52 protein-coding genes (2 of these 52 running past the window's edge) are annotated in these 56,770 nt (G+C 66.9%); 39 read left to right on the top strand and 13 right to left on the bottom strand.

Going from position 1 to position 56,770, the window contains the following annotated elements:
- Positions 1-543, top strand: partial view of a molybdate ABC transporter permease subunit gene (gene modB, locus NGK62_RS30880; protein WP_059372387.1) — the 3' portion only. The gene continues 144 nt to the left of window position 1, outside the view; the window shows 543 of its 687 coding nt (coding positions 145-687); its start codon lies off the left edge, out of view; its stop codon occupies positions 541-543.
- On the top strand, positions 540-1,226 hold the full coding sequence (locus tag NGK62_RS30875) for an ATP-binding cassette domain-containing protein (protein WP_118932522.1): 687 nt from the start codon (positions 540-542) through the stop codon (positions 1,224-1,226). The genes modB and NGK62_RS30875 overlap by 4 nt, the downstream gene beginning before the upstream one ends.
- 5 nt (positions 1,227-1,231) lie before the next feature.
- Here the strand turns inward: NGK62_RS30875 and NGK62_RS30870 are convergent, their stop codons facing one another.
- Positions 1,232-2,026: a TOBE domain-containing protein gene (locus tag NGK62_RS30870; RefSeq protein WP_059372396.1), complete on the bottom strand. Its 795-nt coding sequence runs from the start codon at positions 2,024-2,026 to the stop codon at positions 1,232-1,234.
- A 158-nt stretch (positions 2,027-2,184) separates the two neighbouring features.
- On the opposite strand from NGK62_RS30870, the gene NGK62_RS30865 reads away from it, so the two are divergent.
- The 13 genes from NGK62_RS30865 (at position 2,185) to NGK62_RS30805 (ending at position 18,340) form a co-directional block, all read left to right on the top strand.
- Positions 2,185-2,775: a DUF4136 domain-containing protein gene (locus NGK62_RS30865; RefSeq protein WP_059372399.1), complete on the top strand. Its 591-nt coding sequence runs from the start codon at positions 2,185-2,187 to the stop codon at positions 2,773-2,775.
- Positions 2,776-2,808: 33 nt separating this feature from the next.
- Positions 2,809-4,002: a patatin-like phospholipase family protein gene (locus NGK62_RS30860; protein ID WP_251881899.1), complete on the top strand. Its 1,194-nt coding sequence runs from the start codon at positions 2,809-2,811 to the stop codon at positions 4,000-4,002.
- A 189-nt stretch (positions 4,003-4,191) separates the two neighbouring features.
- Complete coding sequence (locus NGK62_RS30855; RefSeq protein WP_059372404.1) at positions 4,192-4,557, top strand: helix-turn-helix domain-containing protein; 366 nt, start codon at positions 4,192-4,194, stop codon at positions 4,555-4,557.
- A gap of 185 nt (positions 4,558-4,742) precedes the next feature.
- Positions 4,743-6,005 carry an efflux RND transporter periplasmic adaptor subunit gene (locus NGK62_RS30850; RefSeq protein WP_118932520.1) on the top strand — a complete coding sequence of 421 codons (1,263 nt, stop codon included), beginning with the start codon at positions 4,743-4,745 and terminating at the stop codon, positions 6,003-6,005.
- 62 nt (positions 6,006-6,067) lie between these two features.
- Positions 6,068-9,301: a multidrug efflux RND transporter permease subunit gene (locus tag NGK62_RS30845; protein ID WP_059372411.1), complete on the top strand. Its 3,234-nt coding sequence runs from the start codon at positions 6,068-6,070 to the stop codon at positions 9,299-9,301.
- The gene (locus NGK62_RS30840) at positions 9,298-10,785 is read left to right on the top strand and encodes an efflux transporter outer membrane subunit (RefSeq protein WP_059372413.1); all 1,488 of its coding nucleotides are present in this window, start codon (positions 9,298-9,300) and stop codon (positions 10,783-10,785) included. Before NGK62_RS30845 ends, NGK62_RS30840 begins: the two co-directional genes overlap by 4 nt.
- Positions 10,782-11,522 (top strand): pyridoxine 5'-phosphate synthase, encoded by a 741-nt coding sequence (pdxJ, locus tag NGK62_RS30835; RefSeq protein WP_059372417.1) that lies wholly within the window; start codon positions 10,782-10,784, stop codon positions 11,520-11,522. The genes NGK62_RS30840 and pdxJ overlap by 4 nt, the downstream gene beginning before the upstream one ends.
- A gap of 48 nt (positions 11,523-11,570) precedes the next feature.
- Positions 11,571-12,002 (top strand): holo-ACP synthase, encoded by a 432-nt coding sequence (gene acpS, locus NGK62_RS30830; protein WP_059372419.1) that lies wholly within the window; start codon positions 11,571-11,573, stop codon positions 12,000-12,002.
- 57 nt (positions 12,003-12,059) lie between these two features.
- On the top strand, positions 12,060-13,118 hold the full coding sequence (gene nagZ, locus NGK62_RS30825) for a beta-N-acetylhexosaminidase (RefSeq protein ID WP_059372421.1): 1,059 nt from the start codon (positions 12,060-12,062) through the stop codon (positions 13,116-13,118).
- Positions 13,081-14,907 (top strand): excinuclease ABC subunit UvrC, encoded by a 1,827-nt coding sequence (gene uvrC / locus NGK62_RS30820; RefSeq protein WP_059372423.1) that lies wholly within the window; start codon positions 13,081-13,083, stop codon positions 14,905-14,907. Before nagZ ends, uvrC begins: the two co-directional genes overlap by 38 nt.
- Positions 14,908-15,143: 236 nt before the next feature.
- On the top strand, positions 15,144-15,716 hold the full coding sequence (gene pgsA / locus NGK62_RS30815) for a CDP-diacylglycerol--glycerol-3-phosphate 3-phosphatidyltransferase (protein WP_059372426.1): 573 nt from the start codon (positions 15,144-15,146) through the stop codon (positions 15,714-15,716).
- A 204-nt stretch (positions 15,717-15,920) separates the two neighbouring features.
- On the top strand, positions 15,921-17,225 hold the full coding sequence (locus NGK62_RS30810) for an MFS transporter (protein WP_251881897.1): 1,305 nt from the start codon (positions 15,921-15,923) through the stop codon (positions 17,223-17,225).
- Between the two features lie 113 nt (positions 17,226-17,338).
- Positions 17,339-18,340 carry a cytochrome-c peroxidase gene (locus tag NGK62_RS30805; RefSeq protein ID WP_118932518.1) on the top strand — a complete coding sequence of 334 codons (1,002 nt, stop codon included), beginning with the start codon at positions 17,339-17,341 and terminating at the stop codon, positions 18,338-18,340.
- Between the two features lie 15 nt (positions 18,341-18,355).
- Here the strand turns inward: NGK62_RS30805 and queF are convergent, their stop codons facing one another.
- Positions 18,356-19,180, bottom strand: coding sequence for an NADPH-dependent 7-cyano-7-deazaguanine reductase QueF (queF, locus tag NGK62_RS30800; protein ID WP_059372432.1), 825 nt, complete (start codon positions 19,178-19,180; stop codon positions 18,356-18,358).
- A 324-nt stretch (positions 19,181-19,504) separates the two neighbouring features.
- On the opposite strand from queF, the gene aceA reads away from it, so the two are divergent.
- The 5 genes from aceA to NGK62_RS30775 all read left to right on the top strand — a co-directional run bounded on the left by aceA (position 19,505) and on the right by NGK62_RS30775 (position 24,013).
- Complete coding sequence (aceA, locus tag NGK62_RS30795; RefSeq protein WP_042794353.1) at positions 19,505-20,824, top strand: isocitrate lyase; 1,320 nt, start codon at positions 19,505-19,507, stop codon at positions 20,822-20,824.
- A 231-nt stretch (positions 20,825-21,055) separates the two neighbouring features.
- On the top strand, positions 21,056-21,664 hold the full coding sequence (locus NGK62_RS30790; protein WP_251881895.1) for an HAD family hydrolase: 609 nt from the start codon (positions 21,056-21,058) through the stop codon (positions 21,662-21,664).
- Positions 21,661-22,539 carry a decaprenyl-phosphate phosphoribosyltransferase gene (locus tag NGK62_RS30785; RefSeq protein ID WP_251881893.1) on the top strand — a complete coding sequence of 293 codons (879 nt, stop codon included), beginning with the start codon at positions 21,661-21,663 and terminating at the stop codon, positions 22,537-22,539. The genes NGK62_RS30790 and NGK62_RS30785 overlap by 4 nt, the downstream gene beginning before the upstream one ends.
- A gap of 2 nt (positions 22,540-22,541) precedes the next feature.
- Complete coding sequence (locus NGK62_RS30780) at positions 22,542-22,874, top strand: DMT family transporter (protein ID WP_118932517.1); 333 nt, start codon at positions 22,542-22,544, stop codon at positions 22,872-22,874.
- 11 nt (positions 22,875-22,885) lie between these two features.
- Positions 22,886-24,013 (top strand): hypothetical protein, encoded by a 1,128-nt coding sequence (locus NGK62_RS30775; protein WP_251881891.1) that lies wholly within the window; start codon positions 22,886-22,888, stop codon positions 24,011-24,013.
- A 33-nt stretch (positions 24,014-24,046) separates the two neighbouring features.
- On the opposite strand, the gene NGK62_RS30770 is transcribed toward NGK62_RS30775, so the two are convergent.
- The 5 genes from NGK62_RS30770 to NGK62_RS30750 form a co-directional block, all read right to left on the bottom strand.
- Positions 24,047-28,696 (bottom strand): hypothetical protein, encoded by a 4,650-nt coding sequence (locus tag NGK62_RS30770; protein WP_251881889.1) that lies wholly within the window; start codon positions 28,694-28,696, stop codon positions 24,047-24,049.
- 9 nt (positions 28,697-28,705) lie between these two features.
- Positions 28,706-32,884 carry a TolC family protein gene (locus NGK62_RS30765; protein WP_251881888.1) on the bottom strand — a complete coding sequence of 1,393 codons (4,179 nt, stop codon included), beginning with the start codon at positions 32,882-32,884 and terminating at the stop codon, positions 28,706-28,708.
- A 376-nt stretch (positions 32,885-33,260) separates the two neighbouring features.
- A complete protein-coding gene (bioD, locus tag NGK62_RS30760) occupies positions 33,261-34,697 on the bottom strand; it encodes a dethiobiotin synthase (protein WP_251881886.1) in 1,437 nt (478 codons plus the stop codon).
- Positions 34,694-35,350, bottom strand: a complete 657-nt coding sequence (locus tag NGK62_RS30755; RefSeq protein ID WP_251881884.1) for an alpha/beta fold hydrolase — start codon at positions 35,348-35,350, stop codon at positions 34,694-34,696. Before NGK62_RS30755 ends, bioD begins: the two co-directional genes overlap by 4 nt.
- Before the next feature lie 26 nt (positions 35,351-35,376).
- The gene (locus tag NGK62_RS30750; protein WP_251881882.1) at positions 35,377-36,564 is read right to left on the bottom strand and encodes an aminotransferase class I/II-fold pyridoxal phosphate-dependent enzyme; all 1,188 of its coding nucleotides are present in this window, start codon (positions 36,562-36,564) and stop codon (positions 35,377-35,379) included.
- 148 nt (positions 36,565-36,712) lie between these two features.
- Here NGK62_RS30750 and NGK62_RS30745 point away from each other — a divergent pair, with 148 nt between their 5' ends.
- From NGK62_RS30745 to NGK62_RS30700, 10 genes are all read left to right on the top strand, one after another.
- Complete coding sequence (locus NGK62_RS30745; RefSeq protein WP_251881880.1) at positions 36,713-37,981, top strand: adenosylmethionine--8-amino-7-oxononanoate transaminase; 1,269 nt, start codon at positions 36,713-36,715, stop codon at positions 37,979-37,981.
- 98 nt (positions 37,982-38,079) lie between these two features.
- Complete coding sequence (locus NGK62_RS30740; protein WP_059372454.1) at positions 38,080-39,054, top strand: P-type ATPase actuator domain-containing protein; 975 nt, start codon at positions 38,080-38,082, stop codon at positions 39,052-39,054.
- Positions 39,051-39,212 (top strand): cbb3-type cytochrome oxidase assembly protein CcoS, encoded by a 162-nt coding sequence (gene ccoS / locus NGK62_RS30735; RefSeq protein WP_042794347.1) that lies wholly within the window; start codon positions 39,051-39,053, stop codon positions 39,210-39,212. Before NGK62_RS30740 ends, ccoS begins: the two co-directional genes overlap by 4 nt.
- A gap of 149 nt (positions 39,213-39,361) precedes the next feature.
- Entirely contained in the window at positions 39,362-40,849 is a 1,488-nt protein-coding gene (gene ccoN / locus NGK62_RS30730; RefSeq protein ID WP_059372455.1) for a cytochrome-c oxidase, cbb3-type subunit I, read from the top strand.
- A 10-nt stretch (positions 40,850-40,859) separates the two neighbouring features.
- Positions 40,860-41,585, top strand: coding sequence for a cytochrome-c oxidase, cbb3-type subunit II (gene ccoO, locus NGK62_RS30725; protein WP_059372459.1), 726 nt, complete (start codon positions 40,860-40,862; stop codon positions 41,583-41,585).
- Between the two features lie 2 nt (positions 41,586-41,587).
- Positions 41,588-41,764 (top strand): cbb3-type cytochrome oxidase subunit 3, encoded by a 177-nt coding sequence (locus tag NGK62_RS30720; RefSeq protein WP_054452859.1) that lies wholly within the window; start codon positions 41,588-41,590, stop codon positions 41,762-41,764.
- Positions 41,761-42,711 carry a cytochrome-c oxidase, cbb3-type subunit III gene (gene ccoP, locus NGK62_RS30715; protein WP_059372462.1) on the top strand — a complete coding sequence of 317 codons (951 nt, stop codon included), beginning with the start codon at positions 41,761-41,763 and terminating at the stop codon, positions 42,709-42,711. The genes NGK62_RS30720 and ccoP overlap by 4 nt, the downstream gene beginning before the upstream one ends.
- A 76-nt stretch (positions 42,712-42,787) precedes the next feature.
- Positions 42,788-44,278: a cytochrome c oxidase accessory protein CcoG gene (gene ccoG / locus NGK62_RS30710; RefSeq protein ID WP_118932509.1), complete on the top strand. Its 1,491-nt coding sequence runs from the start codon at positions 42,788-42,790 to the stop codon at positions 44,276-44,278.
- 20 nt (positions 44,279-44,298) lie between these two features.
- On the top strand, positions 44,299-44,508 hold the full coding sequence (locus NGK62_RS30705; protein ID WP_059372466.1) for a FixH family protein: 210 nt from the start codon (positions 44,299-44,301) through the stop codon (positions 44,506-44,508).
- Between the two features lie 15 nt (positions 44,509-44,523).
- Positions 44,524-44,760, top strand: a complete 237-nt coding sequence (locus NGK62_RS30700; protein ID WP_059372469.1) for a hypothetical protein — start codon at positions 44,524-44,526, stop codon at positions 44,758-44,760.
- A 47-nt stretch (positions 44,761-44,807) separates the two neighbouring features.
- Here NGK62_RS30700 and NGK62_RS30695 read toward each other — a convergent pair whose 3' ends face one another.
- Together NGK62_RS30695 and NGK62_RS30690 are read right to left on the bottom strand one after the other, a co-directional pair.
- Positions 44,808-45,149 (bottom strand): zinc ribbon domain-containing protein YjdM, encoded by a 342-nt coding sequence (locus NGK62_RS30695; RefSeq protein WP_059372471.1) that lies wholly within the window; start codon positions 45,147-45,149, stop codon positions 44,808-44,810.
- Between the two features lie 109 nt (positions 45,150-45,258).
- Positions 45,259-46,191: a LysR family transcriptional regulator gene (locus NGK62_RS30690; RefSeq protein WP_251881878.1), complete on the bottom strand. Its 933-nt coding sequence runs from the start codon at positions 46,189-46,191 to the stop codon at positions 45,259-45,261.
- A gap of 127 nt (positions 46,192-46,318) precedes the next feature.
- Here NGK62_RS30690 and NGK62_RS30685 point away from each other — a divergent pair, with 127 nt between their 5' ends.
- From NGK62_RS30685 to NGK62_RS30660, 6 genes are all read left to right on the top strand, one after another.
- Positions 46,319-47,293: a Bug family tripartite tricarboxylate transporter substrate binding protein gene (locus tag NGK62_RS30685; protein ID WP_059372475.1), complete on the top strand. Its 975-nt coding sequence runs from the start codon at positions 46,319-46,321 to the stop codon at positions 47,291-47,293.
- 7 nt (positions 47,294-47,300) lie between these two features.
- Complete coding sequence (locus NGK62_RS30680) at positions 47,301-48,335, top strand: 4-hydroxythreonine-4-phosphate dehydrogenase PdxA (protein ID WP_118932507.1); 1,035 nt, start codon at positions 47,301-47,303, stop codon at positions 48,333-48,335.
- A 45-nt stretch (positions 48,336-48,380) separates the two neighbouring features.
- Positions 48,381-49,553, top strand: coding sequence for an L-rhamnonate dehydratase (locus tag NGK62_RS30675; RefSeq protein WP_118932506.1), 1,173 nt, complete (start codon positions 48,381-48,383; stop codon positions 49,551-49,553).
- A gap of 2 nt (positions 49,554-49,555) precedes the next feature.
- On the top strand, positions 49,556-50,485 hold the full coding sequence (locus tag NGK62_RS30670; RefSeq protein ID WP_251881877.1) for a dihydrodipicolinate synthase family protein: 930 nt from the start codon (positions 49,556-49,558) through the stop codon (positions 50,483-50,485).
- 104 nt (positions 50,486-50,589) lie between these two features.
- Positions 50,590-51,513, top strand: coding sequence for an ABC transporter ATP-binding protein (locus NGK62_RS30665; RefSeq protein ID WP_059372488.1), 924 nt, complete (start codon positions 50,590-50,592; stop codon positions 51,511-51,513).
- Positions 51,510-52,271: an ABC transporter permease gene (locus NGK62_RS30660; protein WP_059372491.1), complete on the top strand. Its 762-nt coding sequence runs from the start codon at positions 51,510-51,512 to the stop codon at positions 52,269-52,271. Before NGK62_RS30665 ends, NGK62_RS30660 begins: the two co-directional genes overlap by 4 nt.
- A 24-nt stretch (positions 52,272-52,295) precedes the next feature.
- Here the strand turns inward: NGK62_RS30660 and NGK62_RS30655 are convergent, their stop codons facing one another.
- Both NGK62_RS30655 and NGK62_RS30650 read right to left on the bottom strand, forming a co-directional pair.
- Positions 52,296-52,994, bottom strand: coding sequence for a glutathione S-transferase family protein (locus tag NGK62_RS30655; protein ID WP_059372498.1), 699 nt, complete (start codon positions 52,992-52,994; stop codon positions 52,296-52,298).
- Positions 52,995-53,087: 93 nt separating this feature from the next.
- A complete protein-coding gene (locus NGK62_RS30650) occupies positions 53,088-53,582 on the bottom strand; it encodes a DUF2938 domain-containing protein (protein ID WP_251881876.1) in 495 nt (164 codons plus the stop codon).
- A gap of 80 nt (positions 53,583-53,662) precedes the next feature.
- Between NGK62_RS30650 and NGK62_RS30645 the strand changes: the two genes are divergently transcribed.
- A complete protein-coding gene (locus NGK62_RS30645) occupies positions 53,663-54,097 on the top strand; it encodes a helix-turn-helix domain-containing protein (protein WP_251881875.1) in 435 nt (144 codons plus the stop codon).
- Between the two features lie 36 nt (positions 54,098-54,133).
- Here NGK62_RS30645 and NGK62_RS30640 read toward each other — a convergent pair whose 3' ends face one another.
- Both NGK62_RS30640 and NGK62_RS30635 read right to left on the bottom strand, forming a co-directional pair.
- Complete coding sequence (locus NGK62_RS30640) at positions 54,134-54,547, bottom strand: DUF4168 domain-containing protein (RefSeq protein WP_059372506.1); 414 nt, start codon at positions 54,545-54,547, stop codon at positions 54,134-54,136.
- Positions 54,548-54,756: 209 nt separating this feature from the next.
- Positions 54,757-55,569, bottom strand: coding sequence for a sulfite exporter TauE/SafE family protein (locus NGK62_RS30635; RefSeq protein WP_251881874.1), 813 nt, complete (start codon positions 55,567-55,569; stop codon positions 54,757-54,759).
- Positions 55,570-55,743: 174 nt separating this feature from the next.
- Here NGK62_RS30635 and NGK62_RS30630 point away from each other — a divergent pair, with 174 nt between their 5' ends.
- Positions 55,744-56,511, top strand: coding sequence for an AraC family transcriptional regulator (locus NGK62_RS30630; RefSeq protein ID WP_059372510.1), 768 nt, complete (start codon positions 55,744-55,746; stop codon positions 56,509-56,511).
- Between the two features lie 63 nt (positions 56,512-56,574).
- Positions 56,575-56,770, top strand: partial view of an FAD-dependent oxidoreductase gene (locus NGK62_RS30625; protein ID WP_251881873.1) — the start only. The gene runs 998 nt beyond the window's last position; only the first 196 of its 1,194 coding nucleotides appear in the window; it begins with the start codon at positions 56,575-56,577; its stop codon lies beyond the right edge, outside the window.

The following is a 56,770-nucleotide window of genomic DNA, read 5'->3' as shown; positions in this document are numbered from 1 at the left end:
CTGACCTTGCCGCTGGTATTGCCGCCCACGGTGCTGGGCTACTACCTGCTGGTGCTGCTGGGGCGCCGCGGCGTCATCGGCGAGACGCTGGCGGGCTGGGGCATCGAACTGGTCTTCACCTGGCAGGGCGCGGTGATCGCCGCTTCCGTGGTGGCCTTTCCGCTGGTGTTCAAGTCCGCCCGCGCCGCCTTCGAGAACGTCGACAGCCAGCTGGAAAGCGCGGCGCGCGTGCTGGGCGTGTGCGAGGCGGGGATCTTCTTCCGCGTCACCTTGCCGCTGGCCGCGCGCGGCATCGCCGCCGGCGTGCTGCTGGCCTTCGCGCGGGCGCTGGGCGAATTCGGCGCCACGCTGATGATTGCCGGCAACCTGCCGGGACGCACGCAGACCCTGTCGGTCGCCATCTACGAGGCCGTACAGGCGGGCGACGACGCCACGGCCAATATGCTGGTGCTGGTCACCTCGGTGACTTGCGTGGTGGTCCTGCTGCTGGCCGGCAAGCTGGTGCCCGTCAGCAGCGGCCGGCGCAATGGGAGCGCGCTATGAGCGTCAGCATCCAGGTGCGCAAGCAGATGGTGTCCGGCGAGCGGCGCTTTGCGCTGGACGTCGCATTCGATTCGTCAGCCAAGCGCATCGCGCTGTTCGGCCCCTCGGGCGCGGGCAAAAGCCTGACCCTGCGCGCGGTGGCGGGCCTGCTGCGCCCCGACTCGGGCCGCATCGAGATCAACGGCCGCGTGCTGTTCGACACCGACGCAGGCATCAACCTGCCCGCGCAATCGCGCCGCGTCGCCTATCTGTTCCAGGACTATGCCCTGTTTCCCCACCTGACCGTGGCGCAGAACATCGCTTTCGGGCTGCGCCGCGGCTGGCGCAACCCGCCCCGGCGCGAGGTCGGACCCGAGGCGCAGCGCTGGGTGGACGCGTTCGAGCTGGGTTCCATCGTGGGCAGCTATCCCAGCGAGATCTCCGGCGGCCAGAAGCAGCGGGTGGCGCTGGCGCGAGCCCTCATGCTGCGGCCCGACATCCTGCTGCTGGACGAGCCTTTTTCAGCGCTGGATTCGCAACTGCGCGGCAAGATGCGGCTGGAACTCAACGCCTTGCAACGCCAGCTGGACGTGCCGATGCTGCTGATCACGCACGACCCGGCGGATGTGGACGCGCTGGCCGACGAAGTGTTCGAAGTGCGCGAGGGCAGGGTGCGGCGGCACGACGAGGACGTGGGCGTCTGAGCGGCTCAGTCCAGCACGCCCAGGATCACGCTGGAAGCCTTGAAGATCGCGACCGCGTCGGCGCCTACGTCCAGGCCCAGGTCCTGCGCGCTTTCATTGGTGACGATGGCTGCCAGCGTCACGCCGCCGTCCAGTCCGATCAGGATCTCGCTGTTGACGGCGCCCGGGCGCAGCGCCGTGATCTTGCCCGGCAGTTGATTGCGCGCCGACAGGCGCAGGCCGGGGCCGGGCGCGCCCACGATGACGGACGACGCCTTGACCAGCGCGATCGCTTCCTTGCCCGCGGCCAGTCCCAATTCCTGTGTGCTTTCGCGGGTGATGGTGGCCGTGATGGTCAGGCCGCCCGCGATGCGCAGCACGATTTCGTCGTTGACGGCGCCGGCGCGGATCTGGATGACGGTGCCTAGCAGTTTGTTGCGCGCGCTGGTCTTGAGCATGAATCGCCTCATGAGGTCGATGTCGCCGGCGGCGTTCACGCCGGCGCGGGTCAGGTTTTCCATGAACTTGCGGTGTTCGGCTTCCAGGGCGCGGAAGGTGCCGATCAGGCCGCGCGCGCGGTCCGTCAGGCGCGTGCCGCCGCCGCCCTTGCCGCCGGCGGCCCTGATCACCAAAGGCTCGCCCGCCAGGTTGTTCATGGCGTCGATGGCGTCCCATGCGCCCTTGTAGCTCATGCCCACGGCGCGCGCGGCGGCCGTGATCGAGCCGGTGGCGTCGATCTGCGCCAGCAGGTCTATGCGGTTTTTTCCGCCCCAGGTCTGGGCGCCGGAGCGAAACCAAATCGAGCCGTCGAGTTCCAACATCGTTATCGTGCCGTGGTCAGGGTATGGGACAGCTGAAAGTGTAATGGACGGCCGCAGCCCTGGCGGGGCGAGACGAACGCGATGAGAATGAGATTCTGTTGAAATTTTGCAGGCTTGGCGGCACTATGTTCAGGCATCGGGCTCACGGAGAAAACGACATGAAAGCGTTCAAATTGCTGGCTGCGGGTTCCATGACGGCGTTGTTGGCGGCTTGCGCCACAGGCCCTGACGTCAAGAGCGATTACGATCATCAGGCGAATTTCGCGCAGTACCGAACCTTCGGGTACATGACGCCGCTGGGCACCGACAAGGCCGGCTACAGCACCCTGCTGACCGAGCGTCTGAAAAACGCCACGCGCGGCCAGATGGAAATGCGCGGCTACACCTATAGCGCCGCCAACCCCGACCTGCTGCTCAACTTCAGCGCCAAGCTGCAGCAGAAGGTGCAGGTCACTCCGGCCCCGCCGCCCATGGGTCCGTACTACGGTTATCGCACCGGCTTCTACGGCGGTTGGCCCGGCTACGGCTGGGGCGATGACGTCTACCAATATACTGAGGGCACCTTGAACATCGACCTCGTCGACGCGCGTCGCAGGCAGCTGGTGTGGGAAGGCGTGGCGGTGGGCGAGGTCCAGCCCGATGCCAGCGCGTCGCCCGAGAACACGGACAAGGTGGTTGCGCAGATTTTCTCCAAGTATCCGTTCCGCGCGGGCGTGGCTGCGCCGCAGTTGCCGGACAAAAGCAAGTAGGGCGGTCCGCCGGCCCTGCCTAGAGGAAGCCGTATGAGTACTCGCCGCAAGGCTCCGAAGCAAGACACCGGCGATACACCGCCCTATGAAGTCGTGGCCCTGGTGCTGCAAGGCGGCGGGGCGCTGGGGGCCTACCAGGCCGGGGTGTACCAGGGGCTGCACGAAGCGGGTATACGGCCCAACTGGATTTCCGGCATTTCCATCGGGTCGATCAACGCGGCGATCATCGCGGGCTCTCCCGAGGACGAGCGTGTGGAGCGTCTGCGCGGTTTCTGGGAAACCATCTGTCGGCCGGCTGGCTTCGCCTCGGTTCCCTGGGGCGAGACGCTCGGTCCCATGTTCGAAGGCTTGCCGTTCGGCTTCGGTTCGCCCGTCATGAACGGGCATGTGTCCGCCTTCCAGGCCTTGTTCTCGGGCCAGCCGGGCTTCTTCAAGCCGCGTTTTCCGCCGCCTTACCTGGTGCACGGCAGGGGCGCGGCGTCCACCAGTTTCTATGACACCACGCCGCTGGCCGCGACCTTGCGGGAGTTCGTGGATTTCGACCTGCTTAACAGCGGGTCCGTGCGCGCCAGTTTCGGCGTGGTCAACGTGCGGACCGGCAACTTCGCCTATTTCGACAGCCTGAAGGACACGCTGCGGCCCGAGCACATCATGGCCTCGGGCGCCTTGCCGCCGGGCTTCCCTTCTGTCGAGATCGACGGTGAACACTATTGGGACGGCGGCGTCGTGTCCAACACGCCGTTGGCCCAGGTGCTGACGACGGACAGCATGCGGGACACGCTGGCGTTCCAGGTCGACCTGTGGCCCGCGCGCGGCGGCCTGCCGACCAACCTGGAGGAAGTGGCCGAACGCCAGAAGGACATCCAGTACTCCAGCCGCACCCGCCTGGTCACGGACCAGTTGAGGCGCGTGCTCAAGCTGCGCCATGGCTTGCAGCGTCTGCTGGCGAAGCTGCCGGCCGCCGAGCGCAACGCGGCGGAGTTCGCCGACATCCGCAAGCTGTCCCATACGCCGGCCACCAACATCATCAACCTCATCTACGAGTCCAAGCACCGGGAGCGTTACTCCAAGGACTACGAGTTCGGCACCGAGGCCATGCGCGAGCACTGGGAGTCGGGCCTGGCGGACATCCGCGCCACGCTCGCCAAGCCTGGCATCCTGGCCCGTCCGACCGAGGACAGTTGTTTCGTCACTCACGATATCCATCGCAACGGCACGCGCACCTGAACTGCCGGGCAGGGGGGCGTGGCATCTGGACGGATTTCGGGCAGATTTCTCAGCGGATTGGTCTGATAGATGTCTTGCAGCCACAACGCCCGCGGGTTCCAGCGGTAGTCTTTCGGGGCAAATTGCAACCTTGTTCCGGGAACCGGCCGCCACCCCGTGCGGCGCGGGCCGTCCTGGTGGAGATCCGTCGTGAATGCCCCCGCTCGCCTTGCACAGGTCGCGCCCGCCCGCGCGGCCGATACTCCCTACGCCACGGATGGTTGGTGGTCGCTGGCCTACCAGGGCTGGACACTGCTTACGCCCCATGGCGCCCGCATCGGCCTGACGGCCCTGGAACGCACCTGCCTGCTTTGCCTGGCGGGCAATCCCGCCAGGGAGTTGCGGCGCGATGCGTTCATGGCCCTGCGTAAACGCACCACCATGCGCACGCTGAATGTGGCGATCTGCCGCTTGCGCGGCAAGGTCCTGCTGGCCGGCGCCCGGCTGCCGCTGCATACGGTGCACGGCATGGGCTATGTGTTCCTGGGCAAGCTGCGAGAGCTTTCCGAGAGCTGATCTGTTGTATGGAATCCCCGTGGGTGTGGCATTTGAAGCACTAAAAATCAGTGATTTCCCCAACAACTGAGTTACATTATTGGGCTGATTACGCGCCGTGATGACGCATGCTTTTTGTTGTGACCGCGGGGTAAGTCGCGGTTAAATGCTGCGATTACGGTTTATTACGCTACGCGGGGGTTTCAATGCGGTTTTCGCCTAAACGTGTTTCCGGCCTGGCTTTTTCCGGTGGGCTCCTCGCACTGATATTGGCTGGGTGCGGCGAAAAGCCGCAAATGAATCCTGGCATGCCCCAGGTCAGCGTCATCACGATCCAGCCGCAGCGCGCGCCCATCGTGTCTGAGCTGCCTGGCCGCGTCGATGCCGTCCGGGATGCGCAGATCCGTGCCCGGGTGACCGGCATCGTCCAGAAGATCGCCTTCGAACAAGGCGGGGACGTCAAGGAAAACCAGCTGCTCTTCAAGATCGATCCGGCGCCCTACAAGGCGGCCTACGATCAGGCGACGGCGCAGCTCAAGCAGGCGCAGGCCAACCTGTTCAGCGCCAAGCTGCTGGCCGACCGCTACGCGCCGCTGGTCAAGGCCAACGCCGTCAGCAAGCAGGAATACGACAACGCCGTGGCTTCGTACCGCCAGGCCGACGCCGCTGTCGCCGCCGCCAAGGCGGCGCAGGACAACGCCGCGATCAACCTCGGCTACACCGACGTGACCTCGCCGATCACCGGCCGCATCGGCAAGCCGCTGGTCACCGAAGGCGCGCTGGTCGAGACCACCTCGGCCACGCAGATGGCCACGGTGCAGCAGCTGGATCCGATCTACGTCGACTTCACCCAGTCCACCGCGCAGCTCGCGTCCCTGCGCCGCGCCTTTGCCAGCGGCCAGCTGCAGCAGGTCGGCAAGGATACGGCGCGCGCCACCATCGTGCTGGAAGACGGCTCTGAATACAGCCAGCCGGGCAAGCTGCTGTTCACCGGCATCACCGTGGATCCGACCACGGGCCAGGTGAACCTGCGCGCCGAAGTCCCCAACCCCGACGGCATCCTGTTGCCCGGCATGTACGTGCGCGTGCGCCTGGAGCAGGGCGTGGATGACAAGGCCCTGATGGTGCCGCAGCAGGCGCTGCAGCGTACCGCGGACGGCCTGCAGAGCCTGTTGCTGGTCAAGGACAACAAGATCGAGCAGATCCCGGTCACCACCGGCGGCGCCCTCAACAGCAACTGGATCGTCACCAGCGGCCTGAAGGCTGGCGACGTGGTCGTGGTGGAAGGATTCCAGAAGGTTCGCCCGGGCGCTCCGGTGCAGGCCAGCGAATGGAAGAACGGCACGCCCGCCCCGGGCGGCCAGGCTCCCGCGCAACCGGGCGCCAAGCCCGCGGAATCCGCCCCGCAGCCTGGCGCAAAACCGGCCGAGCCTGCGCAGCAGGACAAGGCCGCAGGCCAGAAATCTTAAGCGGCACGCGGCGCAGGCGCCGCGTTCCTCTTTGGTGAGCATCGCTTTCAGAGTCAGCCCACATGCCGCAATTTTTTATTGATAGACCGATTTTCGCTTGGGTAGTCGCCCTGTTCATCCTGCTGGCCGGGGTGCTGGCGATCCCGAACATGCCGATTTCGCAGTACCCGGACGTGGCGCCGCCCGCGATCACGATCACGGCTACCTATCCCGGCGCTTCGGCCAACGAAGTGGCCGAGCAGGTCACCAGTATCATCGAAGACCAGCTCAACGGCGCCAAGGGCCTGATCTACTACGAGTCGGTCAGCGATTCCTACGGCACTTCGACCATCACCGCGTCCTTCGCTCCGGGCACGAATCCGGACCTTGCGCAGGTGGACGTGCAGAACCGCGTGTCCAACGTGGTCGCGCAGCTGCCCACCGCCGTGCAGCAGCAGGGCCTGCAGTATGAGCAGACCAGTACCGGCTTCCTGATGGTGGCGGCGGTGTCCTCCACCGACGGTTCCCTGGACCAGACGGCGCTGGCCGACTACATCACCCGCAACATCAAGAACCCGGTTTCCCGCGTGCCCGGCGTGGGCCAGTTCCAGCTGTTCGCGGCGCCGCGCGCCATGCGCGTGTGGGTCGATCCCGCCAAGCTGGTCGGCTTCAACCTGAGCATGTCGCAGGTCAACCAGGCCATCGCCCAGCAGAACGTGGTGATTTCCGGCGGCAGCATCGGCGCGCCGCCCAACCCGGATTCGCAGCGCATCACCGCCACGGTCACGGCCAACGGCCAGCTGAGTACGGTGGAGGGCTTCGGCAAGATCGTCCTGCGCGCCAATACCGACGGCTCCCAGGTGCTGCTGCGCGACGTCGCCCGCATCGAAGTCGGCGCGGACAACTACCAGTTCGGCGCCCGCCTGAACGGCAAGCCGACGGCCGCATTCGCCATCGTGCTGTCGCCCAACGCCAACGCGCTGGCCACCGCCCAGGGCGTGCGCCAGCAGATGCAGGAACTGTCCAAGTACTTCCCGGGCAACATCACCTATTCCATTCCGTACGACACCGCGCCCTACGTGAAGGTGTCCATCGAGCAGGTGGTCCACACCCTGGCGGAAGCCATGGTGCTGGTGTTCCTGGTGATGTACCTGTTCCTGCAGAACGTCCGCTATACCCTGATACCGGCCCTGGTGGTGCCGGTGGCCATGCTGGGGGCGTTCGCGGTGATGCTGGCGCTGGGCTTCTCCATCAACGTGCTGACCATGTTCGCCATGGTGCTGGCCATCGGGATTCTGGTGGACGATGCCATCGTGGTGGTGGAGAACGTCGAGCGGATCATGTCCACAGAGGGATTGCCACCGAAAGAAGCCACCAAGAAAGCCATGCCGCAGATCAGCGGCGCCATCATCGGCATTACGCTGGTGCTGGTGACGGTGTTCCTGCCGCTGGCCTTCATGAGCGGTTCGGTGGGCGTGATCTATCGCCAGTTCTCGATCGCGATGGCCGTGTCGATCTTCTTCTCGGCGCTGCTGGCCCTGACCTTCACGCCGGCGCTGTGCGCCACCATCCTCAAACCGGTGCCCAAGGGCCACCACGAGGACAAGAAGGGCTTCTTCGGCTGGTTCAACCGCAAGTTCGACGCCACCACCCACAACTACCAGAACTGGGTGTCGCGCATCCTGCACAAGGGCGGCCGCATGATGCTGGCGTTCCTGCTGCTGGTCGTGCTGCTGGGCTGGCTGTACCTGCGCCTGCCTTCGTCCTTCCTGCCCGAGGAAGACCAGGGCTACGTGGTCAGCAACATCGAGCTGCCCACCGGCGCCACGGCCAACCGCACGGTCGAGGTCATCGAGCAGGTCGAGAAGTACTTCTCGGACGTGCCCGCGGTCGAGAACATCATCGCGGTGCAGGGCTACAGCTTCAACGGCAACGGCCTGAACGCCGCTATCGCCTTCGTCACGCTGAAAGACTTCAGCGAGCGCAAGTCGCGCCAGGACTCGGCGGGCGCCATTGCCTTCCATGCCTTCGAAAAGCAGTTGATGGGCATCCATGACGCGCAGGTGTTCACCTTGGTGCCGCCCGCCATTTCGTCCCTGGGCAACGCCACCGGCTTCGACTTCCGCCTGCAGGATCGCGGCGCGGCGGGTTCGGCCGCCCTGGCCTCGGCCACCGGCGAACTCATGGGCCTGGTCATGAAGAGCCCCGTGCTGTCGCAGGTGCGCATCACCGGCCTCGGACCGGGCGCGCAGCTCAGCCTGACCATCGACCGCGACAAGGCGGCCGCGCTGGGCGTGGACTTCAACGAGGCCGCCTCGCTGATTTCCACCGCGGTCGGCTCCGCCTACCTGAGCAAGTTCCCCAACCTGGGCCGGATGCAGAACATCTGGGTGCAGGCCGACGCGCCGTACCGCATGCAGCTCAATGACGTGCTGCAGCTGAATGCGCGCAACAGCCAGGGTGGCATGGTGCCGCTGTCCACCTTCGTCAGGGCCGAATGGAAGCAGGGCCCGGTGCAGGTGGTGCGCTACAACAGTTACGAGTCCATGCGCATCAGCGGCAACGCCGCCCCTGGCTACACCACGGGCGAGGCGATGGCCGAGATGGAACGCCTGGTGGGCCAGTTGCCACAGGGCTTCGGCTACGAGTGGAACGGCCTTTCGTATCAGGAACGCCAGGCTGGCAACCAGGCTCCGATCCTGATGGGCCTGTCGCTGCTGGTGGTGTTCCTGGTGCTGGCCGCCCTGTATGAAAGCTGGGCCATCCCGATTTCGGTGATGCTGGTGGTGCCGCTGGGCATGCTGGGCGCGGTGGCGCTGATCAGCGCGCTGGGCATGTCCAACGACGTGTACTTCCAGGTGGGCATGGTGACCGTGATCGGCTTGGCGGCCAAGAACGCCATTCTTATCGTGGAATTCGCCAAGGACCAGTACGCCCGCGGCATGGGGCTGTACGAGTCCGCGGTGGAAGCTGCGAGGTTGCGGTTCCGTCCCATCCTGATGACCTCGCTGGCCTTCATCCTGGGCGTGGTGCCCCTGGCCATGGCGACCGGCGCTGGCGCCGCCAGCCAGCGCGCCGTGGGTCTGGGCGTGCTGGGCGGCATGTTGGCCGCCACGCCGTTCGCGGTGATTTTCGTGCCGACGTTCTTCGTGGTGGTGCTGGGCCTGTTCAAGACCCGTCCGCGCCTGCTGGGCGCCGAACTGCGCGCCTTCGAAGAAGAGCAGGCGGCCAAGAAGGCTGCCGCCGGGCAGGCTGCGCCGGACGCGCCCGCGCAACATCCCGCACAACCCAACGGTGGCCAGGAGGGCAAGGAATGAAAGCCCTGAAGTTCAAACAGACCGCCTTGTCCGCTTTCGTGGCGGTGGCGTTGGCCGGCTGCTCGCTGGCGCCTGATTACAAGCGCCCCGATGCGCCGGTTTCCGGCACGTGGCCCGACCAGCCCAAGGTGCAATACGGCGGCTACGCCAAGCCCACCTCGCTGGGCACCCAGCCGTCCACCGCTGTCATGCCGCAGGACGGCACGCCCGCGGCCAATCTGGGCTGGCGCGAGTTCTTCCGTGATCCGCGCCTGCAAAGCCTGATCGAGCTGGCGCTGGTCAACAACCGCGACCTGCGCGTGGCGGTGCAGCGGGTGGAAGAGGCCCGCGCCCAGTACGGCGTCCAGCGCGGCGCGCAATGGCCCAGCATCGGCGCCGGCATCCAGGGCCAGCGCCAGCATTTGCCGCAGAACATGCGGGCGCAAGGTGCTGGCTCCATCAGCAGTTCCTACCAGGCGGGCATCGGCCTGACCACCTTCGAGATCGACCTGTTCGGCCGCCTGCGCAATCTGTCCGAAGCGGCGTACCAGCAGTACCTGTCGACGGAGCAGGCGCAGAAGAGCGTGCACATCACGCTGGTGGGTTCGGTTGCGCAGTCGTATTTCAACCTGCGCGCGGCCGAGGTCCAGCTGGACCTGACCAAGCGCACCCTGGCCTCGCGCCAGGAATCCTACGACCTGGTCAAGCGCCGTTTCGACGGCGGCGTGGCTTCGGAGCTGGATCTGAACCAGGCCAAGACGCTGCTGGATACGGCCTCGTCCGACCTGGCGCAACTGGCCCGCGCCCAGGCCCAGGCCATGAACGCCCTGGTGCTGCTGGTCGGCGCGCCCTTGCCGCCGGACCTACCGGCGCCGGCCGTGTTCGGCCGCGACCAGCTGCTGGCGACGGTGCCCGCAGGCCTGCCGTCCGATCTGCTGGAGCGCCGTCCGGACATCATGGCCGCGGAGAACCAGCTGCTGTCCGCCAACGCCAATATCGGCGCGGCGCGCGCGGCGTTCTTCCCGACCATCTCGCTGACCGGCCTGCTGGGCGTGGCCAGCCCCTCGTTGGGCGACCTGTTCAAGGGCGGCCAGGGCTATTGGAGCTTCTCGCCGTCGATCACCACGCCGCTGTTCGCCGGCGGCAGTATCCGCGAAGGGCTGAACCTGGCCAAGGCGCGCGACAATATCGCCGTGGCGCAATACGAACAGTCCATCCAGCAGGCGTTCCGCGAAGTGTCGGACGCGCTGGCGGGCGAAGCCACCTACGGGGCGCAACTGGATGCCCAGCGCGCCTTGCAGGATGCGTCCGGCCGCACGCTGGAACTGTCGAATCTGCGCTATACCAATGGTATCGACAGCTACCTGCAGGTGCAGACCGCGCAGGTGGACTTTTTCAATGCCCAGCTCGCGCTGGTCCAGACTGGACTGGCTGCGCTGATCAACCGCGTGGAGCTCTACAAGGCCCTGGGCGGCGGCTGGGAAGAAACAACGAAAGTGCAATGATAGAACTTGGTGTAAACATCGATCACGTTGCCACGCTGCGGCAACAACGCCACACGACCTATCCGGACCCGGTGCTCGCCGCGTTGCGCGCGGAGGACGCCGGCGCCGACCTGATCACGCTGCATCTGCGCGAAGACCGGCGCCATATCCAGGACAAGGACGTCTATGCCATGCGTCCGCAACTGCGCACGCGCATGAACCTGGAATGCGCGGTGACGGCGGAAATGCTGGAGATCGCCTGCGCGGTCAAGCCGAATGACGTCTGCCTGGTGCCTGAAAAGCGCACCGAACTCACGACCGAAGGCGGCCTGGAAGTCGCTGGCGCCATGGGCCCCGTATCGGATGCGGTGGGCCTGCTGGCCGAGGCTGGCATCCGCGTGTCGCTTTTCATCGATCCGGATCCGGTGCAGATCGCGGCTGCGGCCAAGGCCGGCGCGCCGGTGATCGAATTGCATACCGGCGCCTACGCCGAAGCTGAAGGCGAGGCCGCCGAGGCCGAACTGCAGCGCCTGCGCCTGGCCGTGACCGAAGGGCTGCGCCACGGCTTGCGCGTGAACGCAGGCCATGGCCTGCACTACGGCAACGTCAAGCCGGTGGCCGCGCTGGAAGGCATTTCCGAACTCAACATCGGCCACGCCATCGTGGCGCAGGCGGTGTTCGACGGCTGGGAAAAGGCGGTGCGCGACATGAAGGCGCTGATGGTGCAGGCCCGCCTGCAAGCGCTGCGCGGGCTGTGACCGCGGACCCGATGCGTCCTGCCTGCCGCCGGACGCGCGCTCACAATCATGTCTGACGCTTCCCGCCCCGCCGCGCCCGCGGGCGCCATTGCCGGCATCGGCATGGACCTGCTGCGCATCGACCGCATCGAGCGCGCGCTGGCGCGCCACGGCGACCGTTTCGCGGAAAAGATCCTGGGCGTCGAAGAATTGCAGAAGTTCCACGCGCGCCGCGCCCGCGACCCGGTGCGCGGCCTGCGTTTCCTGGCCACGCGGTTTGCGGCCAAGGAGGCGTTTTCCAAGGCCATCGGCCTGGGCATGCGCATGCCCATGACGTGGCGGCGCGTGCAGACGCTGAATGCGCCCGGCGGGCGTCCCGTGCTGGTGATCGCGCCCGAACTGCTGTCATGGTATGAGCAGCGTTTCGGCGCGGCCCACGTTTCCATTACCGACGAATCCGACATGGCCGCCGCTTACGTGGTGGTCGAACGCAAGCCCTGACCCGCGGACCCGTGTCCGCCGCCGGCTTGCCAGACTTAGACAGAAGGACAGCCTGACATGGCCAAGAAGAAATCCAGGGCGGTCCTGCCGCCCGGCCCCGTGATGGTCGATGTGGCGGGATACTCGCTGACGAAAGCGGAGAAGAAGCGTCTGCGCCACCCGCTGGTGGGCGGCGTGATTCTGTTTGCGCGCAACTTCGAAAGCCGCAAGCAACTGACCGAACTGACGCGCCAGATCCACAAGGCCCGCAAGGAACCCCTGCTGATCCTGGTGGACCATGAGGGCGGCCGCGTGCAGCGTTTCCGCGAAGACGGCTTCACGGCGCTGCCCGCCATGCGCGACCTGGGCGTGCTGTGGGACCGCGATCCGCTGCAGGCCATGCGCCTCGCGACCGAAGCCGGCTACGTGCTGGCCGCCGAGTTGCGCGCCTGCGGCGTGGACATGAGCTTCACCCCGGTGCTGGACCTGGACTATGGCGTCAGCAAGGTGATCGGCACCCGCGCCTTCCACCAGGACCCGCGCGTGGTCACGATGCTGTCGCGCGCGCTGATCCAGGGCCTGCAGCTGGCGGGCATGTCGGCTTGCGGCAAGCATTTTCCCGGCCATGGTTTCGTGGAAGCGGATTCGCACCACGAGATCCCGGTGGACCCGCGTCCCTTGGACAAGATCCTGAAGGACGACGCCGCGCCGTACGCGTGGCTGGGCGACGCGGTGCTGCCGTCGGTGATGCCCGCGCACGTGATCTATCCCAAGGTCGACAAGCACCCGGCCGGCTTCTCCAAGCGCTGGGTGCAGGATATCCTGCGCACCCGCCTGGGCTACGATGGAGTGGTGTTCTCGGACGACCTGACCATGGAAGGCGCCTCGGTCGCGGGCGACATCCTGGACCGTGCCAACGCGGCTCTGGGCGCCGGCTGCGACATGGTGCTGGTGTGCAACCGGCCGGACCTGGCGGACGAATTGCTCGAACGCCTGAAGTTCGAGCACGCGCCCGAGTCCGTCGAGCGCATCCGCCGCCTGATGCCGCGCTTTGACGCGCCGGACTGGGATACCTTGCAGGCCGAAAGCCGTTATCAGAATGCCCGACGACTTCAATCTCAAATCGTTCCTGGCTGACCTGCCGCATCTGCCGGGCGTTTACCGGCATCTGGATGCGGCCGGCGAGGTCATGTATGTCGGCAAGGCGCGCGATCTGAAAAAGCGCGTCTCGTCGTATTTCCAGAAGAACCTGGCCAGTCCCCGCATCGCCCAGATGGTGGCGAAGGTGGCGCGGCTGGAGGTGACGGTGACGCGCTCCGAAGCGGAAGCGCTGATCCTCGAAAACAACCTCATCAAGACGCTGAAGCCGCGCTACAACATCCTGTTCCGCGACGACAAGTCTTATCCCTACCTGCTGATCACCGGCCATGACTGGCCGCGCATCGCCTATTACCGCGGCGCCACCAACAAGCGCGGGCAGTACTTCGGGCCGTTCCCCAACGCCTGGGCCGTGCGCGAGACCATCCAGATCCTGCAGAAGGTATTCCGCCTGCGGACCTGTGAGGACTCGGTTTTCGCCAACCGTTCGCGGCCCTGTTTGCTGCATCAGATCGGGCGCTGTTCGGCGCCCTGCGTCGGCGCGATCGAGGCCGCCGACTACGAGCGCGACGTACAGCGCGCCGTGCGCTTCCTCAACGGGGAAGCCAAGGACGTGATGGGTGAAATCGAAAGCCGGATGCAGCAGGCAGCCGGCGAACTGCGCTTCGAGGAAGCGGCGGCGCTGCGCGATCAGATGGGGTCGCTGGCGCGCGTGCTGCACCAGCAGACCATGGAGAACGTCAGCGGCGAGGACACCGACATCATTGCGGTGGCGATCGCGGGCGGCAAGGTCTGCGTCAATCTGGCCATGGTGCGGGGCGGCCGCCATCTGGGCGACAAGCCGTTCTTTCCCACGCACGCCGAAGGCGAAGCCGCGCCGCAGGTGCTGGAGGCTTTCGTCGCCCAGCACTACACCGACAATGCCATGCCGCCGGTGCTGGTCTGTTCGCACGCCTTGCCGGATCCCGACCTGATCGGCCTGCTGGTCGAGCAGGCTGGCGGCCGGCCTTCGCGCGTGTTGACACGCCCGCAAGGCGCGCGCCGCGCCTGGCTGGAGCAGGCGGGCAAAAACGCCGAGATGGCCCTGGCTCGCGCCTTGACCGAATCCGGCGCCCGCGCCGCCCGCACCTTGGCGCTGGCCGAAGCGCTGGACCTGGACACGGACGAAGCGGCGCTCGACGCGTTGCGCATCGAATGCTTCGACATCAGCCACACGGCCGGCGAAGCAACCCAGGCGTCCTGCGTGGTGTTCGAACACCACGACATGCAGCCGTCGCTTTACCGCCGCTACAACATCGCCGGCATCACGCCGGGCGACGATTACGCCGCGATGCGCCAGGTGCTGAGCCGCCGCTTCGCCAAGGTGGCGGACGGCGAGGCGCCCATGCCAGGCCTGGTGCTGATCGACGGCGGCAAGGGCCAGGTGGAAGTCGCCCGCCAGGTGTTCGTGGAACTGGGCCTGGATATCCAGACATTGGTAGGCGTAGCCAAGGGAGAAGGGCGCAAGGTCGGCCTGGAAACCCTGGTGTTTGCCGATGCCCGCCCGCCGGTGGCGCTGGGCGGCGAATCCGCCGCGCTGATGCTGATCGCGCAGGTGCGCGACGAAGCCCACCGCTTCGCCATCACCGGCATGCGCGCCCGCCGCGCCAAGGCCCGCAACGTCTCTCGCCTGGAAGAAATAGAAGGCATTGGCGCCCGCCGCCGCCAGCGCCTGCTGGCCCGCTTCGGCGGCTTCTCCGGCGTGGCCTCGGCAAGCATCGAAGACCTGGCCTCGGTCGACGGCATCTCCCAAGACCTGGCGATCCGCATCTATGAAGCGCTGCGGTAATGCCGCCGCACATCACCGCCAGCTGTAAAAATGCCGGTGTGCAAAAACGCCGGCTGCAAAAAGGCCCCCAGTCCCAACCACCTGTTTCCTCAAAGCGTCGGACGCAGACGCCGCAACCGGCGTAGCGCCAGCCGGGCCGCGCGGATTCGGCTCCGCCGGTCCGCAGCGGCGCCCCCCTGGGGGGGAAGCGCCTCCGGCGCTTCGGGGGGGGGCTCTTGATGTAGCATACGGACACTATGCCAATTAATGTACCCATTATCCTGACATGGCTGCGCATCGCCATGATTCCGCTGGTGGTCGGGCTGTTCTACCTGCCCGAAAGCTGGATGTCGGTCCCTGTACGCGACACTTTCGCCGCCTGGGCTTTCATTATTGCGGCGTTGACCGACTGGTTCGACGGCTGGCTGGCCCGCCGCTGGAACCAGACCTCGGCGTTCGGAGCCTTCCTGGATCCTGTCGCCGACAAGCTGATGGTCTGCGCGGCCCTGATCGTCCTGCTGGACCTCAGCCGCGTCGACGCCTTTATTTCCCTGATCATCATCGGCCGTGAAATCACGATTTCCGCGCTGCGCGAATGGATGGCCAAGATCGGCGCCAGCGCCAGCGTGGCGGTGCACCGGCTGGGCAAGTTCAAGACCGCCGCGCAGATGGTGGCGATTCCGTGCCTGCTGTACAACCAGCCGATCTACGGCATCAGCGCCCGCCTGCTGGGCGATGTGCTGATCATCGTGGCGGCGGTGCTGACGGTGTGGTCGATGCTGTATTACCTGCAGCGCGCCTGGCCCGCCATCCGCGAAAAGGCCATGTAGTCCAGAGTCCGTATTTATTGTTTGACAGAACGGCGGCCCGGCTCGCGCAAGGCGGCCGCCGTTGAATACCAAGAGCGATCCACCGGCGTGTCCGGCACGGCGCCTCAGAGTCCAACGCCCGGAGCATCCGGACGTTGCCGGAGACAACCCGCGCACCGCCCCATCCGGCGCCGCGCTACCTGCCGCTGACCGCGGCCGCCCGCAATGAACACCGCTGCGAATACCCTGGCCCTGGACGCCGCCGCCCGCCGGCGCGACTGGAAGATCATCCTGCTGATCGGGGTGGCCCACGCTTCCTCGCACTTTTTCCAGCTGGTCCTGCCCTCGCTTTATGTCTCGCTGGGCAATGAGTTCGGCCTGGACTTCGCCCGCCTGGGGCTGCTGGTGTCAACGTTCTACGTGGTGTCCGGCATCGGCCAGGCCTCGTCGGGCTTCGTCGTGGACCGCATCGGCGCGCGGCCGGTGCTGTGGTTCGGGCTGACGTGCTTCGTGCTGTCGGGCGTGCTGATCGGGTCGGCCAACGGCTATGCCATGCTGATCGCGGCGGCGGTCGTGGGCGGCATCGGCAACTCCGTGTTCCATCCCGCCGACTATTCCATCATCAACCATCGCATTTCCGCGCCGCGCCTGGGACACGCTTTCTCCACGCACGGGCTGACGGGCAATCTGGGCTGGGCGCTGACGCCGGTGTTCATGACCAGCATCACCTTGCTGGCGGACTGGCGCGTGGCGGCCTATAGCGCGGCCGGCCTGGTGGCGCTGGTCCTGCTGCTGACGGTGCTGGGCCGCGACCTGATCGGCGGGCCTTCGCCTCTGGAGCACCATGCGGACGCGGAAGCCGGCAAGGTTGCCGCCAAGCCCGCGGCGAAACCACAGGAAAGCGTGCTGACCACGCTGGCCACGCTTTTGTCCAAGCCTGCGCTGTGGGGCGCGTTCCTGTTCTTTGCGTGCACCTCCATCGCGCTGTCCTCGGTGCAGAACTACACCATTCCCTTGCTGGGCCAACTGTACGACCTGTCGAAGGTCGCGGCCAGCTCGGCGCTGTCCGGCTATATGGTGGCTTCGGCCGTGGGCATGGCCGCGGGTGGCTTTCTGGTGTCGGCCAATCCGCGCACCGAACGCACCGTGATGGTGGCCCTGATCCTGGCGGGCCTGACGCTGGTGGTGCTGGCGCTGGGCCTGGTGCCCGCGGTCCTGGCCGCGCCTGTGGTGGCGCTGGCGGGCTTCTGCTCGGGCGTTGCGGCGCCGTCACGCGACATGCTGATCCGCCGCGTCACGCCCAAGGGATCGACCGGATCCGTCTACGGGCTGGTGTATTCCGGCATGGACGTGGGTTCGGCGCTGGGCCCGCTGGCATTTGGCCTGCTGCTGGACGCCGGATTGCGCCAGGGCCCCTGGGTGGGCGCGGGCGTGGCATTCGCTGCCGCCGCCTTCCTGGCGCAATGGATCGCGGTGCAGGCCCGGCGCGCGGAACCCGCGGCCGCGGCGTCGGCGGCTGCGCGCTCCTGATTCTGGCGGGCCTCTGCACGGGGGCCGGCTGTTTGACCCGCCGCAAGGTTCGACCCGCTTCCCTCTGATGTAATAACCCTTATAGGAAAAAGGTTATTCACAGGAGAAGCGAAATGAGAAGGGCAAGCGCGTTGCTGGCGGCGGGAGTCGCCTTGGGCGGTTGGATCGGTCTGGCCCACGCGGCCTCGCAAGAGCCGATACAGCCGGTGGAGCCGGCGGTCATCAAGGAGCCGGCCAAGGTCGAGCTGGGCAAGAAGCTCTTCTTTGACCCGCGCCTGTCCCGCTCCGGCGCGATTTCCTGTAATTCCTGCCACAACCTGGGCATGGGCGGCGCGGACAATCTCAAGGCCTCGATTGGCCACAAGTGGCAGCAGGGCTCGATCAATTCGCCGACAGTGCTCAACTCCAGCCTGAACATCGCCCAGTTCTGGGACGGCCGCGCCAAGGACTTGCGCGAGCAGGCGGGCGGCCCCATCGCCAATCCCATGGAGATGGCCTCCACCCACGAACTGGCGGTGCAGGTGCTGAACTCCATCCCCGGCTATCGGGCGGAATTCAAGCAGGTCTTCGGCAAGGACGACATCACCATCGACGAGGTCACCGGCGCCCTGGCCGCGTTCGAGGAAACGCTGGTGACGCCCAATTCGCGCTTCGACCAGTGGCTGCGCGGCGACCAGAAGGCGCTGACGGTGCGCGAGCTGGCCGGCTATGAACTCTTCAAGAACAGCGGCTGCGTGGCCTGCCACAACGGCGTGGCGGTGGGCGGCAATTCGTTCCAGAAGATGGGTCTGGTCACGCCCTACGTCACCGAGAACAAGGCCGAGGGCCGCGCGGCGGTGACGGGCAAGGACGCCGACCGCTTCAACTTCAAGGTGCCGACGCTGCGCAACGTGGCGCTGACCTATCCGTACTTCCATGACGGCGAGGCGGCCACCTTGACGCAGGCGGTGGACGTGATGGGCCGGTTGCAGCTGGGCCGGACTTTCACGCCGGACGAGAACGCGCAGATCGTGGCGTTCCTGAAAACCCTGACGGGCGATCAGCCGGCGATCCAATACCCGGTGCTGCCGCCGTCGGCCGACGACACGCCGCGGCCCGAGCCCTTTGTGAAGTAACGCGGTTTCCGGCGCCTACTGGCGGACGGTGCGCACGTCCGCCGGCGGCCCGGCTTCGAAGTTGCTGCGCCAGGGGTTGATGTCCAGCCCGCCGCGGCGCGTATAGCGCGCGTAGACCGTCAGCTGCTCCGGCTGGCAGGCCTGCATGATGTCGCTGAAGATGCGCTCCACGCAATGCTCGTGGAATTCCGCATGTTGGCGGAACGAGACGACGTAGCGCAGCAGCGATTCGCGGTCTATCGGCGCGCCCCGGTAGCGGATCTGCACGCTGGCCCAGTCGGGCTGGCCGGTGACGGGGCAGTTCGATTTCAGGAGGCGCGAGGCCAGCGTTTCCTCGACCACGTCGCCCGGGCGGGTGCGCAGCACTTCGGGCGCGGGCTCGTAGGTGTCGATCTCGATGTCCAGCTTGTCTATATAGATGCCGTCCATCTCGCCCATCCGCAATTCGGAGAAGCGCTGCGGCAGGAAGAAATCCAGCCCCACCGGCGCGCCGGCGGCGGCGCTCAGGTCGCGTTCCAGGCGGCCGCGCAGGGCGGCCGAATTGACCAGGCGGGTCTGGTTGAACGAGTTCAGGTACAGCTTGAAGGATTTGGACTCGATGATGTTGGGGCTGTCGGCCGGCACCGAGAAGGTGGCCATGGCTACGCGCGGCTTGCCCTTGGCGTCCAGCCAGGACAGCTCATAGGCATTCCACAGGTCCACCCCGGTGAAGGGCAGCTTGCCGGCTTCCAGGTTCAGCGCCGCGCGATTGTGCGAGCGCGCGATGGGGAAGAGCAGCGAGGGGTCGTATTGCGAGGCGTAGGCCACGCTCTGGCCCAGCGGGCCGTGGGACAGCGTCATAGCGGAGTCATCGGAAACTTGAAGAATGAGCGCATTGTAGGCGGTAGGAAAAAAGCCCGATTTTCCACACTGTGAAATGTAACCTTCGTCATGTGAAAGCCGCTGCTGCGCAGCAGCGGGAACCCATTTCACAGATGATAATTGCGTTCCGTAATACGAAATCAAGTTTGTAATTCATTGATTTATAAGAATAATATTTTTCGTCTTGTATAAGACATCAGTCCACATTGCTCCGCAGCAGAGGCATAGACTTTGTCCAACGATTCACGCAACGCAGGACGCGAATCTTTTGAAGTCTTCCCATCACTGACCAGGAGCATCAACATGAGCAACCGCGAAACCGAAATCCGCAATCTGCAGAAGGACTGGGCCGAAAATGCCCGCTGGCAAGGCATCAAGCGCGACTACAGCGCCGAGGACGTCATCCGCCTGCGCGGCTCGATCGGCGTGGAACACACGCTGGCGCGCCGCGGCGCCACCCGCCTGTGGGAACTGCTGCATAGCGAGCCTTTCGTGAATTCGCTGGGCGCCCTGACCGGCAACCAGGCCATGCAGCAGGTCAAGGCCGGCCTGAAGGCGATCTACCTGTCGGGCTGGCAGGTTGCCGGCGACGCCAACCTGGCCGGCGAGATGTACCCCGACCAGTCGCTGTACCCCGCCAATTCGGTGCCGCAAGTGGTCCGCCGCATCAACAATTCGCTGACCCGCTGCGACCAGATCCAGTGGATGGAAGGCAAGAACCCGGGCGACGAAGGCTACATCGATTTCTTCGCCCCGATCGTCGCGGACGCCGAAGCCGGTTTCGGCGGCGTGCTGAACGCATTCGAACTGATGAAGGCCATGATCGAGGCCGGCGCCTCGGGCGTGCACTTCGAAGACCAGCTGGCTTCGGTCAAGAAGTGCGGCCATATGGGCGGCAAGGTGCTGGTTCCGACCCGCGAAGCCGTCGCCAAGCTGGTGTCGGCGCGCCTGGCGGCCGACACGATGGGCACGCCCACCGTGCTGCTGGCCCGCACCGACGCCGACGCGGCCGACCTGGTGACCAGCGACGTCGACGAGAACGACCGTCCCTTCATCACCGGCGAGCGCACCGTTGAAGGCTTCTTCCGCACCAAGGCCGGCATCGACCAGGCCATCTCGCGCGGCCTGGCCTATGCGCCGTACGCCGACCTGATCTGGTGCGAAACGTCCACGCCCAACCTGGAGTACGCCCGCAAGTTCGCCGAGGCCATCCATCGCCAGTTCCCGGGCAAGCTGCTGGCCTACAACTGCTCGCCCTCGTTCAACTGGAAGAAGAACCTGGACGACGGCACCATCGCCAAGTTCCAGCGCGAGCTGGGTGCCATGGGCTACAAGTTCCAGTTCATCACGCTGGCCGGCTTCCACGCGCTGAACTACGGCATGTTCGAACTGGCCCACGGCTACGCCCGCCGCCAGATGAGCGCCTTCGTCGAACTGCAGCAGAAGGAGTTCGCCGCCGCTGAAATGGGCTTCACCGCCGTGAAGCACCAGCGCGAAGTCGGCACCGGCTACTTCGACGCCGTGACGCAGACCATCGAAGGCGGCCAGTCCTCGACCACCGCGCTGACCGGTTCGACGGAAGAAGCCCAGTTCGAACACGGCAAGGAACAGAAGGCCGCGTAAGCATCGCAGGAGAGTTATGCAGTTGTAGTTGCTGTTGTAGGGTGGATTCGGGTGCCTTCGGGCACCCTTTTTTTTACTTGGCGCTTGGCGTCGTTCGACATCCTTTGGATCCACACACTCCGTTACAATAAGAAGCTTTGTGAATTCGAGCGATTCGCGCAGCCGTCCCACTTCTGGATCGGCCTTTTTCTTGCTTTCAGAATGCCTCAAGAACCTCCATCCTCAGCTGCCATGCCCGTGGTCGCGGCCTTCGACTTCGACGGAACGCTGACCTATCGGGACACGCTGCTCCCATTTCTGGCGCGAGTGTCGTGGCCCAAGCTGGCGCTAGGCCTGGCCATGGTGTCTCCGGCCCTGGCGCTGCTCATGTGCGGACAGGGGGGCAGCGACCATGGCATGGCCAGAAGGGAACGCGCGAAACAGCGCCTGTGCAGCGTCGTGTTGCGCGGCCGCAGGCAGTCCGACCTGAAGGCGCTGGCTGCCCGTTGGATTCCTGGCATCGCGCTGCGGCCCGACATGCTCGCTCGATTGCGGGCACATCAAGAGTCCGGGCACCAGGTGGTGATCGTCAGCGCTTCCCCCGACCTCTATCTCGAGGAAGTGGCCCGGGGCCTGGGGGCTGAGCTCATTTGCACCGGGTTGGAAACGGAGGGAGGCCGCCTGACCGGACGTTTCAGCACGCCAAATTGCTGGGGGCCGGAGAAGGTGGCGCGCCTGGAAGCGCGTTTCGGGCCTATCGGCGACTACGCGCTGCACGCTTACGGAGACAGCAGCGGCGATGCCTGGATGCTGAAGGCCGCGGATTGCGCCTGGCTCAACGGGAAGAGGGTGGTTCGATGATGCCGGCATGGACCCTGCTGCGGCCCCATCAGTGGCTCAAGAACGGATTCGTGCTGGTCGGGCTGCTGTTCGGGCATTACTGGAACGATCTCGGCCTGGTCATGGCCGTCGCGATCGGATTCGTGGCATTTTGCATGGCGTCCAGCGCCGTCTACGTGTTCAACGACTACCACGACCGCGAGGCCGACGCGCGTCACCCCAGGAAGAAGATGCGCCCCATCGCGAGCGGAAGCGTAAGCCTGCGCAGCGCCCGAATGCTGGTGGCGGCATTGGTTGCGGGGGCGCTGTCGCTGCCCGCGTGGTTCGGCCTGTGGGGGGTGATGGCTGCCGTGGCTGCCTATCTCGCCCTCAATATCGCGTATACCTTCAAGCTCAAGCATGTGGTCCTGGTGGATGTGTTCTGCATCGTGGCGGGATTCATGATCCGCCTGGTCTGCGGAACCTACGCCGTGGGCATCACGCCGTCGCGCTGGATGCTGCTTTGCTCGTTCATGCTCACTTTGTTCCTGGGATTTGCGAAGCGTCGTGCGGAGTTCGGCCCGGCCTTGTCCGGGGACGCCGCCGGGCACGGGGCCACGCGTCAGGTGCTGCGGCATTATTCGCCTCAGATGCTGGACGTGCTCATGGCGGTAACCGTGAGCATGACGCTGGTGACCTACGGGCTCTACACCGTGGATGCCACGACCGCAGCCATGCATGGCACTGACAATCTGATCATCACCCTGCCCATCGTGACCTTCGGCCTTTTCCGATACTTGTACCTGATCTACCGGGAAGGGGCGGGGGAAGACACCGGCCGGGATTTGCTGTCCGATGCGCCGATCCGCCTGGCGGTGATCGCCTGGGCTCTCGCGGTTTTCCTTCTGGTCAGATAACCATGGCATACCTATTCCTATTCCTGGCCAGCGCGTGCAGCGTCGCTGCGAGCATTGCCTTGAAAATCGCGGGAACGTCCCGCGGCATGCCCTTGTTCGGCGTGCCGGGCGGCGCGACTTATGTCCTGGCCATCGCCTCATACGGCGCGGGCTTTGGCTTTTACGCGCTGTCGCTGCGCCGCTTGGACCTTACGCTGGCGTATCCGCTGATGGTCGCCATATCCATACTTGGCATCTTCGCGTATGGGGCATTTTCAGGCGCCGAGGAACTCGGCGCGTATCGCCTGGCGGGCGCCGCGCTCATCGCCCTCGGCATCTTCCTACTCTCTCAATAAAAGCCGATCCGATGATGACGAGATTCTTCGGCAGCCGCTTCTACAGCGGTTTCCTGTTGCTGTTCTTTTTCCTGATGGTGGCGGCGGCCTCCTTCAATGGCTTCTATACGAAGTGGCGCCTGAACGACGGCCATCCTTCGCTGGGCTTGTCGTACATGGTTGAAGGGACCGCCGCTCGACCCTACGTCTATCGCCAGCTGCTTCCCGCCATTGCCAATCAGGTCCAGGCCTGGCTGCCGCCCGCAAGCGTGGAGCGGATTTCCAAGAGCCTGTCGGACCCGCGGAAAGTGAACAGCCGCTCCAGCCTGGCGATGAAGTATCCCGAATCAGAGGCCCTGAAGCCGGCAGTCGCCTTGCGCTATTACATCGTCTATTACCTGACCTTCTTCGCCTTGGTCGCCAGCCTTTACGTCATGCGCGCACTCTGCCTGCGGGTCGGGGCGACGGCGCCGGCCGCGATCGCCGCGCCGGCGGTCATGGCCTTGCTCTTGCCGTTCATGCTGACCGAGGGCGGCTACTTCTACGACTTCACCGAGGCGCTCTTCATCATGAGCGCCGTGACGCTTGCGCTGGGCATGACAACGCTGCGTTCATGGCGGGTGCCGCTCCTGCTGGCGCTGGCGGGGCTGGCGACGTGGAACAAGGAGGCGTTCTTCTGGTTTACGCCGGCGCTCTATCCGCTCCTGCGCGGGCACTTGGACCGCGTGCGCGCGGCTGGCCTGGTTTCCGCGTTGATGTTGGTCGGCGGCTGCGTCTACCTGGCGATGCGGCTGCGCTATGCCGGAAATCCCGGTACGACGGTGGATTTCCAGCTATGGGACAACCTGCTGTTCTACGCGGATCCCGGCAACTGGTTCCGCACTGAGAACACGTACGGCATTCTGTTGCCGCGCGGTTTCAGCATCGTGTTCATGCTTGTCTTTGCCGGCCTGCTGGCCAAGGCATGGCGCAGCTTGCCTGCCGCCTTGCGCAACCATGGCGCGACAGCCGCGGCGATCAATCTGCCCCTGTTCTTCCTGTTCTGTTCGCCTGGTGAAATGCGCAATCTCAGCATGCTGTATCCCACGTTGCTGCTGTTGATCGCCTGCGCGCTGTCGGCGTGGCTGGCCGGGGCCGGCCACGCCAACCGGTCCCGATAAGGGAATCCCGGCAATTCTGCGCGGCGCTTGGCGTCAGAGCCCGAAGAACGCCGAGTACACCAGCCTTTCCTCCACCACGCGGCGCTGCTGCGTGGCGCCGGCGCGCCGTTCGGGCACGGCGTTGTCGGTGTAGTAGCGTTCGTATTCGCGCACCGCGATGCGCGCAGGCTTGCCGCCGCGGTCGGGCAGCGTGACGCTGGCGGACCAGATGACCGGATCCAGCAGCTCGCCCAGCAGCGGGCCTTCCAGCACTGGCGGAAAACGCACCACCGGGCCGACGACCACGTTGCCCAGGCGCGAGAGATCGGCGAGCGTCGTGGGCGTGGCGGTTTCCAGGATGGGCAGTTCGCGCATGCGGTCTATGAGTATGGGGCCAGGTATCGGGCCTGGCGGCTGGGGCGCCGGTCCTGACGGATCCAGCAGGCCCGAGGCCAGTACGGCGGCATCGCTCCAGGCCAGGTCGCTGTCCAGCGCCGGGTCGCGCGTCTGCAGCACCAGCTCGACGCGGTTGCGGCCGCTTTCGGCCGTCTGGCCTATGCCGGGAATGAAGGAGATGTTCAGGTACTCGGAGTCCAGCGGGAACTTCATCGGCCCGTGCTTGGGCACCACGCCGCGCAGGCTGAACGTCAGCCGGCCGCGTTTCTGCTCGAACACGGCGCGGCGGCGCGGCAGCACCTGGGAGAACTCGGCCTGCACCACCCGCGACAACTTGGCCGAACCGATGGCGTTGGGCTGATAGCGGGCCAGCGCCAGGCGCACGAAGGGCATGTAGGTCCGGCCGGGGTCGAGCTCGATGTCGCAATACCAGCGCGCGCGTTCCTCGCTCCAGCGCACGCGGTGTCCGACCACATGCACCAGCTTGGCCGGGATTTCCTGCAGATAGACCTGCTCGTCGGTGACGCGCGCCGAGAAGTCCGACACGCGCGCCTTGTGCTTGGGCGGGGCCGTTTCCCACAGCGGATCCAGGCCCCATTGCGTCACCAGCGGCGTCAGCGGGTTGGTGATGTCGGTGAAGTTCTGGCCGTCGCCCGCGATCACCACGCCCAGCAACTCGCCGTCGCCGGAGGAGAACCAGGGCCGCTCCAGCCAGACCCGCAGGCCGTTGCCCAGCCGCGTCACGTCCAGCTTGCCGTCGCCCGCCGTTTCCTCCCAGCGGAAGGTCGGCACCACGTAGGTCAGGACGGGGGCGTCCGGCGGTGCGCTGGCGCGCACGATGGTGTTCTGCGCCGTACCGTCGCGCCTGAGCACCGGGGCGCCAGGGTCATCGTCCGCGCCCGTTTCCACCAGCGGGCCGTCGGCAACGGGCCCCAGCCGCGTGACCTTGTCCGCCTGCGCGTACAGCGAGGGCGGCAGGTATTCGCGGAACCGCGTGGCGGCGCGCAGACGGTAGCGGATGAGGCGGAAACGGGTGTCGCCGAATTCATGGCGGTCGCCGCGCGCGCGCAGCTTGCCGTCCGCGTTCAGTTGTTCCTTCACCGCGTTGCTCAGGGTGAAGAGGTTCGCGTAGTTTTCCGACAAGGGAACCTCGGCCAGCACGCCATGGCCGGCCTGGCGTTCCGGGCGCGGCTTCTGCAGGTCGTCCACCCATTCGTGCCAATCGGCCTCGATCTCGACCTTGCCGGTGGTGGGGCCGTGCAGCCGTACGCGGGCGTACAGGTCCGCGTGGGCATCGCCAGGTCCGCGTTGCGGTTCCTCTGCCATCAGCAGCAGCGGCTCGCAGATTGGTTGCTGCGTCGCATGGACCAGCACCAGCGAGCGGTACGGCGTGACCATCCAGCAGCCGCCCAGTACGGAAGACAGGCGCAGCGTGCCGCGCTCGCCCTCGCTGTTCGCCCAGGCGGGGATGCCGAAGGTGTTGGCCAGGCCGGGATTCACGAAGCTGGAATAGCGCAGCCGGGCGATGCGCCCTTTGGGCAGGTAGAAGGTCAGGACCCGCTTGGCTTCGTCCCAGCTGGGGAGGCCGTCGTCCAGGAAGTCCTCCGAGCAGGGCGGGTCGGTCAGGGTGGCGCGGCGCTCTTCCAGCACGATGCGCAAGCCCAGCGTGTCCGGCCACTTGGATGCATGCGCCACCAGCAGCACAAGCTCTTGCGCGGGCGTCAGCGCGATTACCGCGCTGGGTCCCAGCACCTTCGGTCCCGTGACGCCGGGCAGGGCATGGCCGGGCTGGGCGCGCAGCGCGATGCCGCCCGCGGCCGGGTCCGGCAGATAAGGCGTGAGCACCTGGGCTTCGCGGTGGATGACATATTGCCCGGCGGCCAGGCGCTCGCCGGTGGGATGCTCGGCCGAGGGTTCTTTCGGCGGCACCTGTTCGGTGGTGGCGACCGCTTTCAGCACCTGCGGCGTCACCAGTTCTATGTCCGTGCCCGGCCCCTCGTCGTAGAGCGTACCGGCGTCGCGGGCTGCGATCTCGTAGGCCTGCTTGATGCCGGCGGGGCTGCCCATCATGGCGTCGAACAGGCCGTGCGTTTCGCATTGCAGCTGCGAAGCCTTGGGCGGCACCACGTGGCGTTCATTGATGGCGGTATACGTGTAGTCCTTGGAGGCGTCCTCCAGGCGGGCAGCCTTGAAATCGGGGCTGTCGAGGTAGGTGGCCGGGTCCATGCCGGTATTGCTTCGAATCACCAAGCGCTCCAGCGACTCGCCTTCACTCAGACGGGCGCGTTGCACCAGCGCCGGCGGGTCCACGGGCTCGAAGCGCCAGTAGACGACGGGCTGGGTGGCGTTGTCGTCGCGCTCCAGCGAGGGATCGTCATGCGCCAGGCTGTTGCCGGCCAGGTCCACCAGGCGCGCGCGGAAGCGGTACGGCATGCCGAAGCGCAGGCGCGGCAGGCTGCCCTTGGCCGCCGCGAAGCTGACCGCCAGGCCGTTGCCTTTTTCCGCGGCCGTGTCCTGCACGTCTTCCGGCGCCTCGCCTTGCACACCGCTGTCCGGATCGACGCGGTCACGCAGCGTGCGCCCGGGCCGCGGCGCCACCAGGCTCCAGCCGGTCCAGCGGAACAGCGATTCATGCAGGTATTGGTCCTCCGGGTCCTCGCCGCCGCTGGTGGAGGCGCCTTTTACATAGCCCTCGTCGTCAGGCAGTTGCAACGGCGCGCCGCCATCCGTGCAGCGGTAGGTGCCGGCGCGCTGGCACAACGAGCGCCATTTCGGAGGATCGCCAGGCGCCTGCGGCTGCGCATCCACGCGATAGCCGCGCAGCAGATCCTCGGCATAGAGCACGATACTGCCCGGCGCGCCCGACAGCGCCGCGTTCTTCAGGGCCGCGGCCGCGGCGTTCTGCGCGACCTCCCAGGCGCGGCCGCGCCGCGCCACGCCCAGGCCGCCCGAGCGCAGCGCAGCCACGCCTTGTTTGTCGCCGGTGGTGTAGGTCACCGCGCCGTCGGCGCCCAGTGCCAGGCTCTTGGCGATCAGGTTCTGGGCGCTGAGCACGAAGTCCACGGTTTTTAGCGCGGCGCCGTCGGCGTCGACCTGGTAGACGTCGAACGGCGTGCGTGGTTCGTACAGGTTCCAGCTGTCGTCCGCGCGACGCAGCTTCAGCATGCCGCGTTCATGGTCGGCGGGATTGCGGGGACGCGTGGTGAAGCGTTCCGCGTCGCCCGTCCAGGCGGTGGCGGGGCAGGCGTCATCACCGGCGTCGTGGCCGTCCTCCCAGCGCAGGGTCAGGAAGAAATAGCCCTGCGCGGCGGGCGCCGCCGCCAACTGCTGTTCCAAGACCGAACCCGCCGGGACCAGGCAGTCGATGACCAGTCCGAGCTGGCGCAGCAGCGCAGGGTAATCGCCGTAGGACGCCACGATGGCGTGGAAGTCCATTTCCGGCTGCGCAGGCGGCGCGGGCACGTTTGCGCCGTCAGGCCGGCGGATGCTGCGTTGTTGCGCCGTGGGCGGGTTGCGGCGGTAGAAACGGTTGGCCTGGAACAGGGTGTACTCGGCCTGCGAGTTCCACAGCTTCATCAGGTTCTGGTCGGGGCCGGCGAGGCCGCCATCGTTCCAGCGGGTGGGCAGGGCGCGCAGCGGGAAGCTCGCCCCGGGCTGGGGATTGCCCTCGGCGTTCACGCCCGGCGCCGCGGCGTGGCCTTCGTAGACGCTATGCGGGCCGTAGACCTGGGAGCGCAGCACGCGCTCGGCGCCGTCGCCGCCGTCGTCGAAGAAGCGGTCGAAGCCGGGCAGCGGCATTTCGACGCGCCGGTCGCCCAGCGAGATGAAGGCCGTGCGCGTGCCGCAGTCGCTCAGCATGTCCTTCAGGCCCGGATGCGCGTCGCGCCAGGGCAGCAGCGTGGGCGGCGTGCCGGTGGCCTGCACCGCCAGCCTGCCGTAGTGCTTGCGCGCCAGGCCCAGCACGCCCGCCACCGAGTACGAGAACAGGTTGACTTTGCTCATGTCGCGGAACACGAAACCGGCGACCGGCGTGGTCTTGGGCAGCAGCCGTTCCCACAGCGCCGCGTCGGCTTGCGCCTGCGGCTCCAGCTCGATCTCCGCCGCGCCGGTGTTCAGCGCGAAGCGCACCCGCTCCAGCGTGCGCGGCCAGTTGACCCAGTCGGCGAACGCGTGCAGCTGCTGCTCGTTCACGGCCTGCGGCGTCAGGCGCGGCGAGGCCACGATGGAGATGCGCAGCCGGCCGGCGTCGGGGCCGGCGGGTACGCGGCCGTTGGGGATCGCGGTCCAGACTATCGTTTGCTTGGCCATGGACGTTCCTCAGGCAAAGGCTTCGGCGTATTCGCGCCAGGCGTACTCGGTGCCGTCGTCGATCTGCGCCAGCTCCTGCGCCAGCGGCAGGTCGGGATGCGGCCCCATCAGGTCGCGGAAACCCGGGTCGCCATTGGACCCGGCGAACTTGCGTTCGCACGACAGCGACACGCTCATCGAGAACATGAAGACTTCGATCTCGACGGTGATGGTGGCGCGCCCCGCGCACTTGCCGCTTTCGAACTCGTAACGCAGTTCCAGGTAGATCTCGATGGAAATGCTGACGATGCCCAGCACGCTGACGCAGCCGCCCATGCGGAAGTAGCCGGCCAGCGAGCAGGCGTTCTTTTCCATGCGGAAATAAATGCCCGCCATGACGTGCACGCCGCCGGAGGCCACGCCCAGGTTCACCGACACGCTGGCGCCGAACTCGAAGGCGGCTTCCATCAGCTGGATGCCGCTGGGATCCAGCGTGATGCCGAAAAAGCCGCCGCCGCCGAACATGCACACCGACAGATTGAAGGGCTGTTCGCGCGTGCAGAAGTTGAAGCGCACGGCCAGCGGTTGGCCGATGAAGGGCACGGTGAAGCCCGCGCCCAGGCTGAGGTTGGACAGGTTGAAGACGCCGATGGCGACGGCTGGCAGCGCCAGGTCGAAACCTGCGTCCACGCCCTTGGCCGAGATATCCAGGTAAGGCGGGTCGGAGAATCCATCCAGCGGGATCAGGTCGCGCAGCGTTTCGACGAAGGACAAGGGGCCCACGAACTTGATGTCGGTCAGCAGCACGTCCACGTCCATCTTCGCGGCCGTGTCGATGCGGAACTCGATCTTCTCGAAGTTCAGCTCCATGAAGCTGGCAGGCGCGATCAGGACCAGGTCGAAGTCCTTCAGAGAGCAGACCACCGACATCTTGGGCGCGCTCTGCCCGTTCTTGCGCACGCGCGCCTCCACCGCCACGCGAAAGCCGCGCGCATCGTTGACGCGGAACAGCGGCGGATCGCCCGGCTTGATCGACCAGCTCTTGATCACCGGGTTCCAGTCGAAGCGGATGGTGAGTTCATCGCCGGTCAACAGCTCCAGCAGTTCCGCGCTGGCCAGCACGGCGTCCACCGCCAGCTTGACCGCCTGCAGCGCAGTCTGCGCGATCTGGCGCGGCGCGCCTTCCAGCAGGCGCGCGCCGCCTATGGTGGCGGACAGAGGATCGACCGCGTTTGTGATGGCCTGCAGGCGCGTCCTGAGCGTCGCGGCGTCGGCAAACAGTTCGTCCAGCTGGTCGGGGTGGCCCACCACCGCATCGAGCGCGTCGTACAGCGCCTTGCCCTGCACCAGCAGCGCCGGCACGACGCCGACGCTATCCAGCAGCGTCTGGGCGGTGTTGGCTGTCTGGCGCAGCGATTGCCGTAGGCCATCCGGCAAGTGCGCGCCGTTCACTTGCGCGTCCGCCGCCGTGCTCAACGCCCGGGAGGCATCGCGCGCGGCGGTGAGCACGGCGGGCAGTCCCGGCAGCGCGGGCGCGGCGTCGAAGGACAGTCCGGCCAGCAGCGCGACCTGCGCGCGCACGGCTGCCAGTGCGGCGATCAGATCGTTGACGCGGGCCTTTGCGTCCTGCACCAGGTTCTGCGCGTAGGCCTGCGCCTGGCTGAGCAGATCCTCCAGCGTGTCGTTCAGCACCTGCAACGCGGCCTCGGCGATGCGGCCCGGCTGCTGCGCCAGGTCCGCCACCAGGCCATAGAGCCGGCCCATCTCGTTGACCAGGCTTTCCAGCTGGGAACAGGCTTCCGATACGAAGCGCGGCACCTGCTCCGGCGTGCCGGCGGCGTTGGACACCGCTTCAATCACGTCGCCCAGCGGTATGCAGCCGAACAGCAGCGGGAAGGGCAGGTCCGGGGACATGACCTTGGGGAAGATGTCCGGGCCGTTCATCTTGCCGGCGACGAAGTCCGCCACCTTGCCGCTGACCGGACCGGCCATGCGCGACAGCGCCGTGGGGCGCAGATTCGGCTGGACGAAGCCGCCCGCGCGGTCGCCTTGCGCGGAAAAGTTCAGCACCGCGTCGCCGCGGTAGCCGGGCTCGGCGTCTATGTTGCCGAAGACCTGGCCGACGTTGCCGGAGTCGAATCCGAACCGCAGGTAGTGGTCGTTCCAGCTCAGCACGTTGTTGCTGTCGCTGCCGGTCAGTTCAGCCAGCGCGGCGATGCGGATCTCGGCGCGCTTGACGCCGGGATAGAACAAGGGGCCGTTCAGCGAGTCGCTATAGGCGCGCAGCTGGGTGTTGCCAGGATCGACCAGGCCGTCGAACTCGATCGTCTCCGCTTGCGCCGCGGTATCGCCCGGCTTGAGCGGGGAGGCGAACGTGACGCGTTGCTGCTTGAACTGCGCCGTGCGGCGGCCGGATTCGGCGTCGCGCCAGGCCTTGCGCGTTTGCTTCGCGAAAAGCTCGGCGTTCACGTAGTCGGGCGTCAGCCATTGGCCGCTGATCTTGCGCGGGCAGGCATGGCCGCCGTCCATGAAGATCATGGGCAGGTCGAACTGCACGATGCGGCCGTCGATGTCGGTGGCCGAACACGCGAAGCGGAAGGGGATTTTGTCTATGCACGGCCAGAACAGCACCTGCCCCAGGCCGTCGATGTCGCTGTCCGGGGAGGTGGGCGCATCCAGGCTGGGTGTGACGGTGGTCAGGATGCGCACGCTGGAGAACGGCATCTGGCGGTGCAGGAAGATCATGTTCCCCGAGTCGTCGCGCGCCTGCAGCAGCGGGTCGGCGTACTGGCGTTCGCGCTGGCGCACGATGAGGAACATGCGCTGGCGCAGGTAGGCGGTGTTGCCGGCCGGGGCACCCGTATGGAACTTGCGTTCGCTGACCTTCACCAGCGAGGCGCGATGGCCGAAGGGAAACAGCAGGCCCTTGTAGACCACGCGGACGTAATGATCGCGGCCCATGGCGCCGCGATGCGTCCATTCTTCCAGCGACAGCCCGGGCGCGTCCCAGTTGCCGCGCGAGTCCAGCCAGGCGCCCAGCGCGGACAGCATCAGCAGCTTGGCGTCCACCGGCTGCGGCGTGTAGTTGGCGACGGAAAAGTTGGAAGACAGGTGCGCGATCTGGAAGCGGTCGAAATCGTCCATCGGCATGCGGAAGGGCGAGGTATTCGGCTGCGGCAGATAGGTCGTCGCCGGCACCGGGAACGCCGCCTGCATCGGCTTGGTGGTGCCTTCGCCACCCAGCGCCCAGACGGCGCGCACGGTGGGCTTGGGATCGTCCGCCTGCGGCGCCGTTGCGCTGTTCTCCGGCTGCGCGGCCAGCAACTGGGTATGCCAGAGCTCGGTGTGCTGCGTGGCGGCGGAAGTCGCCGGCGCCTTGGCGTGGCGCCAGCGTTCGTCCGCATGCGGGCTGAGGATCAGCCGCCACGGCAGTTCTATCGCCGTCTGCTGCGCGGCGGGCAGCGCGGGCTTGGGGCCGCGCCTGAGGATTTCGATCAGGGCGCTGGTGCGCTGAACCTCACGGACCGGCGCGCCGCCGCCCAGGCGCAATGCGCGCAGGCCTGGCGCGCCGCCTGCCTGCCGCAGCAGCAGCGCCCCGGGCGCGTTCTGCTGCGTGGCGATGCGCGCGCTGCGCAACGCGAAGCTCGACAGCGCCGCGCGTTGCACCGGCGAAAGTTTGTCGATGCGGGTGTCGAACAGATCGCGCAGGTTCAGGCGCGGCGCGCTGGGCCCGGGCGGGCGCGCATTGGCGGCCACGGTCAACGGCAGCGACTCCATCGCGGCCAGCACGCCTTCCAGCGTGTAGGGCACGTCGAAGCCGTCGGGAACGGCAAAGGCCAGCCGCGACTCGCCCGCGATGCGCGCGCGCACCGGCGGACCGGTGGGATCTTCCACGCCGCCTGCGGGTTCCGGCTTGTCCGGCGTGGGACGGGGCGGCGGCTGCTTGAAGACGTCGGGAGGCGGACGTTCGAAGAACGTCTCTTCGCTGATCGACTGCGGCGGGAAGTGGACGATGAGCGTGGCGGCGCCGTCGCCAGCTTTCTTCAGGCGGGGCGGCTGGCCCGGCGTGACCGTCAGGTTGCGCAGCTCCAGCCGCAAGGCCAGCAGATCGGCCGGGCGCAGCACGGCATGGCCGGGGCGGGTGCCGTCGAAGAAATTGCGGTTGGGATTGGGGGCCAAAACAGGAATGTTCAGCCTTCTGGTGACCATGCCAGTTCTCCTGCAAATAAGGAAACCCAGGAACGAAATCCTGCACGTCCAGCTACCTGCGAATCGAACTGCCAATGTGGCGAAAATTATCGTTGTGTTGCGTTAGTAGTCAACAACGCACGGGCCTGCGGCAGCGGCTGCCGCGACAGCGCCGGTTTGAGAATCCGGATGTGGCCGAAAGATGTAGAAGAGGCAAGCCTTCGCTGGGGAAGCTCATGCTTTGCATGAGACTTTTGCCGCCATCTTCAGACTCGGGAAGGGGTAAGGCGGTGCCTATCCGCATGGGGGACGGGTGGCCGTCAGCGGAATTTATTTTGTACGAATGCGTAACGGCTACGGCCCCGGAAATCACGCCATCCGCGGCCGGGCCGGGATCTCAACTGGCGACCGCGGGCGCGCCGCCCAGCGCCTCCAGGCATTCCGCCAGCGGAGGAATGGCGCTGGCCAGCGCCTGGACGGTTTGCGCGTCGACCTTGGCCAAGGGTGGAATCTCGGCCAGCACGCGTACGTCGCCAAAGCGTTCGATGGCTTCCTTGTTGCCCGCCGAGAGCGGTCCGCTCATGATCACGCCCAGCACCGGAATCCCGCGGCGCTTGAGGGCCTCAAGGCTGAGCAGGGTGTGGTTGATGGTGCCCAGTCCGCTGCGGGCGGCCAGCACCACCGGCATGTCCAGCCGCGCAATCAAGTCGATCATCATGTGGGTGTCGTCGATCGGCACGTAGAGGCCGCCCGCGCCTTCCACCACCAGCGGCGCCTGCGTGGCCGGCGGCACGATGCTGGTGGCGTCGACGATGGCGTCTTCCAGCGTGGCCGCGGCCCAGGGCGACAGCGGCGCCTGCAGCACGTAGGCCGGCAGGTGCAGGCGTTCGGGTGGCAGCCCGGCCAGTTGCGCCACGGTTTCGGTGTCGCCGGGTTCTTCGGCCACGCCCGTCTGCACGGGCTTCCAATAGTCGGCGTTCCAGGCGCGCGCCAGGATCGCGGACACCAGGGTCTTGCCGATGCCGGTGTCAGTGCCGGTCACGAAGACGCCGGCGGGGGACTGGTTTGATTTTTTCCACATACCGTAGGCCAGGTGATAGGTCACCCAGGCTCCTTGTTCGTCAAACGCCGCCAGCACCCGCCGCAGTTGCGCTGCGCCCAGTGGTGCGCGTCCGGGGGCGGGCGTGGTGGCGCCTATGCCTTTCAGGGCGCGCAGGAAATGCAGCCCGTCAGGATGATTTTGTATCAGCCGTTCGCTGCGCACGCCACCCGCCAGATTGCCCCTGTCCGGATGGATGGCGGCGGCGGCCGGATAGCGCGGCGTGGCGGGGGCAAGCCCCGCCGCGGCATGCGCGGCCTGCCACTCGTGGAAGGTGCCGTCCGCCAGCGTCGCCACCGCCAGGCAGCCGCCCGGCGCGAGCAGCGCGGCCAGCCGGCCCAGCCCGGCGTTCAGGTCGGAGAACCATTGCACCGCCAGGCTGGAGCAGATCAGGTCGTAGCCGCCTTCGAGTCCGGCGGGATGCTCGCCGTCCAGCAATTGGTAGCGGGCCCGGCCAGGCAGTGAGGGGCCGCGCTGCGCGGCCGCGAGCATGCCGGGGGCGATGTCGGTGACGGTCCAGTCGGCGGGACCGATGCGGCGCGCCAGCGCCTGGGTCAGCAGGCCGGTGCCGCAACCGATTTCCAGGATGCGGGGGCGGCGCGGCAGGGGCAGCAGGGCGATATCGCCGGCCAGCCGCTCGGCAGCCAGCCGCTGGACGGACGCGTGGTCTTCATAGGCGGGTGCGGCGGCGCCAAAGCGCGCGCCGATGCCGGCGTTGCGGAGGGCTTGCGTCATGCGGCGCGCGCCAGGCCGTCAATGAAGGCGCGGATGCGCTCCGCGCACCAGTGCGCGTCCGACACTGGCAGCAGGTGGCCGCCGCGTGTCCGCATATGGATCTCCGCGTCGGCCCCGTCGGCAAAGACCGCCTGCGTCATGGCCTGAGGCACGATGGGGTCGTCGGCGCCAGCCAGGACCAGCAGCGGCACGGGCAGCGCCGCCAGGGCCTCGCGCCGGTCTTCGTCGCGCAGGACCTCCAGGTCGCGCGTCAGCGGCGCAAGTTGCGGGTCGCCGAAATCGGTCGCGTCGCCGCAGCGCTGGCGGAAGTCGCGCAGCACCGCCGCGGGGTCGGCGGACAGGCGCCGGGACATGCGTTCCAGCACGCGCGGCGCCACGCCGGCCTCGAAGCCGGGGCCGGCCGCGAAGCGGGCGAAGCCGTTGATCGACACCAGGCCGAGGCAGTCTTGCGGCAGTCCGCGCAAGAGGCGCAGCAGGCCCAGCGAATGGCCGATGGCGATCACCGGGCCGGCCAAGACCGGCTCCTGCGCCGGCCCGAAATAGCCCGCGTCGAAGACGGCTTGTGGCCAGTCTTCGAGTGCCGCGCGCAGCGGCGCCCAGACCGAAGCGTCGAAGGCCCAGCCGTGTACGAACAGCAGGGTGGGGCGGGGCATGCCGGCATGCATGGAGACGGCGGTCATCACGCCAGCGCGGCGGCGAAACCGTCGATCAGGCGCGCCACGTCCACATCGCGGTGCGCCGCGCTCAGGGTGACGCGCAGGCGGCTGGTGCCGGCGGGGACGGTGGGCGGGCGGATCGCCACGGCCAGCAGGCCGCGCTGCTCCAGCCCCGAGGCCAGTTCCAGGGCGCGGGCTTCGTCGCCCACGATGGCCGGCACGATCTGGGTGGACGAAGCCCCCGTGTCCAGCCCCATGCCGCGCAGCGCGGCGCGCAGATTGTCGCCCGCAGCCGCCAGGCGGGCGCGTTCGGCGTCCAGCGTGGGCACCAGGTCCAGCGCCGCGTCCATGGCGCCCAGCACCGCGGGCGGCAGCGCCGTGGTGTAGATGAAGCCCGAGCAGGCGTTGATCAGGTAGTCGCACAGCGCGCGCGAACCGGCGACGTAGGCGCCGAATCCGCCCAGCGCCTTGCTGAACGTGCCCATGGCCAGGTCGATGCGGCCGGGCGCCAGCCCTGCCAGCCCCATGCCGCGCGGACCCAGCACGCCGGTGGCGTGCGCTTCGTCCAGGTAGACGAAGGCGCGGTAACGGTCGGCCAGGGTTGCCAGCCGTTCCACGTCGGTCCGGTCGCCGTCCATGCTGAACACGCTTTCGGTGACGATGAATCGCGACACGGGCTGGCCGGCCGCGCTCTCCGCCTTGGCGGCCAGCAGGCTTTCCAGATGAGCCAGGTCGTTGTGCCGGAAGCGGATCTGCTTCACGCCCGCCGCCTGGCAACCATGGTGCAGGCTGGCGTGGTTGAGCTTGTCGGCATACAGCTCGACCTCGCCCTGGCTGGCGGCCGCGCGCAGCAGGGCGGGCAGTACGGCGGCGTTGGCCTGCCAGCCCGTGGCCAGCAGCAGCGCGGCCTCGGTGCCTTTCAGCCGGGCCAGCTTGGCTTCCACCTGTTCGTGCAGGTCCAGATTGCCGGTCACCAGGCGCGACGCCTGGGCGCCCGCGCCGTGGCGGGCCGCCCATTCGCGCGAGCGCTCGACCAGCAGCGGATGCCGCGACAGGCCGAGGTAATCGTTGCTGGAGAAGTTCAGGACCGGCTCGCCCTCGAGGACGAGGCGTCCCGGAGCGGCGGCGGAGGCCGTGCGCAGGCGGCGGCGCACGCGGCGCGCTTGCGCGCGCGTCAGTTCGGAGGAGAAAAGCGGATCCAGCTTGGACATCTATATTTCCTGCAGCGGCCGGGCAGGGGGGAGGCCGCGCCAGGCCGTAGAATGCGGGCCATTGTAGTGGAGGCGGGCGTGGCCCCCGTTCCGGCCGGATGCGCCGGGCGGACCCCCGGGGCGCGCCGCCGGTATCGAGAGGTGAATCATGCACACGCCCGACTGGGTGGCCCAGGGCCAGCCCCATATCTGGCTACCCTATGCCCAAATGAAGACGGCCACGCCGCCGCTGCCCGTGGTGCGCAGCCATGGCAGCCGGCTTGAACTGGCCGACGGCCGCAGCCTGATCGATGGCGTCGCGTCCTGGTGGACGGCCTGCCATGGGTACAACCACCCGCATATCGCCCAGGCCGTGCGCGCGCAGCTGGACGCCATGCCGCACGTCATGTTCGGCGGGCTGACCCATGAACCGGCCCTGACCCTGGCGCGCCGCCTGGCCGGCATGCTGGGGCCGGGACTGGACCGCGTCTTCTACACCGATTCCGGCTCGGTGGCGGTGGAAGTCGCCATGAAGATGGCGCTGCAGTTCTGGCTGAACCAGGGAGAACGCGGCCGCGGCCGTTTCCTGGCGTTCCGCGGCGGCTATCACGGCGACACCTTCGGCACCATGGCGGTGTGCGATCCGGACGAGGGCATGCACAGCCTGTACCGCGGCATGCTGGCCGAACACGACATCGTCGACCTGCCGCGCAGCGAGGCCGAACTGGCCGCGCTGGAGACGCACCTGGAAGTCCATGCCTCCCGGCTGGCAGGCATCCTGGTCGAGCCGCTGGTGCAGGGCGCGGGCGGCATGCTGCTGCACGACCCGGAAGTGCTGCGCCGTCTGCGCCGCCTGGCCGACCGCCACGGCCTGCTGCTGATCTTCGACGAGATCTTCACCGGCTTCGGCCGCACCGGCACGATGTTCGCCTTCGAGCAGGCCGGCATCCGCCCGGACATCGTGACCTTGTCCAAGGCGCTGACCGGCGGCACCTTGCCGCTGGCCGCCACGGTGGCCAGCAGCCGGGTGTTCGAGGCGTTCTGGTCCGATGACCCCTCGCACGCGCTGATGCACGGCCCCACCTTTATGGGCAACGCGCTGGCCTGCGCCGCGGCCAACGCCTCGCTGGATCTCTTCGAGACCGAACCGCGGCTGGCGCAGGCGCAATCGATCTCCGCGAGCCTGGCCGAGGGCCTGGAACCGTGCCGCGAGCTGCCCTGGGTGCGCGACGTGCGAGTGCTGGGCGCGATCGGCGTGGTCGAGCTGGACGGCATCGCCGACCGCGAGGGCCTGAAGCGGCGCCTGGTCGACGCCGGCGTGTGGGTGCGGCCGTTCGGCAATGTGGTCTACCTGACGCCGGCGCTGACCATCGCCGAGGACGATCTCGCCAGCCTGATGCGGGCGGTGGTCGAGGTGCTGCGCCGCCAGCGCCCCTGAGCTGGATCGCGTCCGGCCCGCGTGGCCGGGGCAAACCCGCCGGACCCGCCTTGATCCAGATCAAGGCGGCTTTGTAACGCGCTGGGTAACATCGGCGCATGCGAGCAAAATCGATCTTCGCCGTCCCGGCCGCCCTGTCCGACGCCGACCGCCAGCAGCGCCGCCATGCGCTGGTGCGCCTGTCGCTGGCGTGGCTGGCCATGATGCAGGTGATGATGTTCGCCTGGCCCGGCTACCTGCGGCATGAAAGCATGCCGGCCGATGCGCTGGAAACGCTGGACTGGGCCATCGTGCTGATGAACTGGGCCAGTTTCGCGCTGACCGTGCCCGTGGTGGTCTATTCGGCCTGGCCGATCTGGCGCCACGCGGGCGATAACCTGCGCCATGGCCGCGCCGGCATGGACGTGCCGGTGGCCCTGGGCATCGTCGCCGCCTTCATTCCCAGCGTCCACGCCACCTACACGGGGCGCGGCGAGGTCTACTTCGATTCGGTCACGATGTTCGTGGCCTTCCTGCTGACCGCGCGCTATCTGGAGCTGTGCGCCCGCCAGTCCTTCGGCGGCGCGGCAGGCGGCTTGCGCCACGAGCGCGTGGAGGCGCAGCGCCTGGAGCTGGGCGCGCGCGCCGACCGGCTGGCCTCGCGCTTCGTCATGGTCCAGGTCGCGTTGGCGCTGGCCGCCGCGGCCGCCTGGGCCTACATCGATGCGGCGCACAGCATTCCGGTGATGGTGGCGTTGCTGGTGATGAGCTGTCCCTGCGCCATGTCGATGGCGGTGCCCACCGCCATGGCCTCCGCCCATTCGGCGCTGGCCGCCCATCCCAATATGTCCGACGCGGCGCTGGACGAGTTGCTGGGCGAGGCGCGGCGCCGCGCTCGCCAGAACCTGTACGGATCGGTGGTCTGGCACCTGCTGATGACCCCGCTGGCGCTGGTTGGCTGGGTGACGCCGTGGCTGGCCGCGATCACCATGCTGGTGTCTTCGTTGGCGGTCGCCTACAACTCGTGGCGCTTGTGCCGCCGCGACTGGGCTGGCGCGCCGGCGCCCGCCGCCGCGCTGGAAACGGCGCAATGACCATCCTCTATCTGCTTCTGCCCCTGTCCCTGCTGTTCGTGCTGGCCATCGGGGTGTCGCTGTGGTGGGCCGTTTTCAACGGCCAGTACGACGACACCGATGACGCCGGCCGCGCCATCCTGCTCGACGACGACAGCGGACCCGCCAGCCGCGGCTGAGCGGCGCGTTTGATTTCGCGCCTGGACCCGTTGCGCCGGCGCCGCGTTCCCCACCGTGTAACCAGATGCTTGATCCAGATCAACGCTGCCTTGTTTGACTAGTCCCATCATTGCAGTCTGGAGCTATCTGTAACTTTAGGGGAAGGGCGATGAACGATTGCGCCGCAATCGCAAGCAAGGCCGACACCTTCAACTACAAGATCGTGAGGCAATTCGCGCTCATGACGGTAGTGTGGGGCATCGTCGGCATGGCTGTGGGCGTTTTTCTCGCTGCGCAGCTTATCTGGCCGCAGCTGAACTTTGACACCGCATGGCTGAGCTATGGCCGCCTGCGCCCGCTGCACACCAACGCGGTGATTTTCGCGTTCGGCGGCAGCGCGTTGTTTACGACGTCGTATTACGTGGTCCAGCGCACCTGTCAGGCGCGCCTGTTCTGCGGCCCGCTGGCCGCGTTCACGTTCTGGGGCTGGCAGATCGTCATCGTCGCCGCCGCCATCACCTTGCCCATGGGTTTCACCAGCAGCAAGGAATACGCCGAACTCGAATGGCCCATCGACATCCTGATCACCCTGGTCTGGGTGGCTTACGCCATCGTGTTCTTCGGCACCATCGTCAAGCGCCGTTCCAAGCACATCTACGTGGCCAACTGGTTCTTCGGCTCGTACATCCTGACCATCGCCATCCTGCACATCTTCAATAACATCGAAATGCCGGTGTCGATGTGGAAGTCCTACTCCGCCTACTCGGGCGTGCAGGACGCCATGGTGCAGTGGTGGTACGGCCATAACGCCGTGGGCTTCTTCCTGACCACCAGCTTCCTGGGCATGATGTATTACTTCGTGCCCAAGCAGGCCGGCCGTCCCATCTATTCCTACCGCCTGTCCATCGTCCACTTCTGGGCGCTGGCCTTCACCTACATGTGGGCGGGCCCGCACCACCTGCTGTACACCTCGCTGCCCGACTGGACCCAGTCGCTGGGCATGACCTTCTCGCTGATCCTGCTGGCGCCGTCCTGGGGCGGCATGATCAACGGCATCATGACGCTGCAGGGCGCCTGGTACAAACTGCGCACCGATCCGATCCTGAAGTTCATGGTGACGGCCCTGTCGTTCTACGGCATGTCGACCTTCGAAGGCTCGATGATGTCGATCCGCACGGTCAACGCGCTGTCGCACTACACGGACTGGACCATCGGCCACGTGCACTCCGGCGCGCTGGGCTGGGTCGCCATGATCTCCTTCGGTTCGCTCTACTACCTGATCCCGCGTCTCTACGGCCGCGAGAAGATGTACAGCGTCAAGGCCATCGAACTGCACTTCTGGATCGCGACCATCGGCGTGGTGCTGTACATCGCCGCCATGTGGATCGCCGGCGTGCAGCAGGGCCTGATGTGGCGCGACACCGCCAGCGACGGCACCCTGGTCTACAGCTTCGTCGAGGAACTGAAGACGCGCGTCCCGTACTACCTGATCCGTTTGCTGGGCGGCACCTTGTTCCTGTCGGGTGTGTTCGTCATGGCCTGGAACGTGTGGATGACGGTGCGCGGCGCGCAGCCGGTCAATCCCGCGATTCCGCAAGACGATCCCCATGCCGCTCGCCAGCCGGTCCCCGTGACCGCCGCGCCGGCCACCGTTTGACGAGGACATCATGGCCAACCATAAATCTGGTTTCTTTTCCCACCAGACGCTCGAGAAGAACATCGGCTGGATGATCATCGCCAGCATCCTGGTGGTGTCCTTCGCGGGCCTGGTCCAGATCGTGCCGCTGTTCTTCCAGCACAGCACGACCCAGCCCATCGCGGGCGTGGAACCCTACAGCCCGCTGCGCCTGATGGGCCGCGACGTCTACATCCGCGAAGGCTGCGTCGGCTGCCATTCGCAGCAGGTGCGGGTGCTGGCGGCCGAAGTGCAGCGCTACGGCCCGTACTCGGTGGCCTCGGAATCGGTCTTCGACCATCCTTTCCTGTGGGGCTCCAAGCGCACCGGTCCCGATCTGGCGCGCGTGGGCGAACGCTATTCGGATGACTGGCACCGCATCCACCTGCGCGACCCGCGCAAGGTGGTGCCGGAATCCAACATGCCCGCCTATCCCTGGCTGGAAAAGACGGTCATCACCGGCGAGAACGTGAGCGACCGCATGCGCGCCCTGCGCACGCTGGGCGTGCCCTACACCGACGAGGAAATCGCCGCGGCGCCCAAGGCCATCGAAGGCAAGACCGAGGAAGACGCGCTGGTCGCCTACCTGCAAGGGTTGGGCGTGGGCGTGCGCAAGGCCGAGCAGGCCAGGAAGGCGGAAGAGGCCAAGAAGGCCGCCGCGCAACCCGCGGCACAGCCCGCGACCCAAGCCGCCGCGCCCGCGGCCGCGGGAGGCTGACCATGCTGGGCTACCTGAGCGCAGTCGTCACCGCCATTTCGATGGCAACTTTCTTCGGCATCGTCTGGTGGGCCTGCTCGCGCGGCCGCCAGAGCGCCAACCGCGAATCGGCCATGCTGCCGTTCGCACTGCCCGATGAGTTTGGGCAGGGACAACAAGATGGAGCGAATCGGTCATGAGCGATTTCGTTAATGGCTTCTGGGGATATTTCATCTCGATCGTCGCGGTGGGCGGCGTGGTCTGGTGCGTGTGGCTGCTGTACACGCAGCGCCGCTGGCTCAGCACCAAGCCGGCCAACGGCAAGGTCGAGGACACGGGCCACGTCTGGGACGGCGACCTGACCGAGCTGAACAACCCGGTGCCGGGCTGGTGGACCTGGATGTACCTGCTGGCCTGCGCCTTCGCGCTGGGCTACCTGTTCTTCATGCCGGGCCTGGGTGAGTACAAGGGCCAACTGGGCTACAGCAGCACCGAGGAAGTGGCCAGGCAGCAGGCCAAGATGGCCGAAGCCGTGCGTCCGATCTACGCGCGCTTCGAAACCATGGACATTCCGCAGATCGCCCAGGATCCGGGCGCCCGCGAAATCGGCCAGCGCCTGTTCCTGAATACCTGCGCGCAATGCCATGGCTCGGACGCCAAGGGCGGCCCCAGCTTCCCCAACCTGGCCGACGGCGACTGGCTGCACGGCGGCTCGCCTGAAGCCATCACGCAGACCATCACGCAGGGCCGCGTGGGCGTGATGCCGCCCTGGAAGGCCGCGATCGACGCCAAGACGGCGGCCGACATCGCCCAGTACGTGCGTTCGCTGTCGGGCCTCACGGCAGATCCGGTCCGCGTGTTCCGCGGCAAGCGCGAGTTCGCCAACTACTGCGTGGCCTGTCACGGCGTCGACGGCAAGGGCAACCAGGCGCTGGGCGCGCCCAACCTGACGGATGATGTCTGGCTCTACGGCAGCTCGGAAGCCACCATCGTCAAGACCATCCTGGATGGCCGCGACAACCGCATGCCGGCGCATGGCGACATCCTGACGCCGGAGCAGATCAAGATCCTGACGGCCTGGGTCTGGGGCTTGTCGAACAAGCCCGAAGCGACGGCAGGCGCCGCGCCGGGCACGGTAACGAAGTAAAGGCTTTACAGCGCGTTTTTGGGGGCCGCGCCTGGCGTGGCCCCCATATCACTGGACATACAGCAGGGAGCAGGAAATGGAAGATGGGTCAGCCGCAAGGACCGGCAATTCGCCTGACGGTGACCCGCCGCCTTGGCGGCCGCACGTAAAGCCGCCGCGCCCCGGGACGGAAACCCTGGAGCAGACGCTGGCGGGCGTGCGCAGCAAGATCTACCCCCGGTCCGTCAGCGGCATCTTCGCCCGCTGGCGCATCGCATTCGTCTTCCTCACCCAGCTGATTTTCTATGGCCTGCCCTGGCTGCAATGGAACGGCCGCCAGGCCGTGCTGTTCGACCTGGGCGCGCGCAAGTTCTATCTCTTTGGCCTGGTGCTGTGGCCGCAGGACGTGGTCTATCTGGCGGTGCTGCTGGTGATTTCGGCGCTGGCGCTGTTCCTGTTCACCGCGGTGGCGGGGCGGCTGTTCTGCGGCTACGCCTGTCCGCAGACCGTCTATACCGAAATCTTCATGTGGATCGAGCGCAAGGTCGAAGGCGACCGCGTCGCGCGCATCCGCCTGGACGAATCGCCCTGGACCTGGCGCAAGGCGCGCCTGAAGATCACCAAGCATTTCCTGTGGATCGCGCTGGCCTGGTGGACGGGTTCCACCTTCATCGGCTACTTCGCGCCCATCCGCGAACTGGGCCATGAGCTGTTCGCGCTGCAACTCGGCCCCTGGCAGTGGTTCTGGATGCTGTTCTACGGCTTCGCCACCTGGGGCAACGCCGGCTTCATGCGCGAATCCGTATGCAAGTACATGTGCCCCTACGCGCGCTTCCAGAGCGTGATGGTGGACCCCGACACCTTCGTGGTCACCTACGACAAGCGCCGCGGCGATCCGCGCGGCGGCCGCTCGCGCAAGGTGGACCACAAGGCCGCCGGGCTGGGCGATTGCGTCGATTGCAGCCTGTGCGTGCAGGTCTGTCCGACCGGCATCGATATCCGCGACGGCCTGCAGTACATGTGCATAGGCTGCGGCGCCTGTATCGACGCCTGCGAACAGGTCATGGACAAGATGCAGTACGAGCCCGGCCTGATCCGCTATACCTCGGAACGCGCCATGCTGGACGGCTTGTCCGCCAAGAGCGCGCGCTCCCATCTGCTGCGCCCGCGCGTGCTGATCTACGGCACGCTGATCCTGGCGCTGGCCATCGCCTTCGTCGCATCGCTGGCCATGCGCAACCCCCTGCGGGTGGACGTGATCCGCGACCGCGGCGCGCTGGGGCGCGAAGTGGCCGGCGGCATGATCGAAAACGTGTACCGCCTGCAGATCATCAATACCTCCGACCAGCCGATGCGCCTGCAGCTCTCGGCCGACGGCATGCCCGGCCTGAAGGTGATGACCGGACGACAAGGCTCGGACACCGTCGACGTCGAGGCCGCGGCCAACAAGCTGGTGCCCATGGTCATCCGCGCGCCGGCCGGCGCCGAGCCCGGCGCCCATGCCATCACGCTGCGCGCGCGCGGCCAGGACGGCGAGAGCCGTGCGGTCGAGACCGACGAGCCCGCCAGCTTCTACGTACCCGACTGAATACTGAAAAGGACAAGCCCATGACCGCCGCCCAACCCGCCAAGACCGCCAAGCCCTGGTATCGCGAGCCCTGGCCCTGGATCCTGATGGCCGGCCCGTTCGCGGCCATGATAGGCTGCTTCGTCACGATCTATTTCGCTTTCACCAATTTCAGCAACCAGCCGATCCAGGAGGGCGTGGTCAAGCGCGGCCTGGTCATCGAGCAGGCGGCGCCCAGCGCCAATCCGTAACCGGGGAGAACACAGATGGGCTTGCGATCGTTGATGTGGATCCTGTGGCCGTCCTTCATGGCGGCCGCGGCGGGGAGCGCGCTGATCTTCGCCCTGATCGATCCCCTGGACGTGGCGATCTTCGGGCATGTGCCCACCGGGCGCACCGGCTTCTACACGGTGGCTTTCTTCGTGCTGTGGGTGATGGCGGGGCTGTCCAGCACGCTGACCGCGTACCTGATGCCCAAGGCCGAGGAGCCCGAGGACCTGTAGCCAGGGCGCGGCGCTGCCGCACCCCCGGAGCCGTCGCAAGTGGCGGCTTATACCTTCTTCACAAACTCCGACTTCAGGCTCATCGCCCCGAAGCCGTCGATCTTGCAATCGATGTCGTGGTCGCCATCGACCAGGCGGATGCCCTTGACCTTGGTGCCCATCTTGACCACGCCGCCGGAACCCTTGAGTTTCAGGTCCTTGATGACGGTGACGGTGTCGCCGTCCTGCAGCACATTGCCGGCCGAATCGCGGTAGACGCGGGCGGCTTCATCGGCAGATTCCGCGGCCTGCGCCGGCCATTCATGCGCGCATTCCGGGCAGACGTACAGGGCGCCGTCTTCATAGGTGTATTCGGACTGGCATTTGGGACAGGCGGGCAGTGCGCTCACGTGTGGACCTCAGTGTAAAAAACGCGCGATGCGCAACACGCGATTGTACTGCGCCGCATGCTGTTTTCTCCTGCGCCGCGGGCGTTTTCCCCCTTTGCATTGCGCGCTCTCAAGCCGCTGCGTCGCCGTGCAGCAAGCCCACGAAATGCCTAGCCGCGGCGCTCAGCGGCCGGTCGCGCGGCACGATGCTGCCGAAGGCCGTCAGGCTCTGCCGGATCTGGTAGGGCAGTATCGCCAGGAGACCATGCGCCGCATAGCGGCTGGCCACCGATTCCGGAATCACGCCCAGCATCGTGGACTTCATCGCCAGGTTGGTCGTGGTCAGGATGGAGGCCGATTCGATCAGGCCCTTGGGCGTGGCGGCATCGTGCGAGCGGAACTCCTGTTCGATGACGTCGCGCATCGGACTGCCATGCGGCTGCAATACCCAGGGATAGGCCAGCATGGCCTCGAAGCTCACGCGCTTGCGGCCGGCCAGCGGATGGTCCACCGCCGCGATCACGGACAGCGCTTCATCGCCGATGGGGCGGAACACGTACTGGCTGTCCGACGGCGTCAGCATGCGGCCGATCACCACGTCCAGCTTGCCTTCGTTCATGCGGCCCATCAGCAGGTCGCTGGTGCCGGTGGAAATCTCCACCGCGAGCAGCGGGTAAGTCTCTTTCAGGCGCAGCAGGGCGTCGGTCAGGTGGCCGGGCGAAGCCGCCATGATGCTGCCGATGAACAGCTTGCCCGCGCTGCCCAGGCGCAGCTCCTCCAGTTCGCGCGCCAGCGACGAGACCGTGCCGCGCATGCCCCGGAAGTACCCCATCACGCATTCGCCCGCCGCGGTCAGCGCAAGGCCCCGGCCGACCCGTCCGTACAGCGGCTGGCCGATGGCCAGTTCCAGTTCATGCAGCATCTTGCTGGCTGCGGACTGGGTCATGTTGAGCTGGTTGGCGGCGGCGCGCAGCGTGCCGCGCTCCTCGATCGCCAGCAGCAGGACGATCTGCCGCATGCGCAGCCGGGCCAGCAGGGTAGGGACGTGGATCGCGCGTTCCATGATTGATCGCCTCAGGTGAACGATTGGTGTAAAAGTTTCATTTTACGGAAACAGCACTTCTTTCTAAGATGGACCCACAAAAGATTGCCCCCGCAAGGGCAAAAAAACATCAACCAAGGAGACAACCATGAAGACTCGGCTATTGGCCGCGATGGCGGCTGGCGCCCTGTGCCTGTCGGCCCTGGCGCCCGTCCAGGCGCAGACCGCAGACTGGCCCAACAAGCCCCTGCGCCTGCTGGTGGGATCCGCGCCGGGCGGCGGCACCGACGCCATGGCGCGCGCCGTGGCGGACAAGCTGGGGCCCTTGCTCAAGCAGACCGTGGTGGTCGAGAACAAGCCGGGCGCGTCGAACACGCTGGCGGCCGACCTGGCGGCCAAGTCCACGGACGGCCACACCATGGTGATGGGGGTGTCGACCGCCCATGCCATCGCGCCGCACCTGCTGAAGCTGGGCTATGACAACGACCGCGACCTGACGCCGGTGGTGTTCGTGGGCGCCGTGCCCAACATCCTGGTGGTCAACAACGACGTGCCGGCCAAGTCGGTGCAGGAATTGATCGCCTTGCTCAAGAGCAAGCCCGGCACCTACAACTTCGCCAGCAGCGGTTCCGGCAGCACCCAGCACATCGCCGCCGAGCTGTTCAAGGACGCCACCGGCGTGCAGATGATCCACATCCCGTACCGCGGCAGCGGCCCGGCGCTGGTGGACCTGATGGGCGGGCAGGTGCAGATCGCGTTCGAGACCGCGTCTTCCGTGATCCCCCATATCAAGAGCGGCAAGGTGCGCGCGTTGGCCGTGCTGAGCGCCAAGCGCAACGCCCAGCTGCCCGACGTGCCGACCATGGCCGAGGCCGGCGTGCCGGGCGTGGAAATGAGCGCCTGGTACGGCATCTACATGCCCAGCGCCACGCCCGCCGCCAATCAGAAGCGCATCCATGACGCCGTCAACGGCATCCTGGCCCTGCCCGACACGCAGACCCGCCTGCAGGCGATCGGCGCCGATATCAACCCGATGAGCCAGGAGCAGTTCGCGCAGTTCCACAAGAGCGAGAACCAGCGCTACGCCGGCGTCATCAAGAAGAACAACATTTCCGTGGAATGACCCAGACATGAGCACGCAGCAGAAACCCGTCATCGCCCTGACCCTGGGCGACCCCGCCGGCATCGGCGCCGAACTGATCGCCCGCCTGCTGGCCAGGCCAGAAGCCACGCAGCAGGCGAACATCGTGCTGGTGGGCGACGAGTGGCTGTGGCGCGAAGGCCAGCGGGTGGCGGGCGTGCAGGTCGCCACCCAGCCCGTGGACAGCATCGAGGCGGTGCGCGGCCGGCCGGACACCGGCGCGCCCGCCTGGCTGGGGGTGGACACCATCAAACCCGGCCAGGTGCATGTGGGTCAGGCCGAGGCCGCGGGCGGCGCGTCGGTGCTGCGGGTGCTCAACGCCTGCATGGACGCGGCGCGCGACGGCCACGTCGACGCCATCTGTTTCGCGCCCTTGAACAAGTACGCCATGAAGCTGGGCGGCCTGGGGCATGACGACGAGTTGCACCATTTTGCGCAGTACCTGGGCGTGACCGGCTACTTCTGCGAGTTCAACACCCTGGGCGACCTGTGGACCTCGCGCGTGTCCTCGCATATCCCGCTGAAGGACGCGGCGGCGGCGCTCAGCATCGACGGCATCAAGGACGCCACCCGACTGATCTACCGTTCGCTGCAGGCCAACGGCATTGCCGAGCCGCGCGTGGCGGTGGCGGCCTTCAACCCGCATGGCGGCGACGGCGGCACCTGCGGCCGCGAAGAGGTGGACATCATCGCGCCGGCCGTGCGGCAACTGAATGAAGAGGGGCTGCCGGTGCAAGGGCCGTTCCCCGCCGACACCATCTTCCTGAAGGCCCAGGCCGGCGAGTTCCAGGCCATCGTCACCATGTACCACGACCAGGGCCAGATCGCGATCAAGCTGCTGGGCTTCTCGCGCGGCGTGACGGTGCAGGGCGGCCTGCCCATCCCCATCACCACGCCGGCCCACGGCACGGCGTACGACATCGCAGGCCTCGGCCGCGCCAACCTGGACGCCACCTGGCAGGCCTTTCTCATCGCCTGCCGCATGGGCCTGTCGCACCGCGCCGCGCGGACGCAGGCCGGCTGATCCGCCGCTTTCATTCCATACCCTTATTCCAAGCAGGAACTCCTCATGAAGATCAAATCCGTCCGCGCCCGCGTCTACGAGTGGACCGGCAAGACCGTGCCGCCGCAGGGCAATTTCTGCTCCAACGCCATGGACCTGCTGTATTCCAAGCAGGAAACCATGAGCACCTTCCGCTTCCATGGCTGGACCGTGGTCGAGGTGGAGACGGACGACGGCATCGTGGGCCTGGGCAACGTGGCGCTGGCGCCGCGCGTGGCCAAGGCCATCATCGACCAGTACCTGGCCCCGCTGGTGATCGGGCAGGATCCCTGGGACTACGAATACCTGTGGCAGCGCATGTATCGGTCCACCCATGCCTGGGGCCGCAAGGGCGTGACCATGGCGGCGATCTCGGCGGTGGACCTGGCCATCTGGGACATCCTGGGCAAGTCGGTGAACAAGCCAGTCTTCAAGCTGCTGGGCGGCCGCACCAAGGAAAAGATCCCGGTCTATTACTCCAAGCTCTATCGCACCGACCTGAAGGCCATGCAGGAAGAGGCCCAGACCTATCTGGACCAGGGCTTCACCGCTTTCAAGATGCGCTTCGGCTATGGCCCGGCGCACCTGCAGAAAGGCGTGTCGGAGAACCTGAAGTCGGTGGAGGCGGTGCGCGAGGTGATCGGCTACGACACCGACCTGATGCTGGAGTGCTACATGGGCTGGAATCTTGAGTACGCCAAGCGCATCCTGCCCAAGCTGGAGAAGTTCGAGCCGCGCTGGCTGGAGGAACCCGTCATCGCCGACGACATCGACGGCTATGCGGAACTGAACCAGCTCACCTCGATCCCGATCTCCGGCGGCGAACACGAATTCTCGCTCTACGGCTTCAAGCAGCTGCTGGACCGCAAGGCGGTGTCGGTGGTGCAGTACGACACCAACCGCGTCGGCGGCATCACGGCGGCGCACAAGATCAACGCGCTGTGCGAGGCCTACAGCGTGCCGGTGGTGCCGCATGCCGGCCAGATGCACAACTACCACCTGACCATGAGCACGCTGGCCTCGCCCATGAGCGAGTACTTCCCCATGTTCGACGTGGAGGTCGGCAACGAACTGTTCTATTACATCTTCGATGGCGAGCCGGTGGCCAAGGAAGGCTTCATCGACCTGGACGACGACAAGCCGGGGCTGGGCCTGACGCTGAAGACCGAATACCTCAAAGACTTCAACATCATCGAATAACCATGGCTACCTACCAGAACCCGCGCTATCGCGGCATCTTCCCGGTCGTGCCCACCACCTTCACCGAATCCGGCGAGCTGGACCTTCCCAGCCAGAAGCGGGCCGTGGATTTCATGATCGACTCGGGCGTCGACGGGCTTTGCATCCTGGCCAACTTCTCCGAGCAGTTCGTGCTGTCTGACGACGAGCGCGAAATCCTGACCCGGACCATCCTGGAGCACGTCGCCGGCCGCGTGCCGGTGATCGTGACCACCACGCACTTCAGCACCCAGGTCTGCGCTGCGCGCAGCCGGCGCGCGCAGGAGCAGGGCGCCGCGATGCTGATGATCATGCCGCCTTACCATGGCGCGACGATCCGCGTGTCCGAGGAACAGGTGGCGGGATTCTTCCAGCGCGTGTCGGACGCGGTGGACATCCCCATCATGATCCAGGACGCGCCGGTCGCCGGCACGCCGCTGTCGGCCGCGGCGCTGGCGCGGATGGCGCGCGAGATCGAGCACGTCGCCTATTTCAAGATCGAGACCGCGGGCGCGGCCTCCAAGCTGCGCGACCTGATCGCGCTGGGCGGGGACGCCGTGGAAGGCCCCTGGGACGGCGAGGAAGCCATCACCCTGCTGCCCGACCTGGATGCCGGCGCCACCGGCTCCATGACCGGCGGCGGTTTCGCCGATGGCCTGCGGCCCATCATCGAGGCCCACCGCGCGGGCAAGCGCGACGAGGCCTACCGCCTGTACGAGCGCTGGCTGCCCCTGATCAATTACGAGAACCGGCAGGGCGGCATCCTCACGGCCAAGGCCTTGATGAAGGCCGGCGGCGTGATCGCCTGCGATGCGCCGCGGCACCCGTGGCCGGCCATGCGCGCGGAGGTCCGGCAGGGCCTGCTGGAGACCGCGAGCCGCCTGGATCCGCTGGTCCTGCGCTGGGGGCGTTGAGCAGGGATTGATCAGCCCGCCAAACACACTGTTCCGTCACGGCGAACAAGCCTGTCGCGCGTGACGGTTAAAATCCCTGGCTATCCATCCAGTCGGGGGCGCGTGTGCAGCCGGTCATTTCAGTTCAGGATCTATCCAAACGGTACGCATCCGGATTCCAGGCGCTCAAGAGCGTGAACCTGGACATCCGGCGCGGCGAGATCTTCGCCCTGCTCGGGCCCAACGGCGCGGGCAAGACCACGCTGATCAGCATCATCTGCGGCATCGTCAATCCCACCGCCGGCCGCGTGCTGGCCGATGGCCACGACATCGTCACGGAGTTCCGCGCGGCCCGCGCCAAGATCGGCCTGGTGCCGCAGGAAATTTCCACCGACGCGTTCGAAAGCGTCTGGAACACCGTCAACTTCAGCCGCGGCCTGTTCGGCAAGCCGACCGACCACGCCTACGTCGAGAAGGTGCTGCGCGACCTGTCCCTGTGGGACAAGAAGGACAGCCGCATCATGGCGCTGTCGGGCGGCATGAAGCGGCGCGTCATGATCGCCAAGGCGTTGTCGCATGAACCCGCGATCCTGTTCCTGGACGAGCCCACCGCCGGCGTGGACGTGGAGCTGCGGCGCGGCATGTGGGAAATGGTGCGGCGGCTGCGCGAAAGCGGCGTCACCATCATCCTCACCACGCACTACATCGAGGAAGCCCAGGAAATGGCCGACCGCATCGGCGTTATCCGCAAGGGCGAGATCATCCTGGTCGAAGAGAAGCACGCGCTGATGGCCAAGCTGGGCAAGCGCCAGCTGGCGCTGACCCTGAAGGCGCCGCTGCCGGGCATCCCGACGGCGCTGGACGCCTTCCAGCTGGACCTGTCCGACAACGGGCACAAGCTGGTCTACACCTACGACAACCAGGGCGGCGGGGAAATCTCCCGGCTGCTGCATGAACTGTCGCGCCTGGAGATCGAATTCACCGACCTGAATTCGTCGGAAAGCTCTCTCGAGGATATCTTTGTCAGCCTGGTGCACGGTCAATCATGAACTTCTACGCCATCCGCGCTATCTACCTGTTTGAAATGGCCCGCGCGTGGCGCACGCTGATGCAGAGCGTGCTGTCGCCCGTGATCTCCACCTCGCTGTATTTCGTGGTGTTCGGTTCAGCCATTGGTTCGCACATGGTCGAGATCGACGGCGTGAGCTACGGCGCCTTCATCGTGCCTGGCATGATCATGCTGGCGCTGCTGACGCAAAGCATCGCCAACGCGTCCTTCGGCATCTACATGCCGCGCTTCTCGGGCACCATCTACGAAATCCACTCGGCGCCCATCTCCTATGTGGAGATCGTCATGGGCTATGTGGGCGCCGCAGCCAGCAAGTCCATCATCCTGGGGCTCATCATGTTGGCCACGGCGCGGCTGTTCGTGTCGTTCGAGGTCGCGCATCCGTTCTGGATGCTGGGCTTCCTGGTGCTGACGGCCGTGACCTTCAGCCTGTTCGGCTTCATCATCGGCATCTGGGCCGACGGCTTCGAAAAGCTGCAGATCATCCCGCTGATGATCATCACGCCGCTGACCTTCCTGGGCGGCACTTTCTATTCCATCAAGATGCTGCCGCCGTTCTGGCAGACCGCCACGCTGTTCAACCCGGTGGTGTATCTGGTCAGCGGCTTTCGCTGGGCCTTCTATGGCGTCGCGGACGTCAGCGTCGGCGTCAGCGTGGGCATGACGCTGGTGTTCCTGCTGGCCTGCCTGATTGGGGTGCGCTGGATCTTCAAGACCGGTTACCGGCTGAAGACCTAGCGCAGACAGACCGGGCGCGGCGGCTCAGGCTTGCGCCGCCGGCGCGCGGCGGGCCAGGCCGTCATGCGCGTCGAGCAGGCGCTCGCGCCAGGCGTGGACCGGATCGTCCTGGGCCAGCAGTTCCAGCGTGCTGGTGCAGCGCGCCCACATGAACATGCCGAACACCGCATAGTCGGCATAGGCCGGCTGAGCGCCTGCCAGATAGGGCTGCTTGCCCAGCATCTGCCGCAAGGGCAGCAGCGCCGCGCGCAGCGCGGCGATCTGGTCTTCATAGCCCGCCGGCAGGTCTTCCAGCCTGCCGAAGCGCTTCTCCCGCGTGGCGCGGAAATAGTCCCGGTCCTTTTCGTGGATCAGGCCGTGGATGCTGGGCAGCAGCAACCGCGCCAGCGTCGGCACCAGGGTCGTGTCCGACCATGAATTCACGAACAGGCTCAGCGCGCGGCCGCTGGCGCCGCCGAACAACGAGGGCCGCTCGGGGAAGGTGTCTTCCAGGTAGCAGGCGATCTGCCAGGAATCGCTGACGACATGTTCGCCATGCACCAGCACCGGCACCAGTTTCTGGCCGGAAAAGTCTATGGCTTCCTTTTCCGTGAAGCGCCACGGCACGGTCGTCGCGGTCAGGCCCTTGTGGGCCAGGGCCATGCGGGTCTTCCAGCAATGCGGGCTGAAGCGCAGCGACGCATCGGCGCCGGCCAGGTCATAGAGAGTGAGATCCGGGGTCAAGATACTGCGCTCCTTCTACGTGTCGGTGAGGGAAACCGGAACAGGATAACCGGTTGCGCAGGACAGACGGCGGGCGGGCGCCTTGCGCCGCGGTCAGCTCCACACCTGCCTGAGCGCCGCCGCCGACAGATACAGGCCGCAGCCGAACACCGCATGCGTCGCCAGGCTGCGCAGGCGGTTCTTCCAGGGCGTGGGCGTGCGGGACGCGGCGATCCCCGCGCCCATGGCGGGCTGCATGACGAAAAACGGCATCACGACGGTCGCGACGCCCACGGCCAGGGCGGGCAGCCATGTGGGATCGCGCAGCCATGCCGCGCCCTCGATGCCGACCAGCAGCGCGGCGAAGACGAGACCCACGGCGTAGTGGATCGTCCATCCCAGCGCCGATTCGCCCGAGACGGGCTCGGCCCGGCCGATATTGGCGTGGGCAAGCGTGCCCCGGCACAGGTGGCCGGCCCACCGGCCGACCAGCGCATAGCCCAGTGTGGGCATGCCCAAGGCCTTCTGGAGCATGCCCCACACGTCCATCACGATCGTCGCGCCGATACCGATCAAAACCACTTTTGCCGCCACTTCCATCGATTCCATGTCTTGTTCCTTGCATTGCTGACCGCATTGTTTGCAGGCATGATAGAAGTTGAAGTCAACTTCAAGTCAAGGAGGGCGCCATGGATATTTCGGAAGTCGCCCGGCGCACGGGCCTGCCGGCCTCCACGCTGCGCTTCTATGAAAACAAGGGCTTGATCAAGGCGGTCAGCGCCGCCGGCGAACGCCGGCGTTTCGCGCCTGGCGTGCTGGATCAATTGGCGCTGATCGCGCTGGGGCAGGCCGGTGGCCTGTCGCTGGACGAGATCCAGGCCATGCTCTCGCCCGAGGGCGCGTTGCGGGTGGACAGGCAGTTGTTGCTGGACAAGGCCGACAGCATCGATGCGGCCATCAAGCGCCTGCGGGCGATGAGCCAGGGCCTGCGCCATGCCGCGGTGTGTCCCGCCGCCAACCATGCGCAATGCCCGACTTTCCAGCGGCTGTTGAAGGCCGCCGCGGGACGGTTGAAGCAGAACAGGGCGGCGGCCGGCAAGCAAAAAAACGCCATCCACCCGTAATGGGCGGATGGCGCCAGGGCTGGCTCTCGGAGAGCCTTACTTCGCGGCGGGGGCGCCCTTGCTCATGCTCATCAGGCGTTGCTTGAGCTGGGGGTCCTGCTGTATGGCCTGGCCTATGCCGTTGAATTCGTCGACGCTCAGACCGTCGGCCTGCACCAGTTTCACCATCTTGGCGTCGGCTTCCTCGACGACCTTCTGCTTGGCGGCATCCGTCTTGGCGGCGTCGACCTTGGGGCGGTACTCGTCGACGACGCCGGAAATCTTCTGCGATGCCGAAGCGAAACGCTGCAATTGCTGGTCGGTCGGCTGGATCGCGGGCGGGGGCGCCATGCGCGGTTGAGCCTGGGCCTGGCCTTGCGCCTGGCTGGCTTGCTGCGCAAGGGCGGGAGCACCGGACAGCGCCGTCGCCAGCAGGGCGGCGGACAGGAATGCATAAGTGGAACGCTGCATGAAACCTCCTTGTTCCGGTTGAATGTCGGGCCATGATGACGACCCGGACGGTGCGGGGGCAAGTTTCGCGATGTGTTTTCCTGTTTCGGCAGGCCACGGGATGCGCGCGCGCCCCGGGAGGGAGCCCCCCGGGGCGCGGCCGAAACGTTTTGCGCGGTTTCGTAGTCGCTGCTGGCCGCGATGTTTCCTTAAATTTATGCGGGACGGGTCTATACGAGCAGCATGCTCAGCAGCACCAGCGCCAGCAGCAGCACGTAGACGCGGGCGTGCAGGCGGTCCGGGATGCGCGGGATCAGCGGCGCGGCCAGCCGGATGCCGGCCAGCGACCCCAGCGCCAGCGCGGCGAAGGCCAGCAGGTCCACATAGCCCACGATCCAGGGCGCCAGCGGGTCGGCCAGGCCGCCGGCCGCAGCCATGTAGGCCAGTGTTCCCACCACCGCCACCGGCAGCGTCAGCGGATTGGCCATGGCCGCCGCCTTGGCCATGGGCAGGCCGCGGCGGCGCAGCAGCGGCACCGTCATGACGCTGCCGCCCACGCCCAGGAAGGCTGCCACCGCGCCGATGATCACGCCGCCGCCGACCAGGACGCCGCGGTCCAGAGGCCGGGGATGCGCGTCCTCCTGGGCCATGAAACCCTGGCGCAGCAGGCAATCCAGGATGGTCACGCCCAGATAGGCGATGAAGGCGTAGCGCACGAAGTCGCCGCTGGCGCGCGTGGCGGCGAGCGCGCCCAGCGCCGCGCCGGCGGCGATGAAGCCGGCCAGCGGCCAGACATAGGCCTGCAGGATGTTGCCGGCGCGCTGGTGCTTGCGCGTGGCCGCCACCGAATTCACGATCATGACGCAGGTGGACGTGGCCACCGCGATGTGCATGGCCGCCAGGCCGATGGCGTCGTGCGCGCCGTGCGCCGCCGTCAACACCGCATACAGCACGGGCACCACCACAAAGCCTCCGCCAAAGCCGAACAGCACGGTCGTTACGCCGCTCAAGCAGCCGAACAGGGCCAGAACCAGATAAAGCATTGCTGCGTCCTTCCAGGGGGAAAACGCCACGATACGGCGGTCGGGGGTGGCCCGCTTTCGAGGATGAGACAATAATGTTCGAGTTTCGGCCAATCGACCTGCCGCCGGGCACGCGGCATCAACAGGTCATGAGTCCCAGGCCATGCGCCTCAGACAGGCTATGCGTCCCAGACTATGCGCAATACCCACATCGACCGCTACGACCATCTGGACCGCGCCGTCGTCGCCATCGGCAACGACTATCCGCCTGGCCGGCTGCTGCCGGCCCACGCGCATCGCCGCGCGCAACTGTTGTATGGCGCAACCGGCGTCATGCACGTGGTCACGCGCGATGGCAACTGGGTGGTGCCGCCGCAGCGCGCGGTATGGATCCCGGCCGGCGTGACGCATCAGGTCCGAATGCTGGACGTCAGCACGCGCAGCGCCTACATCGAACCGGGAGCGGCGCGCGCGGACCGCGAGGCCTGCGAAGTGATCGAGGTGTCGCCGCTGCTGAGGCAGCTATTGCTGGACGCGGTCGACATGCCTCCCGCCTACGATCTGGCGGGGCGTGACGGCGCGCTGGCGGCCCTGCTGCTGCATGAGGTCGAGCGCGCGCCGGTGCTGCCGCTGCATATCCCGCTGCCACGCGACAGGCGCCTGGCGCCCTTGTGCAAGGCCTTCATCGCGGCGCCTGACGCGCGCGCCGCGCCACAGGCCTGGGCCGAACGCCTGCACATGAGCCCGCGCACCTTCAGCCGCCATTTCCGACAGCAGACGGGCATGGCGTTTTCGGAATGGCGGCAGCGCGCCTGCGTGGTGCTGGCCTTGGCCCGGTTGGCCTCGGGCGAGTCGGTGACCGCCATTGCGCTGGATTTCGGCTACCAGAGCCCGGCGGCCTTCTCCACGATGTTCCGGCGGGTGCTGGGCCGCCCGCCCACCGAGTATCTGCGCGAGAGCTGAAGGCAGTTGGTACTATGCCGGCTCCCGTGGCGGCCCCTTCGGGCCGCCGGGCCACGCCATTCCATGACCACTACGCATACGCCGTTATCCATCGGCATCGCCGGCGCGGGCAGCGCCGGACTGGCCGCCGCGCTGGCGCTGGCGCTGGCGCAAGCCGGCCATCAGGTGCGCGTCTTTGAAAAACACCAGGGGTTCACCACGCTGGGCGCCGGGCTGCTGCTGCAGCCGCCCGGGGTGCGCGCGCTCAAATCCCTGGGCG

Source organism: Achromobacter sp. Marseille-Q4954 (assembly GCF_943737025.1).
GTDB classification, from domain to species: Bacteria; Pseudomonadota; Gammaproteobacteria; order Burkholderiales; family Burkholderiaceae_B; genus Achromobacter; species Achromobacter bronchisepticus_A.
Note: the sequence above shows the minus strand (reverse complement) of the source record. Positions and strands in the feature narration are given on the sequence as shown.

Coding starts and splice junctions, on each gene's coding strand:
- queF (WP_059372432.1), bottom strand. CDS start 19,180: ATGACGCTGTCCCACGGCCCGCTGGGCCAGAGCGTGGCCTACGCCTCG.
- NGK62_RS30850 (WP_118932520.1), top strand. CDS start 4,743: ATGCGGTTTTCGCCTAAACGTGTTTCCGGCCTGGCTTTTTCCGGTGGG.
- NGK62_RS30775 (WP_251881891.1), top strand. CDS start 22,886: ATGATGACGAGATTCTTCGGCAGCCGCTTCTACAGCGGTTTCCTGTTG.
- ccoO (WP_059372459.1), top strand. CDS start 40,860: ATGGCCAACCATAAATCTGGTTTCTTTTCCCACCAGACGCTCGAGAAG.
- nagZ (WP_059372421.1), top strand. CDS start 12,060: ATGGCCAAGAAGAAATCCAGGGCGGTCCTGCCGCCCGGCCCCGTGATG.
- aceA (WP_042794353.1), top strand. CDS start 19,505: ATGAGCAACCGCGAAACCGAAATCCGCAATCTGCAGAAGGACTGGGCC.
- NGK62_RS30670 (WP_251881877.1), top strand. CDS start 49,556: ATGGCTACCTACCAGAACCCGCGCTATCGCGGCATCTTCCCGGTCGTG.
- bioD (WP_251881886.1), bottom strand. CDS start 34,697: ATGACGCAAGCCCTCCGCAACGCCGGCATCGGCGCGCGCTTTGGCGCC.
- NGK62_RS30780 (WP_118932517.1), top strand. CDS start 22,542: ATGGCATACCTATTCCTATTCCTGGCCAGCGCGTGCAGCGTCGCTGCG.
- pdxJ (WP_059372417.1), top strand. CDS start 10,782: ATGATAGAACTTGGTGTAAACATCGATCACGTTGCCACGCTGCGGCAA.
- NGK62_RS30660 (WP_059372491.1), top strand. CDS start 51,510: ATGAACTTCTACGCCATCCGCGCTATCTACCTGTTTGAAATGGCCCGC.
- ccoS (WP_042794347.1), top strand. CDS start 39,051: ATGACCATCCTCTATCTGCTTCTGCCCCTGTCCCTGCTGTTCGTGCTG.
- NGK62_RS30865 (WP_059372399.1), top strand. CDS start 2,185: ATGAAAGCGTTCAAATTGCTGGCTGCGGGTTCCATGACGGCGTTGTTG.
- ccoG (WP_118932509.1), top strand. CDS start 42,788: ATGGAAGATGGGTCAGCCGCAAGGACCGGCAATTCGCCTGACGGTGAC.
- NGK62_RS30685 (WP_059372475.1), top strand. CDS start 46,319: ATGAAGACTCGGCTATTGGCCGCGATGGCGGCTGGCGCCCTGTGCCTG.
- NGK62_RS30785 (WP_251881893.1), top strand. CDS start 21,661: ATGATGCCGGCATGGACCCTGCTGCGGCCCCATCAGTGGCTCAAGAAC.
- NGK62_RS30745 (WP_251881880.1), top strand. CDS start 36,713: ATGCACACGCCCGACTGGGTGGCCCAGGGCCAGCCCCATATCTGGCTA.
- NGK62_RS30720 (WP_054452859.1), top strand. CDS start 41,588: ATGCTGGGCTACCTGAGCGCAGTCGTCACCGCCATTTCGATGGCAACT.
- NGK62_RS30790 (WP_251881895.1), top strand. CDS start 21,056: ATGCCCGTGGTCGCGGCCTTCGACTTCGACGGAACGCTGACCTATCGG.
- NGK62_RS30635 (WP_251881874.1), bottom strand. CDS start 55,569: ATGCTTTATCTGGTTCTGGCCCTGTTCGGCTGCTTGAGCGGCGTAACG.
- uvrC (WP_059372423.1), top strand. CDS start 13,081: ATGCCCGACGACTTCAATCTCAAATCGTTCCTGGCTGACCTGCCGCAT.
- NGK62_RS30700 (WP_059372469.1), top strand. CDS start 44,524: ATGGGCTTGCGATCGTTGATGTGGATCCTGTGGCCGTCCTTCATGGCG.
- NGK62_RS30810 (WP_251881897.1), top strand. CDS start 15,921: ATGAACACCGCTGCGAATACCCTGGCCCTGGACGCCGCCGCCCGCCGG.
- NGK62_RS30845 (WP_059372411.1), top strand. CDS start 6,068: ATGCCGCAATTTTTTATTGATAGACCGATTTTCGCTTGGGTAGTCGCC.
- NGK62_RS30765 (WP_251881888.1), bottom strand. CDS start 32,884: ATGGTCACCAGAAGGCTGAACATTCCTGTTTTGGCCCCCAATCCCAAC.
- NGK62_RS30680 (WP_118932507.1), top strand. CDS start 47,301: ATGAGCACGCAGCAGAAACCCGTCATCGCCCTGACCCTGGGCGACCCC.
- pgsA (WP_059372426.1), top strand. CDS start 15,144: ATGCCAATTAATGTACCCATTATCCTGACATGGCTGCGCATCGCCATG.
- NGK62_RS30875 (WP_118932522.1), top strand. CDS start 540: ATGAGCGTCAGCATCCAGGTGCGCAAGCAGATGGTGTCCGGCGAGCGG.
- acpS (WP_059372419.1), top strand. CDS start 11,571: ATGTCTGACGCTTCCCGCCCCGCCGCGCCCGCGGGCGCCATTGCCGGC.
- ccoP (WP_059372462.1), top strand. CDS start 41,761: ATGAGCGATTTCGTTAATGGCTTCTGGGGATATTTCATCTCGATCGTC.
- NGK62_RS30860 (WP_251881899.1), top strand. CDS start 2,809: ATGAGTACTCGCCGCAAGGCTCCGAAGCAAGACACCGGCGATACACCG.
- NGK62_RS30640 (WP_059372506.1), bottom strand. CDS start 54,547: ATGCAGCGTTCCACTTATGCATTCCTGTCCGCCGCCCTGCTGGCGACG.
- NGK62_RS30805 (WP_118932518.1), top strand. CDS start 17,339: ATGAGAAGGGCAAGCGCGTTGCTGGCGGCGGGAGTCGCCTTGGGCGGT.
- NGK62_RS30645 (WP_251881875.1), top strand. CDS start 53,663: ATGGATATTTCGGAAGTCGCCCGGCGCACGGGCCTGCCGGCCTCCACG.
- NGK62_RS30630 (WP_059372510.1), top strand. CDS start 55,744: ATGCGCAATACCCACATCGACCGCTACGACCATCTGGACCGCGCCGTC.
- NGK62_RS30770 (WP_251881889.1), bottom strand. CDS start 28,696: ATGGCCAAGCAAACGATAGTCTGGACCGCGATCCCCAACGGCCGCGTA.
- ccoN (WP_059372455.1), top strand. CDS start 39,362: ATGAACGATTGCGCCGCAATCGCAAGCAAGGCCGACACCTTCAACTAC.
- NGK62_RS30675 (WP_118932506.1), top strand. CDS start 48,381: ATGAAGATCAAATCCGTCCGCGCCCGCGTCTACGAGTGGACCGGCAAG.
- NGK62_RS30840 (WP_059372413.1), top strand. CDS start 9,298: ATGAAAGCCCTGAAGTTCAAACAGACCGCCTTGTCCGCTTTCGTGGCG.
- NGK62_RS30870 (WP_059372396.1), bottom strand. CDS start 2,026: ATGTTGGAACTCGACGGCTCGATTTGGTTTCGCTCCGGCGCCCAGACC.
- NGK62_RS30705 (WP_059372466.1), top strand. CDS start 44,299: ATGACCGCCGCCCAACCCGCCAAGACCGCCAAGCCCTGGTATCGCGAG.
- NGK62_RS30740 (WP_059372454.1), top strand. CDS start 38,080: ATGCGAGCAAAATCGATCTTCGCCGTCCCGGCCGCCCTGTCCGACGCC.
- NGK62_RS30750 (WP_251881882.1), bottom strand. CDS start 36,564: ATGTCCAAGCTGGATCCGCTTTTCTCCTCCGAACTGACGCGCGCGCAA.
- NGK62_RS30650 (WP_251881876.1), bottom strand. CDS start 53,582: ATGGAATCGATGGAAGTGGCGGCAAAAGTGGTTTTGATCGGTATCGGC.
- NGK62_RS30690 (WP_251881878.1), bottom strand. CDS start 46,191: ATGGAACGCGCGATCCACGTCCCTACCCTGCTGGCCCGGCTGCGCATG.
- NGK62_RS30755 (WP_251881884.1), bottom strand. CDS start 35,350: ATGCCCCGCCCCACCCTGCTGTTCGTACACGGCTGGGCCTTCGACGCT.